Source organism: Deinococcus sp. AB2017081 (assembly GCF_034440735.1).
In the GTDB taxonomy this organism is placed as follows: Bacteria; Deinococcota; Deinococci; order Deinococcales; family Deinococcaceae; genus Deinococcus; species Deinococcus rufus.
Window position 1 is genome coordinate 57,672 of the sequence record NZ_CP140099.1, and the last position, 55,345, is coordinate 113,016.

At 66.9% G+C, this 55,345-nt stretch carries 60 protein-coding genes and 1 pseudogene (2 of these 61 only partly in view); 41 read left to right on the forward strand and 20 right to left on the reverse strand.

Annotated elements, in window-relative coordinates; all coding sequences use genetic code 11:
• Positions 1-727 carry the 3' portion of a C39 family peptidase gene (locus tag U2P90_RS18540; RefSeq protein ID WP_322474847.1) on the forward strand. 134 nt of this gene lie to the left of the window's left edge, so the window shows 727 of its 861 coding nt (coding positions 135-861); the start codon falls outside the window, past its left edge; the stop codon is at positions 725-727.
• 221 nt (positions 728-948) lie between these two features.
• Positions 949-1,518: a WD40/YVTN/BNR-like repeat-containing protein gene (locus tag U2P90_RS18545; RefSeq protein WP_322474848.1), complete on the forward strand. Its 570-nt coding sequence runs from the start codon at positions 949-951 to the stop codon at positions 1,516-1,518.
• Between the two features lie 151 nt (positions 1,519-1,669).
• On the opposite strand, the gene U2P90_RS18550 is transcribed toward U2P90_RS18545, so the two are convergent.
• Both U2P90_RS18550 and U2P90_RS18555 read right to left on the reverse strand, forming a co-directional pair.
• Positions 1,670-1,978, reverse strand: a complete 309-nt coding sequence (locus U2P90_RS18550; RefSeq protein ID WP_322474849.1) for a metal-sensitive transcriptional regulator — start codon at positions 1,976-1,978, stop codon at positions 1,670-1,672.
• 1 nt (position 1,979) lies between these two features.
• Positions 1,980-2,183: a CopZ family metallochaperone gene (locus U2P90_RS18555; RefSeq protein ID WP_322474850.1), complete on the reverse strand. Its 204-nt coding sequence runs from the start codon at positions 2,181-2,183 to the stop codon at positions 1,980-1,982.
• A 150-nt stretch (positions 2,184-2,333) separates the two neighbouring features.
• Here U2P90_RS18555 and U2P90_RS18560 point away from each other — a divergent pair, with 150 nt between their 5' ends.
• Both U2P90_RS18560 and U2P90_RS18565 read left to right on the forward strand, forming a co-directional pair.
• Positions 2,334-4,832: a heavy metal translocating P-type ATPase gene (locus tag U2P90_RS18560; protein WP_322474851.1), complete on the forward strand. Its 2,499-nt coding sequence runs from the start codon at positions 2,334-2,336 to the stop codon at positions 4,830-4,832.
• Between the two features lie 48 nt (positions 4,833-4,880).
• A complete protein-coding gene (locus U2P90_RS18565) occupies positions 4,881-5,303 on the forward strand; it encodes a hypothetical protein (protein ID WP_322474852.1) in 423 nt (140 codons plus the stop codon).
• A gap of 41 nt (positions 5,304-5,344) precedes the next feature.
• On the opposite strand, the gene U2P90_RS18570 is transcribed toward U2P90_RS18565, so the two are convergent.
• Together U2P90_RS18570 and U2P90_RS18575 are read right to left on the reverse strand one after the other, a co-directional pair.
• Positions 5,345-6,109 carry a LysM peptidoglycan-binding domain-containing M23 family metallopeptidase gene (locus tag U2P90_RS18570; protein ID WP_322474853.1) on the reverse strand — a complete coding sequence of 255 codons (765 nt, stop codon included), beginning with the start codon at positions 6,107-6,109 and terminating at the stop codon, positions 5,345-5,347.
• A 136-nt stretch (positions 6,110-6,245) separates the two neighbouring features.
• Positions 6,246-6,875 (reverse strand): DUF305 domain-containing protein, encoded by a 630-nt coding sequence (locus tag U2P90_RS18575; protein WP_322474854.1) that lies wholly within the window; start codon positions 6,873-6,875, stop codon positions 6,246-6,248.
• A 224-nt stretch (positions 6,876-7,099) separates the two neighbouring features.
• Here U2P90_RS18575 and U2P90_RS18580 point away from each other — a divergent pair, with 224 nt between their 5' ends.
• From U2P90_RS18580 to U2P90_RS18605, 6 genes are all read left to right on the forward strand, one after another.
• Entirely contained in the window at positions 7,100-8,080 is a 981-nt protein-coding gene (locus U2P90_RS18580; RefSeq protein WP_322474855.1) for a prolipoprotein diacylglyceryl transferase, read from the forward strand.
• Positions 8,077-8,580, forward strand: coding sequence for a DUF3105 domain-containing protein (locus U2P90_RS18585; protein WP_322474856.1), 504 nt, complete (start codon positions 8,077-8,079; stop codon positions 8,578-8,580). Before U2P90_RS18580 ends, U2P90_RS18585 begins: the two co-directional genes overlap by 4 nt.
• A 37-nt stretch (positions 8,581-8,617) precedes the next feature.
• Entirely contained in the window at positions 8,618-9,283 is a 666-nt protein-coding gene (locus tag U2P90_RS18590) for a response regulator transcription factor (protein WP_322474857.1), read from the forward strand.
• A gap of 6 nt (positions 9,284-9,289) precedes the next feature.
• Entirely contained in the window at positions 9,290-10,369 is a 1,080-nt protein-coding gene (locus tag U2P90_RS18595; protein WP_322474858.1) for a sensor histidine kinase, read from the forward strand.
• A gap of 130 nt (positions 10,370-10,499) precedes the next feature.
• The gene (locus U2P90_RS18600; protein ID WP_322474859.1) at positions 10,500-10,907 is read left to right on the forward strand and encodes a hypothetical protein; all 408 of its coding nucleotides are present in this window, start codon (positions 10,500-10,502) and stop codon (positions 10,905-10,907) included.
• Complete coding sequence (locus tag U2P90_RS18605) at positions 10,886-12,268, forward strand: DUF3800 domain-containing protein (protein WP_322474860.1); 1,383 nt, start codon at positions 10,886-10,888, stop codon at positions 12,266-12,268. Before U2P90_RS18600 ends, U2P90_RS18605 begins: the two co-directional genes overlap by 22 nt.
• Positions 12,269-12,442: 174 nt before the next feature.
• Here the strand turns inward: U2P90_RS18605 and lnt are convergent, their stop codons facing one another.
• The gene (gene lnt / locus U2P90_RS18610) at positions 12,443-14,032 is read right to left on the reverse strand and encodes an apolipoprotein N-acyltransferase (protein ID WP_322474861.1); all 1,590 of its coding nucleotides are present in this window, start codon (positions 14,030-14,032) and stop codon (positions 12,443-12,445) included.
• A gap of 91 nt (positions 14,033-14,123) precedes the next feature.
• Between lnt and U2P90_RS18615 the strand changes: the two genes are divergently transcribed.
• Positions 14,124-14,333 carry a hypothetical protein gene (locus tag U2P90_RS18615; protein WP_322474862.1) on the forward strand — a complete coding sequence of 70 codons (210 nt, stop codon included), beginning with the start codon at positions 14,124-14,126 and terminating at the stop codon, positions 14,331-14,333.
• Positions 14,334-14,431: 98 nt separating this feature from the next.
• Entirely contained in the window at positions 14,432-15,718 is a 1,287-nt protein-coding gene (locus tag U2P90_RS18620; protein ID WP_322474863.1) for a penicillin-binding protein 2, read from the forward strand.
• A 382-nt stretch (positions 15,719-16,100) separates the two neighbouring features.
• Here the strand turns inward: U2P90_RS18620 and U2P90_RS18625 are convergent, their stop codons facing one another.
• Complete coding sequence (locus U2P90_RS18625) at positions 16,101-16,340, reverse strand: DUF2171 domain-containing protein (RefSeq protein WP_380101732.1); 240 nt, start codon at positions 16,338-16,340, stop codon at positions 16,101-16,103.
• A gap of 128 nt (positions 16,341-16,468) precedes the next feature.
• Between U2P90_RS18625 and U2P90_RS18630 the strand changes: the two genes are divergently transcribed.
• From U2P90_RS18630 to U2P90_RS18650, 5 genes are all read left to right on the forward strand, one after another.
• Complete coding sequence (locus tag U2P90_RS18630) at positions 16,469-18,736, forward strand: heavy metal translocating P-type ATPase (protein ID WP_322474864.1); 2,268 nt, start codon at positions 16,469-16,471, stop codon at positions 18,734-18,736.
• A 2-nt stretch (positions 18,737-18,738) separates the two neighbouring features.
• The gene (locus tag U2P90_RS18635) at positions 18,739-19,017 is read left to right on the forward strand and encodes a glutaredoxin family protein (protein WP_295814134.1); all 279 of its coding nucleotides are present in this window, start codon (positions 18,739-18,741) and stop codon (positions 19,015-19,017) included.
• Complete coding sequence (locus U2P90_RS18640; RefSeq protein WP_322474865.1) at positions 19,014-19,736, forward strand: transporter; 723 nt, start codon at positions 19,014-19,016, stop codon at positions 19,734-19,736. Before U2P90_RS18635 ends, U2P90_RS18640 begins: the two co-directional genes overlap by 4 nt.
• Complete coding sequence (locus tag U2P90_RS18645; protein ID WP_295814129.1) at positions 19,733-19,987, forward strand: hypothetical protein; 255 nt, start codon at positions 19,733-19,735, stop codon at positions 19,985-19,987. Before U2P90_RS18640 ends, U2P90_RS18645 begins: the two co-directional genes overlap by 4 nt.
• A 202-nt stretch (positions 19,988-20,189) precedes the next feature.
• Entirely contained in the window at positions 20,190-20,858 is a 669-nt protein-coding gene (locus U2P90_RS18650) for a DUF1345 domain-containing protein (RefSeq protein WP_322474866.1), read from the forward strand.
• A gap of 44 nt (positions 20,859-20,902) precedes the next feature.
• Here the strand turns inward: U2P90_RS18650 and U2P90_RS18655 are convergent, their stop codons facing one another.
• From U2P90_RS18655 to U2P90_RS18665, 3 genes are all read right to left on the reverse strand, one after another.
• Positions 20,903-21,469, reverse strand: a complete 567-nt coding sequence (locus U2P90_RS18655) for a TlpA family protein disulfide reductase (RefSeq protein WP_380101736.1) — start codon at positions 21,467-21,469, stop codon at positions 20,903-20,905.
• Entirely contained in the window at positions 21,466-23,487 is a 2,022-nt protein-coding gene (locus U2P90_RS18660) for a heme lyase CcmF/NrfE family subunit (RefSeq protein WP_322474867.1), read from the reverse strand. Before U2P90_RS18660 ends, U2P90_RS18655 begins: the two co-directional genes overlap by 4 nt.
• A gap of 953 nt (positions 23,488-24,440) precedes the next feature.
• On the reverse strand, positions 24,441-24,902 hold the full coding sequence (locus U2P90_RS18665; RefSeq protein ID WP_295814122.1) for a hypothetical protein: 462 nt from the start codon (positions 24,900-24,902) through the stop codon (positions 24,441-24,443).
• 419 nt (positions 24,903-25,321) lie between these two features.
• Here U2P90_RS18665 and U2P90_RS18670 point away from each other — a divergent pair, with 419 nt between their 5' ends.
• The 8 genes from U2P90_RS18670 (at position 25,322) to U2P90_RS18705 (ending at position 30,007) form a co-directional block, all read left to right on the forward strand.
• A complete protein-coding gene (locus U2P90_RS18670; protein WP_322474868.1) occupies positions 25,322-25,933 on the forward strand; it encodes a peptidoglycan DD-metalloendopeptidase family protein in 612 nt (203 codons plus the stop codon).
• Between the two features lie 93 nt (positions 25,934-26,026).
• Positions 26,027-26,578, forward strand: a complete 552-nt coding sequence (locus U2P90_RS18675; RefSeq protein WP_295814119.1) for a signal peptidase II — start codon at positions 26,027-26,029, stop codon at positions 26,576-26,578.
• Positions 26,575-27,072, forward strand: a complete 498-nt coding sequence (locus U2P90_RS18680; protein WP_295814116.1) for a DUF3105 domain-containing protein — start codon at positions 26,575-26,577, stop codon at positions 27,070-27,072. Before U2P90_RS18675 ends, U2P90_RS18680 begins: the two co-directional genes overlap by 4 nt.
• A 70-nt stretch (positions 27,073-27,142) precedes the next feature.
• Positions 27,143-27,676, forward strand: a complete 534-nt coding sequence (locus tag U2P90_RS18685; RefSeq protein WP_322474869.1) for a DUF305 domain-containing protein — start codon at positions 27,143-27,145, stop codon at positions 27,674-27,676.
• Complete coding sequence (locus U2P90_RS18690; RefSeq protein ID WP_295814110.1) at positions 27,669-28,562, forward strand: cation diffusion facilitator family transporter; 894 nt, start codon at positions 27,669-27,671, stop codon at positions 28,560-28,562. Before U2P90_RS18685 ends, U2P90_RS18690 begins: the two co-directional genes overlap by 8 nt.
• The gene (locus U2P90_RS18695; RefSeq protein WP_295814106.1) at positions 28,559-29,194 is read left to right on the forward strand and encodes an SCO family protein; all 636 of its coding nucleotides are present in this window, start codon (positions 28,559-28,561) and stop codon (positions 29,192-29,194) included. The genes U2P90_RS18690 and U2P90_RS18695 overlap by 4 nt, the downstream gene beginning before the upstream one ends.
• Positions 29,195-29,229: 35 nt before the next feature.
• On the forward strand, positions 29,230-29,592 hold the full coding sequence (locus U2P90_RS18700) for an ArsR/SmtB family transcription factor (protein WP_295814103.1): 363 nt from the start codon (positions 29,230-29,232) through the stop codon (positions 29,590-29,592).
• A 4-nt stretch (positions 29,593-29,596) separates the two neighbouring features.
• The gene (locus U2P90_RS18705; protein ID WP_322474870.1) at positions 29,597-30,007 is read left to right on the forward strand and encodes a hypothetical protein; all 411 of its coding nucleotides are present in this window, start codon (positions 29,597-29,599) and stop codon (positions 30,005-30,007) included.
• 54 nt (positions 30,008-30,061) lie between these two features.
• Here the strand turns inward: U2P90_RS18705 and U2P90_RS18710 are convergent, their stop codons facing one another.
• Positions 30,062-30,547, reverse strand: a complete 486-nt coding sequence (locus tag U2P90_RS18710; protein WP_295814097.1) for a TlpA family protein disulfide reductase — start codon at positions 30,545-30,547, stop codon at positions 30,062-30,064.
• A 183-nt stretch (positions 30,548-30,730) separates the two neighbouring features.
• Between U2P90_RS18710 and U2P90_RS18715 the strand changes: the two genes are divergently transcribed.
• Together U2P90_RS18715 and U2P90_RS18720 are read left to right on the forward strand one after the other, a co-directional pair.
• The gene (locus U2P90_RS18715) at positions 30,731-31,093 is read left to right on the forward strand and encodes an ArsR/SmtB family transcription factor (RefSeq protein ID WP_322474871.1); all 363 of its coding nucleotides are present in this window, start codon (positions 30,731-30,733) and stop codon (positions 31,091-31,093) included.
• Positions 31,090-32,307 carry an MFS transporter gene (locus tag U2P90_RS18720; RefSeq protein ID WP_322474872.1) on the forward strand — a complete coding sequence of 406 codons (1,218 nt, stop codon included), beginning with the start codon at positions 31,090-31,092 and terminating at the stop codon, positions 32,305-32,307. Before U2P90_RS18715 ends, U2P90_RS18720 begins: the two co-directional genes overlap by 4 nt.
• Positions 32,308-32,513: 206 nt before the next feature.
• Here U2P90_RS18720 and U2P90_RS18725 read toward each other — a convergent pair whose 3' ends face one another.
• Positions 32,514-33,719: a helix-turn-helix domain-containing protein gene (locus tag U2P90_RS18725; protein ID WP_322474873.1), complete on the reverse strand. Its 1,206-nt coding sequence runs from the start codon at positions 33,717-33,719 to the stop codon at positions 32,514-32,516.
• 159 nt (positions 33,720-33,878) lie between these two features.
• Between U2P90_RS18725 and U2P90_RS18730 the strand changes: the two genes are divergently transcribed.
• The 6 genes from U2P90_RS18730 to U2P90_RS18755 are packed head-to-tail and all read left to right on the forward strand — an operon-like array spanning position 33,879 to position 38,519.
• Positions 33,879-34,145 carry a multiubiquitin domain-containing protein gene (locus U2P90_RS18730; protein ID WP_322474874.1) on the forward strand — a complete coding sequence of 89 codons (267 nt, stop codon included), beginning with the start codon at positions 33,879-33,881 and terminating at the stop codon, positions 34,143-34,145.
• Entirely contained in the window at positions 34,142-34,543 is a 402-nt protein-coding gene (locus tag U2P90_RS18735; RefSeq protein ID WP_322474875.1) for an E2/UBC family protein, read from the forward strand. Before U2P90_RS18730 ends, U2P90_RS18735 begins: the two co-directional genes overlap by 4 nt.
• Positions 34,543-35,913 carry a HesA/MoeB/ThiF family protein gene (locus tag U2P90_RS18740; RefSeq protein WP_322474876.1) on the forward strand — a complete coding sequence of 457 codons (1,371 nt, stop codon included), beginning with the start codon at positions 34,543-34,545 and terminating at the stop codon, positions 35,911-35,913. Before U2P90_RS18735 ends, U2P90_RS18740 begins: the two co-directional genes overlap by 1 nt.
• Positions 35,910-37,358, forward strand: a complete 1,449-nt coding sequence (locus U2P90_RS18745; RefSeq protein WP_322474877.1) for a phosphotransferase — start codon at positions 35,910-35,912, stop codon at positions 37,356-37,358. Before U2P90_RS18740 ends, U2P90_RS18745 begins: the two co-directional genes overlap by 4 nt.
• Positions 37,351-37,773, forward strand: a complete 423-nt coding sequence (locus U2P90_RS18750) for a DUF6527 family protein (RefSeq protein ID WP_322474878.1) — start codon at positions 37,351-37,353, stop codon at positions 37,771-37,773. Before U2P90_RS18745 ends, U2P90_RS18750 begins: the two co-directional genes overlap by 8 nt.
• Positions 37,770-38,519 (forward strand): hypothetical protein, encoded by a 750-nt coding sequence (locus U2P90_RS18755; protein ID WP_322474879.1) that lies wholly within the window; start codon positions 37,770-37,772, stop codon positions 38,517-38,519. The genes U2P90_RS18750 and U2P90_RS18755 overlap by 4 nt, the downstream gene beginning before the upstream one ends.
• A gap of 46 nt (positions 38,520-38,565) precedes the next feature.
• Here the strand turns inward: U2P90_RS18755 and U2P90_RS18760 are convergent, their stop codons facing one another.
• The 5 genes from U2P90_RS18760 to U2P90_RS18780 form a co-directional block, all read right to left on the reverse strand.
• Positions 38,566-39,306, reverse strand: coding sequence for a HEPN domain-containing protein (locus U2P90_RS18760; protein WP_322474880.1), 741 nt, complete (start codon positions 39,304-39,306; stop codon positions 38,566-38,568).
• Positions 39,306-39,794 carry a hypothetical protein gene (locus U2P90_RS18765; RefSeq protein ID WP_322474881.1) on the reverse strand — a complete coding sequence of 163 codons (489 nt, stop codon included), beginning with the start codon at positions 39,792-39,794 and terminating at the stop codon, positions 39,306-39,308. The genes U2P90_RS18760 and U2P90_RS18765 overlap by 1 nt, the downstream gene beginning before the upstream one ends.
• A 99-nt stretch (positions 39,795-39,893) precedes the next feature.
• Positions 39,894-43,337, reverse strand: a complete 3,444-nt coding sequence (locus tag U2P90_RS18770) for a DEAD/DEAH box helicase (RefSeq protein ID WP_322474882.1) — start codon at positions 43,335-43,337, stop codon at positions 39,894-39,896.
• The gene (locus tag U2P90_RS18775; protein ID WP_322474728.1) at positions 43,322-44,191 is read right to left on the reverse strand and encodes a hypothetical protein; all 870 of its coding nucleotides are present in this window, start codon (positions 44,189-44,191) and stop codon (positions 43,322-43,324) included. The genes U2P90_RS18770 and U2P90_RS18775 overlap by 16 nt, the downstream gene beginning before the upstream one ends.
• 321 nt (positions 44,192-44,512) lie before the next feature.
• Positions 44,513-44,950, reverse strand: a complete 438-nt coding sequence (locus tag U2P90_RS18780) for a hypothetical protein (protein WP_322474729.1) — start codon at positions 44,948-44,950, stop codon at positions 44,513-44,515.
• 360 nt (positions 44,951-45,310) lie between these two features.
• Between U2P90_RS18780 and U2P90_RS18785 the strand changes: the two genes are divergently transcribed.
• The 5 genes from U2P90_RS18785 to U2P90_RS18805 all read left to right on the forward strand — a co-directional run bounded on the left by U2P90_RS18785 (position 45,311) and on the right by U2P90_RS18805 (position 48,496).
• A complete protein-coding gene (locus U2P90_RS18785; protein ID WP_322474730.1) occupies positions 45,311-45,790 on the forward strand; it encodes an ABC-three component system protein in 480 nt (159 codons plus the stop codon).
• Complete coding sequence (locus U2P90_RS18790; protein ID WP_322474731.1) at positions 45,787-46,290, forward strand: ABC-three component system middle component 2; 504 nt, start codon at positions 45,787-45,789, stop codon at positions 46,288-46,290. Before U2P90_RS18785 ends, U2P90_RS18790 begins: the two co-directional genes overlap by 4 nt.
• 26 nt (positions 46,291-46,316) lie before the next feature.
• Positions 46,317-46,604, forward strand: coding sequence for an AAA family ATPase (locus tag U2P90_RS18795; RefSeq protein WP_322474732.1), 288 nt, complete (start codon positions 46,317-46,319; stop codon positions 46,602-46,604).
• The gene (locus U2P90_RS18800) at positions 46,598-48,106 is read left to right on the forward strand and encodes a hypothetical protein (protein ID WP_322474733.1); all 1,509 of its coding nucleotides are present in this window, start codon (positions 46,598-46,600) and stop codon (positions 48,104-48,106) included. The genes U2P90_RS18795 and U2P90_RS18800 overlap by 7 nt, the downstream gene beginning before the upstream one ends.
• Positions 48,107-48,262: 156 nt before the next feature.
• Positions 48,263-48,496 (forward strand): hypothetical protein, encoded by a 234-nt coding sequence (locus tag U2P90_RS18805; protein ID WP_322474734.1) that lies wholly within the window; start codon positions 48,263-48,265, stop codon positions 48,494-48,496.
• A 488-nt stretch (positions 48,497-48,984) separates the two neighbouring features.
• Here the strand turns inward: U2P90_RS18805 and U2P90_RS18810 are convergent, their stop codons facing one another.
• Entirely contained in the window at positions 48,985-49,695 is a 711-nt protein-coding gene (locus U2P90_RS18810; protein WP_322474885.1) for an IS6 family transposase, read from the reverse strand.
• A gap of 36 nt (positions 49,696-49,731) precedes the next feature.
• Between U2P90_RS18810 and U2P90_RS18815 the strand changes: the two are divergent.
• Together U2P90_RS18815 and U2P90_RS18820 are read left to right on the forward strand one after the other, a co-directional pair.
• A pseudogene (locus tag U2P90_RS18815) lies at positions 49,732-50,244 on the forward strand (Tn3 family transposase); the annotation flags it as partial.
• Between the two features lie 285 nt (positions 50,245-50,529).
• A complete protein-coding gene (locus U2P90_RS18820; protein ID WP_322474735.1) occupies positions 50,530-51,426 on the forward strand; it encodes a leucine-rich repeat domain-containing protein in 897 nt (298 codons plus the stop codon).
• A gap of 905 nt (positions 51,427-52,331) precedes the next feature.
• Here U2P90_RS18820 and U2P90_RS18825 read toward each other — a convergent pair.
• Positions 52,332-52,736: a hypothetical protein gene (locus U2P90_RS18825; protein ID WP_322474736.1), complete on the reverse strand. Its 405-nt coding sequence runs from the start codon at positions 52,734-52,736 to the stop codon at positions 52,332-52,334.
• 260 nt (positions 52,737-52,996) lie between these two features.
• Between U2P90_RS18825 and U2P90_RS18830 the strand changes: the two genes are divergently transcribed.
• On the forward strand, positions 52,997-53,758 hold the full coding sequence (locus U2P90_RS18830) for a hypothetical protein (RefSeq protein ID WP_322474737.1): 762 nt from the start codon (positions 52,997-52,999) through the stop codon (positions 53,756-53,758).
• A 27-nt stretch (positions 53,759-53,785) separates the two neighbouring features.
• Here the strand turns inward: U2P90_RS18830 and U2P90_RS18835 are convergent, their stop codons facing one another.
• Together U2P90_RS18835 and U2P90_RS18840 are read right to left on the reverse strand one after the other, a co-directional pair.
• A complete protein-coding gene (locus tag U2P90_RS18835) occupies positions 53,786-54,556 on the reverse strand; it encodes a hypothetical protein (protein ID WP_322474738.1) in 771 nt (256 codons plus the stop codon).
• A 784-nt stretch (positions 54,557-55,340) separates the two neighbouring features.
• Positions 55,341-55,345, reverse strand: the 3' portion of a protein-coding gene (locus U2P90_RS18840) for a hypothetical protein (protein ID WP_322474739.1). 415 nt of this gene lie beyond the right edge of the window; 5 of the gene's 420 nt are visible here — the last part of the coding sequence; its start codon lies beyond the right edge, outside the window — the gene reads right to left on this strand; the stop codon is at positions 55,341-55,343.

Sequence of the window (55,345 nt, forward strand, 5' to 3'; positions counted from 1 at the left end):
CTGGCGAGCGTCCGGGGTGCGGGGCAGCGCTCCCGTAGTTCGCCGCGCGGACGGCACGGTCAACACCGATACCCTGGTGCTGCCCTTCCGCGCCTCGGCCTTCCAGGCGCGGGTGACGCTGGGCCCGGGTCTCCAGCTCCGCCTGCTGTCCTTCAACACCTCGGACACGGCGCTGCGGGGGCGGGATCAGGGGCGCGCCGGTTCACCGCCGACCTGGAATACGGCCCTCGCGGTGCCCGCCCTGTCGCAGATGATCTACCCGGGCGGCGGTGAGGTGTGGTGCAGCCCGACCAGCGTGGCCATGCTCCTGGGCTTCTGGAAGAGACCCGTGCGCGTGCCCGACGCCGCCCGGGCGACCTACGACCCGACCTACGACGGGTTCGGCAACTGGCCCTTCAACACCGCCTACGCCGCCAGCCAGGGAATGCAGGCGTTCGTCACGCGCCTGAGCAGCCTGCGGGGCGCCGAGGCCTATGTGCAGCGGGGCCTGCCTCTGGCCCTCAGCCTGCGCTTCAAAGCAGGCGAGCTGCCCGGCGCGCCGCTGAGCTGGTCGAATGGCCACCTGCTGGTGCTGACCGGCTTCGACGCCCAGGGCAATCCCCAGGTCAACGACCCGGCCGCGCCCGGCGACGCGGGGGTGAAGCGCACCTACCCCCGGGCCGTATTCGAGCGGCTGTGGCTGGGGCACGCCGGCGGCATAGCCTATGTCATGGCTCCCCAACCCTGATGGGCTTCACCGAACGGTCGGGCCAGCGGCGCGGGCATGGGGGGCCACCTGGAGCCAGACGCGCCTGGCTGGCAGCCACCGGCCTAGTGGCGCTGGCGGTGACCACGCTCGGCTGGCGACTTCAGCAGCAGGGGGCGGGCCGCGTGGGCCGGCTGGGAGGCGACTTTCATGCCCTGCGGGCGCTGCCCGGTGGCCGGCTGCTCTACGGGTAGCACGCAGGGGTGTCCATCAGCACGGATGGCGGCCGCACCTGGAGTGCGCCCGACGGCACCGGCGACGTGATGTCGCTCACGGCGTCCCCGGTGTCACCGCTGGTGATGATGGCCGGACACGGCGTGCTGAAATCCAGCCGCGACGGCGGCGCGAGCTGGCAGGACGTAGGCTTCGGCAATCTGGCCAGTCCCGACCTGCACGGCTTCACGGTGGTGCCGGACGCGCCGGACGTCTGGTTTGCCAGCGTCGCGGGCCTCGGTCTGTACAGCCGCAGGGGCGCCCGCGCCTGGCAGGTCGTGGCGCCGGACACGGCGGACGCGAGCGCGCTGGCCGCCGGCCCAGGCGTTGTGCCCCGCCTGTACGCCCTGATGGGGAGCCGATTGATCACCTCGGCCGGGGGCACGACCTGGCAACCGGCCGGGGCAGCTCCCCCGGCCACGGGCCTTGAGGTGCATCCGGTCAGCGGCGATGTCTACCTGGCCGGCCCGAGCGGGCTGTGGCGCTCCACCGACATCGGGGCGACCTGGGAGCGGCTGGGATTCTCTGGCGCGGCTGGTGGCGTCCGATCCCGGGGATGAATGGGGGCTCTACGCCGTTGATCTGGGTGGGCGGGTCTTCCGCTCCCTGGACGATGGACGCACTTGGCACCCGACGGGTCAGCAGCCCTGAATGGATGCACCATCGTTCAGGTGAGAGTTCGGGTGCGATGGCACCCTTCACTGGCCGTGCTCAGGTGTACTTGAGGGCCTCCATCAGCTCCTCGACAATCTCCACGCTGTCCCCCCGGGTGGACGCGGTGGCGACGTGGGCCTCCAGGTGGCCGCGCAGCACGACCTCGCCTGCCCCGGACAGCGCGCCCTGAACGGCCTTGAGCTGCCGCAGCACGTCCACGCAGTAGGCGTCCGGGTCGTCCAGCATGGTCACGATGCTGTCGAGGTGCCCACGGGCGATCTTCAGTCGGCGGGCGGCGCGCTTGCGGGCATCCTCGGGCATGCACAGGTGCCCCGGAGCGTAGGCGGGAGTCGGCTCGGCCGTCATCTCAGCCGCGAAGCTGGGCGCCGTAGCCCTCTTCGGTCACGGCTGCCATCAGCGCCTGGGGATCGGCCTCGCCCTGCACGGTGGCCGTGCCGTCCTGAAGATCTACCCGCACGCTCTGGACGCCGGGCACAGCCTTCAGGGCACCCTCGACCGCCTTCTCACAGTGGCCACACGTCATTCCGGAAACCGTCAGTTCAGTCGTCATGTCCCCAGTATAGACCCTCCGGGGGAGGAATCAAAGGGAAGGACTGCCCGTCATCAGGACTCAACACAGTCTGTTCCATCCTGCACTTGCCCATCCCTCCGCTTCAAGGTAGGCTTGTCTCATATCCCCCCCAGGGGGGTCGGAGGCAACATGGAGACAATCATCGAACTGGGCGTGCAGGGAATGACCTGCGCCAGTTGTGTAGGCCGGGTCGAACGCGGCCTGACCAAGGTGCCGGGCGTCGAGGGGGCGGTCGTGAACCTGGCGACCGAGCGCGCCACCGTGACCTATGACCCGGCCCAGACGACGCCACAGGCGCTGCTGGACAAGGTCAGGGACGTGGGCTACGAGCCGCTGGTGGGCGAGCTCGAGCTGGGCGTGCAGGGCATGACCTGCGCGAACTGTGTGGGCCGGGTCGAGCGCGCGCTGAAGAAGGTGGACGGCGTGCTGGACGCCTCGGTGAACCTCGCCACCGAGCGGGCCAGCGTGCGCTACCTGCCCGGCAGCGTCAGCCCGGGGCAGCTGCGGACGGCCGTCGTGAACGCCGGGTACACGGTACTGGAGACCGGGGGGGGCCAGGATCGCAGCGACCAGGAACGGGCGGCCCGTGAGCAGGAGGTGCGCTCGCTGAAATCGGCCGTCCTCCTGAGCGCCGTCTTCGCCGCGCCCCTGCTGCTGCTGGCGATGGTGCCCATGCTGTGGATGCCGGCCCACATGTGGCTGACAGGGTACGTCAGCCCGTCAGCCATGAACTGGCTCATGCTGCTGCTGGCCGCGCCCGTGCAGTTCGGCCCCGGCCGGCGCTTCTACCGACTGGGCTGGGCCAGCCTGAAGCACCGCAGCCCCGACATGAACTCGCTGGTCATGATCGGCACCAGCGCGGCGTTTTCATACAGCCTGCTGGTCACGCTGGCTCCCGGGGTCTTCCCGGCGGGCACGGCGCATGTGTACTACGAGGCCAGCGCGGTCGTCATCACGCTGATCCTGCTGGGCAAGTATTTCGAGGCCATTGCCAAGGGCCGCTCCAGCGAGGCCATGAAGAAGCTGCTGAGTCTTCAGGCGAAGACGGCGCGGGTGCTGCGAGGTGGCCAGGAACTTGAAGTGCCCGCCGACGAGGTGCTGATCGGCGACCTGATCTCGGTGCGCCCCGGCGAGAAGGTGCCGGTGGACGGCGAGGTCACTGGTGGGCACTCCTTCGTGGATGAAAGCATGATCACCGGCGAGCCGATTCCCGTCGCTAAGCAGGCCGGCGCGGCCGTCGTCGGCGGCACCATCAACCAGACCGGCGCGTTTCAGTTCAGGGCGACCCGGATCGGGGCCGACATGGCCCTCTCTCAGATCATCAAGCTCGTCGAGACCGCCCAGGGCTCCAAGCCGCCCATTCAGGGACTCGCAGACCGGGTGGTCGCCGTGTTCGTGCCGGTGGTGCTGGGCATCGCCGCGCTGACCTTCCTGATCTGGCTGGTGTTCGGCGGGCCGCAGGCGCTGAGCTTCGCCCTCGTGAACACGGTCGCGGTGCTGATCATCGCCTGCCCCTGCGCGATGGGCCTCGCCACGCCGACCTCGGTCATGGTGGGCACCGGCAAGGCGGCTGAACTCGGCGTGCTGTTCCGCTCGGGCACGGCGCTCGAGGGCCTGCAGGGCGCGGGCGTCGTGGCCCTGGACAAGACCGGCACCCTGACCAAGGGTAGGCCCGAACTGACCGACCTGGTAACCACCGGGTTCTTCGGGCGAGACGAGGTGCTGGCCCTGGTGGCCGCCGCCGAGGCCCAGAGCGAGCACCCGATCGCCCGCGCCATCGTGGACGCCGCGCAACGTGAGGGCATGGCCCCCCTGCCGACCGAGCGCTTTGGGGCGGTGCCCGGCTACGGGCTGGAGGCCCAGGTTCAGGGCCGCCTGGTGCAGGTCGGTGCCGACCGCTACATGACCCGGCTCGGGTTGAACGTGGATGACTGTGCCGCCCAGGCCGCGCGCCTCGGGGACGAGGGCAAGAGCCCGCTGTACGCGGCCATTGATGGCCAGCTCGCCGCCATCATCGCGGTGGCTGATCCCATCAAGGAGGGCAGCTTAGAGGCGGTCAGGGCGCTGCACCACCACGGGCTCAAGGTCGCCATGATCACCGGGGACAATGCGCGCACCGCGCAGGCCATTGCCCGGCAGCTCGGCATCGACGAGGTCTTGGCCGAGGTGCTCCCCAGCGGCAAGAGCGACGCCGTGAAGGCCCTCCAGGCACAGGGGCACGCGGTCGCCTTCGTGGGCGACGGCATCAACGACGCGCCGGCGCTGGCCCAGGCGGACGTCGGTATCGCCATCGGCACCGGCACGGACGTGGCTGTCGAGACCGCCGACGTGATCCTCATGGCGGGCGACCTGCGCGGCGTGCCGAACGCGGTGGCCCTGAGCCGCGCCACGCTTCGGAACATCAAGCTCAACCTGTTCTGGGCCTTCGCCTACAACATCGTGCTGATCCCGGTGGCGGCCGGCGTGCTGTACCCGGCGCTCGGCTGGCTCCTGAGCCCGGTGTTGGCGGCGGCCGCGATGGGCTTGTCCAGTGTCTTCGTGCTGAGCAACGCCCTGCGGCTGCGCTCCTTCCGGGCGCCAGTGCGCCTGGAGTCTGTCCAGGCCCAGCCCACGGTCGCCCACGCCTGAACGGCACCTGACCTGCCCCAAGCCGCCTTTCCCTCTTCAGGAGATTCCATGACCAAACTCACCGTCGGCCCCTGGATCGCCGCACAGAAACTCCCCAGCCGCGACGTGGCGCGTGATCGCCTCGCCTTTCTGACGCGCACCCAGCTGCGCCAGACGCCACAGGCCGTCGCCGGCTTTCCATTGGTCGGTCTGGGCGGCAGTTGCGGCAAGCCGTGCTTCGCCCTGCCCTTCGTACTGACCTGGACGGAGGCGAACACCCGCGCCCTGGAGGCCGTGGCCGCCGAGTTCGGCTGTTACGTCGAGTACGGCGTCTACCCGCACCTGAAGCTCCCTGACACGGATCAGGAGGTGGCGGCCGTGCAGGACTGGACGACCTTCGGCATGGTGTACCTGCGCCCCGGCTACGAGCGCGCCGAGGAACTGCTCGTGCGCCTCGCCGGGGCGCTGGCGCCGGAGGCAGGACAGGCCTGAGGCTGAGTGATCCGGGCCACCCTTATCCCTCGATCCGCCCCTCAGTCCAGACTCAGTGGATTGATAGCGGTGCCCTGAAAGGTCAGCCGGAAGTCCAGATGGGGCCCGGTGCTGTTGCCGGTGCTGCCCACCCGGGCGATCACCCGACCGGCGTCCACACGGGCGCCCTTCAGCACCAGATTGGCGCTGTTGTGGCTGTAGCGGGTCTTGAACCCGTCCCCGTGATCCACGACCACTGTCCAGCCCCAGCCCGTGCGGGCGTCGAAGCGGGACTCGCTGACCACCCCGGCCCGCGCCGCGCGGATGGGCGTGCCGGTGGGCGCGGCGAGATCGATGCCCTCGTGACCTGTCCGGAAGGGGGTGGTCAGGCGGCCCTGCACGGGCAGCGCGCCCACCCGGATGGACGCCGTGCGAACCGCCGGGGTGCTCCGGGCACTGGCTGGTGCTGACCTCACTGGAAGGATCAGCCGCTGCCCGACCTTCAGGGCGCGCCGGGCGTCCAGGCCGGGATTGGCCGCGATCAGGGCGCCGATGGTCGTCGACTGGCGCCGCGCAATGTTGTACAGGGTGTCACCGGGTTCCACTGTCCAGGTCTGGGCGGAACCGGCCTGCGGCAGTGTCAATGACATGCCCGCCAGGAGGGTGCCCCGCTCCAGCTGGGGATTGGCCTGAATCAGTGCGCTGACGGTGGTGCCGTGACGGACGGCCAGGCGGGTGAGGGTATCACCCCGCTGGACGGTGATGGTGACGGCAGTGGCCGGGCTGATCCAGAGCAGGGCCAGCGTCAGAAACACAGTGGGTCGCATGAATGACACGTAGCTTGCCGCAGCCGTGTAAAGGTCGTGTTAAATCCTGGTGAGGCCGGGCAGCTTCCTGCTTCCGTTCTCCCATGCCACACGAAAAAGCGCACCCCAAGGAAGGGGCGCGCTGCGAGGCACCGGGTTAGGCGCCGCGCTTGGTCAGCCACAGGCGGAAGTCGTACATCTCCCCGGCCTGCGCCGTCACGATGTCACGGGCCAGCTTAAGCACGCGGGCGTCGCTGCTCTTCTCCAGCGCCAGCTGCGCCATGTCCAAGGCCGACGAGTGGTGGGGCAGCATGCCCTGGACGAAAGCCTGATCCGGCGTCTTTGAGGTCTTCACCGCGTTCGCCATGCCCGCCATGCTGCTCTTCATCATGGTGGCCATGGCCGCGTCATTGCCGCCGAACGCCGGCAGCAGCTTGGTCATCGTATTGATCTCCTTCGCCTGATCCTGGATGATCAGATTTGCCCACTTCTTGACTGTGGCGTCCTTGCTCACCGGCAGCACGGCGCGGGCCATGTCGATGGCCGTCTGGTGGTGCGGGATCATCATGCTCAGGAAGGCGCGGTCGAAGGCCTTGCCGTTGAGCTTCTGCAGGCCGCTCATATCCATGGACATGCCGCTCATCGGCATCGTGCCCTGTCCCATCGGCATGGCGGCTGGCGTCATGCCCATCTTGGAGTGATCCATCCCACCCATGGCGCCCTGTGCGAGTGCAATGCCGCTCACGAGGGCGGCCGATCCAACCAGAAGAAGTGCAGTTCGTTTCATGTCCTGAACCTAGAGCGGCGGTGTAAAATTCCTGTTAAGCGGGCGGATTTCAAGGTCTGCTCAAGCGGACATGAGGGGTCGGGGAAGCGTTGGGGTGGCCGGTGCCGTCCGACTCCAGCCAAACTGTGGCCCTGACTCCGTCGCCACGCCCCTACTGCCTTTACACGAGGTTTACACAATCCTAGTAGCGTCACGTCCACGTCGGGTGGCTGTACGCCTGCACCGTGGAGGTCGTTACGAACCCAGTCTTTCTGAACATCGGCGGCTTTACCATCGCTTGGTATGGGGTGCTCATCACCCTGGGCATCGTGGCCGGCGTCTGGGTCGGTACCCGGCTGGCCCGGCAACGCGGGCTGAATGTCGACCTCTTCAACGACATCATCCTGTGGATGATCGTCTGGGGCCTGGTGGGCGCGCGGCTGGTATTCGTGCTGACCTCCTGGAACCAGTTCGCGGGCACGCCCTTCCCGCGCATCCTGCTGGATGTCGTGAACCTGCGGGCCGGCGGCATCTCCATCCACGGCGGCCTGATCGGTGGGATTCTGGTGCTGGTGTACTACGCCCGCAAGTACCGCTTCGACTTCTACCGCTACGCCGACCTGGCCGTGCCCGGCGTGGCCTTCGGGATTATCGGCGGGCGCATCGGCAACATCATGAACGGCACCGACACCGTGGGCCGCGTGACGGGTTGGCCCATCGGCTTCCGCTGGCCCGACTCCGCCCGCGCCTTCCACGACGGCGCCTGCGTGCGGGCGGCCAACCCGGACATGGATCTGTCGCAGTACTGCCAGACCATCGGCGGAGTGCAGGTCATGACCGCGCCGGTGCATTTCACGCAGCTGTACGGGGTGATCATCGGCATCATCCTCTCGGTCGCCGCCTACTACTGGCTGCGCTCGCGCAAGTCCGGCTGGGCCTTCTGGCAGTTCTGGCTGTGGTACAGCGTCCTGCGCGCCGGCTGGGAGGAGACCTTCCGCCTGAACCCGCTGCTGCCCAAGACCTATCTGAACCAGGGCCTGAACGCGCCGGGGATCGGGCTGTTCACCGAGACGCACGTCATCAGCGTGGTGCTGATCGTGGTCAGTGTGGTGATGCTGCTGAGACTGCGAAACCGGCCTGACGACCACGCCGTCAGTGGTGAATTCCTGATACCCGACGGTTCGGCGGCCAAGGCAGTCTCCAAACCACGTCTGGAGAAGTTATGAAGTCTGCCCTGAGTCGCCGGTGGATGGCCCTCCCCCTGCTGCTGGCCGCGTGCTCGTCCGGGCCGCTCAACGACGTGCAGACCTTTACCTTCCCATCTGGCGACCACCGGGAAGGGCAGGTGCAGTACGAGCAGACCCCGCCGGCGGGCGGGCCGCACAACCCGACCTGGCAGACCTGCGGGGTGTACGCTTCGGCCCTGTATCCCGAATACGCCGTCCACAGTCTGGAGCACGGCGCGGTGTGGATCACCTACCAGGCGTCGCTGAGCGAGATTCAGGTGCGCGCCCTGGAGCGGCTGGCCGAGGGCCGCACGCACGTGCTGGTTTCCCCCGTGGGACAACAGGCCGCGCCGGTGGTGTTGACCGCCTGGGGCGCCCGGCTCGAGATGCCAGGCACCGGGGATGCCCGCATCGGGGCGTTCCTGAAACGCTATGAGCGGAGTTCGCGATCCCCGGAACCCGGCGCGCCCTGCGCAGGCGGCTACGCGGGGACGATGTGACCGCCCGCGCCCAGCCCGCATCGGTTCGGGAGGTCACATGGCGACCGTCCTGATCGTCGACGACGACCCGGCGATCCTGGAGGTGCTACAGGCCTACCTGCTCGCCGACGGACACCGGGTCGAGACCGAGAGCGACGGGCTCGCTGCGCTGCCCCTGCTGGCCCGCGCCGATGTGGCGGTGATCGACTGGATGCTGCCGGGCATGAGCGGCGTGGAACTCACCGCCTACGCCCGGCGCGACCATCCCCAGCTTCCCATCCTGCTGCTGACCGCCCGCAGCGAGGAGGAAGACCGCCTGCGCGGCCTAAACGCCGGGGCGGATGACTACGTGGTCAAGCCCTTTAGCCCACGCGAGGTGGTGGCGCGCGTGCGCGCCCTGCTGCGCCGGGCCGGGGTCGGTGAGGGGATCGAGGTCGGGGCGCTCTCGCTGAGCCTGACCAGCCGCGCCGCGACCCTGCGCGGGCAGCCGCTGGCCCTGTCCCGCACCGAGTTCGACCTGCTGGCCACCCTGGCCCAGCATCCGGGGCTGGTCTGGTCGCGCGAGCGGCTGATGGAACGCGTCTGGGGGCCGGACTATCCCAGCGTGACGCGGGTGGTGGACGTGCATATCACCTCGATCCGCCGCAAACTGGGGGACGACGCCGAGTCGCCCACCTTCATCGAGACGGTGCGCGGCCTGGGGTATCGGTTCCGGGAGGACTGATCCACGATGCGACTCTTTCCCCGCCTGCTGATCAACCACCTCGCGGTCGTCGCGGTGATGGCCAGCGTGTTCCTGATCGCCGCCGAGGTGGCCGCCCACCCCTTCATCGCCCACCACGTCGATCAGATGGTGGGGTTGATCGGCCCGCAGGGCGCGCGGCTGCGCCCGGATCTGTACCTCGGCATGCGCGGCACCCTGACCTGGGCGCTGCTCACGGCGCTGCCGCTGGCGCTGCTGGTGGCCGCCCTGACGGCCTGGGTGGCGGCACGGCGCGTCACCGCCTCGGTGCGCAGCCTGCAATCGGGCAGCCGCGCCCTGGCGCGCGGGGAGTACGACCGGAGGCTGCCGGAAGCGGGGCTCACCGAGTTCGCCGAACTGGCGCACAGTTTCAATGTCATGGCAGGCACTCTGGGCCGGGTCGAGCAGACACGCGTCGAGCTGATCGGCAACGTCGCCCACGAACTGCGCACCCCGGTCAGCGCCGTGCGCGGCTACGTGGAGGCGGCCCAGGACGGCATCCTGCCAGCCGGGCAGGCCCTGAGCGCGGTGGCGCGCGAGGTCGCGGGCATGGAGCGGCTGGTCAATGACCTGAGCCTGGTCAGCCGCGTGGAGGCGGGGCGGGTCGAGCTGAAGATGACCGACGTGTCCCTGAGTGAACTGCTCTTACAGGTGCAGGAACGCTTTGCGCTGGCCTACGAGGAACGCGGTGTGATCCTGGAAGTGGCCGATCCCCCCTCGTCCCAGACCGCGCGTCTCGACCCCGAGCGGGCCCACCAGATCCTGGCCAACCTGCTGCGCAACGCCCTGCGCCACACCCCGCCGGGTGGCCGGGTGCAGGTGACGGTAAGGGACGGAGAGGAACTCTCGCTGGCGGTGACCGACAACGGCGCCGGCATCGCCCCCGAGCACCTGGAGCGGGTCTTCGAGCGCTTCTTCCGCGCCGACGCGGCCCGCACGCGGGGCGAGGGCAGCGGGGTCGGCCTGACCATCGCCCGGGGCCTGGCCCGCGCCATGGGGGGAGACCTGGAGGTGCGCTCGGCGCCGGGACGGGGCAGCACCTTCACCTGGACGCTCACAATTCCCTGAGGTTCGCGGCGTCGAGAGCCAGGGATGTGAGCGACCCTGCCTGATACACGGACGCTGATCCGGGTCAGGTTAGGGTGCGGATCCTGTCCGCTACGGTAATCTCGATGGTGCCGGGAGAAAGGAGCGAAGGGTGGAGGATCTGAGGGTGCTCACGCAGATGCGGGTTCGGGAGGCGCAAGCGCTGCTGAACGCCGGAGAACATTCAGGGAGTTACTACCTGCTGGGCTACGCCCTGGAATGCGCGATCAAGGTATGCATCGTCAAGACCATTCCCGCTTTCACGGTGCCGGATCGTCGGCTGATCGACAAGATGCACACACACGACCTAGAAGAGCTCCTTAAGCTGGCCCAGCTGTGGAATGACCTCCTCCGTCACAGCGGCACGGACGCGCAGTTCGGGCTGTACTGGGCCGTAGCCAAGGACTGGAACGAACACAGCCGCTACAAAGCCTGGAGCGCGGCGCAGGCCAGGGATCTGCATGTGGCAGTTACGGATGGAGGAAGTGGGGTGCTGCCATGGATTCAGCAACGCTGGTAAACGAGCAGCGGGTGGCCGGCGCAAAGCTGCTGCGGCTTCTCGACCGTGCTCTATTCCCGGTACAGGCGGCCCTCTGGCTCTACGAAACGGAAACGGGCATCTGGCGCCTGATCCTGGCCACGCCGTGGGTTCAGCAGTTCGGGCCTCTGGAAGCCTACCGGCAGGTTCAGCAGACGCTGATGGGCCTTCCGGAAGCACCGCTGCTGCTCAGCCGCGTCCAACTCCTGGCAGACGACGATCCCTTCGTGCAGAGCCTGGCCACGACTCTGCCGCTGAGCGGTTCGGAGCAGCTGGAGGTGCGGGGCGAGACGGCCGGCGCCTTCGAGTTGCCACACGCCTTCATCTACCGCCTGTTGACCCGGGCGGGGGTGTGGAACAACGGCGCTCTGGTGCCGGTCGACCCCCCCGTCTCCACCCGCTCCCGGGCTTTTGTGGACGCCTACCGGCGCGAGCCTCATTTTTTACTGGGCGCGGCGCTGGTCGATATGGAGCGCGAGCGGAGCCTGCGCTCAGCCTGGGATGCGCTGCGGGCGGAGATCCGTGACACCCTGCTCGCCGAACCGTCGACCCGCTCCCGGTTCCTGCGCGAGCGCGGCGACGGCCTGCCGGATGTGTGGGCTTCCGGCCTCTATCAGAGTCAGGGGTACTACCGCCCGTTGCGGCCCGAGACGCCGGACTACTGGCGGCGCAACCGGGACTGGCTTCGCCAGGCTCTCGACCTGGCTGTGACCCACGACGTCAAGTTTCTGTGTCTCTGGACGCTGCTTGACGCCCGGGCTATGCCCGCCGACTTGATCGATACCGTTCGCCTGTTTACCCGGAGCGAGGCGGCCGCCCGGCGGCTGGCGCGCACCCTGGGCAACCCCTACCTTCAGCTGATTCCTCCACTCCTGCACCGTCTGGAGTGGATCGCAATCCAGCAGGAACGTTCAGTTGCCGTGGTGTGGGACGACGACCATGATAGTCGGGGCTTCGAGAATCTGGGGCTGTATCAGGCGCTGCACGGCCAGGGCCATCTCACACGGATGTCTCCACCCACCTTCACCAATACCCGGCATGAGCCCCTGCTCGGCCTCGCAGACGTGCTGTGCTACGTGGCCGGCCGCTATCTTCACGGAGTCAGGATGCGTCAGGTTCCGCCGGATATCGGCGACTGGTGGCGCACCTACGTGTTTCCCAGCCTGCTTTCCTCCGGTGCGCCCGCCGACCAGCGCGCCGAGTGGGCCCTCACAGTGGAACTGGCCCTGGCGCAGTATGGCCACACCGAGGTCAACCCATCGGCGCTCAGGGAGCTGCGCAACCGCTTGGCGCACGATATCGATGGGGCTCAGGTGCAGGAGTGGTTTCCAGAGTCAGGTTAAAGCGGCACCGTCAGGCCCCACGGGTGTACGGGAACCGCACTCTTGCAGTGCGGCCCCCGTCTGACCTGAGTATATCCCATGGGCAGAGTCGTGGGGCAGATGCCGCCCGGGAACACGGTTCGTGTTCCGGAAGCAGACCTGGGTGGGCAGCGCCTGCCCACCCAGGTCTGCCTCTCACCCACTGACCAGGCGCACCATGAGATCTGAAGAGCGCTCTGCAGGACGCCGTGACGGGGGCATGGGAAGGATGGGATCTGGTCGGGCCCGCCACGGCGCCCGGGTGAGTGCCGATAGGAGGAGGAGAAGGGCCAGCGCACTGCCCCACACCACCCAGTCGCCGTACCGCGTGTATAGGGTCTGCCCCTCCCGGACATCGAAGGCGGCCCGGTACGCCCCGCGCTCGCCGCGGGGGGCCCGGAATCCCACCCGGCCCCAGGGATCAATCACCGCGCTGACCCCGTCGTTCCCCGCGCGCAGCAGAAAGCGCCGGGTCTCGATGGCGCGCAGGCGGCCGAGCTGGAAGTGCTGCTCGGCCCCGGCTCCGCGGCCGAACCAAGCGTCGTTGGAGATCACCACCAGCACGGTGGCGCCGGCCCGCACCGCCTGACGGCTGAGCCGGGCGAACACTGACTCGTAGCAGATGCTGACTCCAGCGCGCAGACTCCGCAGCGGCAGTACGTTCAGGGCGCTCCCAGGGGTGACAGTGGTGTAGCCGCTCATCCCCAGGCCTCCCAGCACCGGCGCGTACAGGCCGCCCAGCACGCTGGCGAAGGGCAGACGCTCCCCGAAGGGCACCAACACGCGCTTGTCCTGCCGCCCGGTGACCGCGCCGTCCACCCCGTAGGCGCTGTTGCGGGCCTGACCCGGCACGTCCCCCGGCGCGCCGACCACCAGGGGGATGCGCAGCCGTTGCAGGGCCGGCAAGACCGCAGGATCCGATGGGGGCAGGGGGCTGGCCGTCTCGGGCCAGACCACCAGGTCGGCCGGCCCCTGCCGCAGCGCCCCCTGCGTCAGGCCGAGATAGACCTGCAACTCCTCTTGCGTGCGCCCCTGGGCCTTGCGCCGGGGATCGATGCCGCCCTGCATGAGCAGCGCTGTCCGGGGGGTGGGCACCGTCCCCGGCGTGATCCACAGGCCCCAGCCCAGGCCCGCGCTCCAGACCGCGAGGGTGCCCAGCAGCGCCGGGGCGCGGTACCCGCCCAGCCCGGCCAGGACGCTGGCCGTCCCGGTCACCAGCAGCGTCAGCAGGGGCGCCCCCCCGAGGCTGGCGAGCTGGGCCAGCGGCGTCGGGATCAGGGCGGAGCCGGGGAAGCCCCACGGAAAGGCCAGCGGGCCGAGGGTACGCAGCGCCTCGAGCCCGACCCAGGCCAGGGGCAGCGCCAGCAGGGTGCGCGGGCCGAAGACCACGCGGGTCAGCGCCAGCGGCGCGGCCCAGCACAGGGCGGCGGCGGGCAGCACCAGCACGGTCAGGACGCCACCCAGCGGCCCCAGCACGTCCGCCATGCTGCGCGGCAGCCAGGCCAGGTGGACAGTGAAAAAGCCCAGGGCGAACCAGAAGGCGCTCCGGAACGCCTGCGGGCCGCCAGCGCTGTGGGCCAGGCGGCGGTGCAGGGCGGCCAGCGGCAGCGGAGCGAGCGCGGCCAGCGGGGGGAGTGCGAACAGCACGCCCAGCAGCGCCCCCCACAGCGCGTCTCCCAGCGCCGCCGGCCAGGGCGCAGGCGTCAGGCGGGTTCGCCAGGCCCGGAAGGTGGTCGGGGTCGTCACGCGCCGCACGCTACGGCGGGGCTGTTCAGGTGGCGTTAAGGGTCGGGGACACCTTTACACGGTGCCAACACGGCGTGGCTACCCTCGGCGCATGACCTCGCCTCCACCCGATCCCCGGCGGGCGCCACCCCGCCGCCGCCAATCCAGCATCTGGCCCGGGATTCTGCTCGCCCTGGCCGTCGGGGGCGGCGGCGTCTGGCTGGTCAGCTCGCTGGCCGAGCGCCCCGGCGCCGCCCCCATGGATCCGGCCATGCCCGTGATGCCCGGCATGTCGGCGCCCGCCACCCCGGCCGGGCGATGATGGGCCCGGGCGAACCTCCGAACCGCCTGGCGCGTTCCCGGCGCCCAGACGCCCGACTGATCCGGCGCTCACGGATTATCGCCGGCCTGGCTCTGCCCGTGTTCCTGGGGCTTGGGGGGGCGTTTTTCAGGCTGGGTCTGGCCGCACCTGCCCCGAAAGACACGCCTCCCCCGGGCCGCGGCACGCTGTGGAGCGCAGATGGCCGGATCCTGGCGGGGGGGCCGCTGGAGCGCCGGCGTACACCGCAGGACGGTCTGGCGGCGCCCGTACTGGGCTTCGTGGGGGTCTCAGGCGGCCTGGAGGGCGCAGAGCGGGCCCTGGACGGCCCATTGCAGCGGGGAGAGGACGTCACCTTGACCCTGGACACGCGCGTGCAGGGGGCGGTCGAAGACATCCTGGCCGAGGCGGTGCGCCGCACCTCGGCGCAGTACGCGACCGCTGCTGTGCTCGACACGCATACGGGCGAGCTCCGCGCGCTGGCGTCGGTGCCGGGCTACGATCCGGCGGCCTGGCGCACGGCGCCCCCAGAGCGCTGGCGCAACCGGGCAGCGCTTGATGAGTACGAGCCAGGCAGCGTCCTCAAGGCCTTGATCGTGGCCGCCCTGCTCGACGCCGGACTGACTACCCCGGAGACGCGGTATGACACACCTATGCGCCGCCAAGTGGCGGGCGCAACCATCGGCGACCTGGTGCTGCACCCGGACACTCTAACTACCCGGGAGATCCTGCGCTACTCCAGCAATGTGGGCATGACCCGGCTGGTCGACGGTGTACCGGCCGAGCTGTTGCGGCGTGCCTTGGCAAACTATGGTCTGGGGCAGCCGCCGCGCATTGGTGTGCCGGCTGGCGACGGCGTGCTGCGGGACGCCGCCGACTGGAGCGAACTCTCACAGGCCACCATGGCCTTTGGGCAGGGCCTGACCGTCACCACGCTGCAGCTTGTGGCCGCGTTCAACGTGCTCGCCACCGACGGGCGCTACGTCACGCCCCGGGTGCTCGCTGCGGCCCCACTACAGACGCGGCCAGTGCTGCGCCCGGCCACCGCCGCCCAGATGCGCGAGGTGCTACACGGAGTGATCGACGAGGGCATCCGCACCAAGGCGGCGCTGCCCGGTTACCACGTGGGCGGCAAGACCGGCACCGCCCAGGTGGTGGTGGGTGGACGCTACAGCCCGGACGTCTTCTCCTCGACCTTCGCCGGCTTCCTCCCCGCTGCCCGGCCGCGCTTCACCGTGGCGGTGATGGTGCGCGGCGCCCAGCGTGAGTTCCAGGGCTCGCAGCTGGCGGCGCCCATCTTCCGTGACATCTCCGGGGTGCTGTTCTCGCTCTACGCGCTGGCGCCAGAGGGCGCGGACGTCCCTGAAGGGGTGCGCAGCGAACCTTGAGCCACTGCCGACCCCGAAGCGAGTTGCGGGTCTCATCAGCTCAACGCCCAGAATCGGTGGATGGCCATGCCATTGCGTGCCCCTTGATGGGCCTGCGTGCCCACGCTCTGAGCAGCAGATGCTTAGCCAGGCCAACGGGCGCCGTGCCTCCCTGTAAGGGGTCACACTCTTCCTCAACCAGGCAGTGATTCCTGCTCGTGGGCACCCTGTACGCCGCTCGCGGGTTCCGCTTCGCGCCGTCGGATGACGGCGGCGTGCGCCAGGTGGGTCGGGCGCTCCCGGCCAGGCGGTGTGCCACCGCAATCCGCTGGATCTGGAAGGTGGGGCGTCAGCGGTCGGGGCCCATGCACCTGCATGGGCCCCGACTGCTGACGACTGAAAGCTACTGCCGGTGGGCGGGGTGGGGATCCTCGCTGAGCCACTGCTGATGCACCTGCTCGTGGCTCAGCTTCAGATGAACGTGCTCGTCAACGTGATCGACCGCGCTGACGGGCAGCCAGTGGGCCTGACCGGAGTCGTCGTTGGTGAGTTTCAGATAGTCACCGTCGACGCTGTCGACCTGGCCGTGATGCTGGCCATCGGCGCAGGTGACGGGCATGCCGGGCTGGATGTGGGACTGCATATTCATAGGGTGCCTCCTGAGCCGTCAGCCTAGTCGCGGCTTCCCAGCAGCCTGATGAGCCACAGGGCAAGTAACCTTCATATCTGAGCAGACTTACATATGAGTGGTAACTCAGGTATACTTGCAGGATGACCGCCTCGCCCCTTGCGCCAGACGACGCCTCCCCATCAACCCGCCTGACCTATTTCGTAGACGGGATGGATTGCGCAAGTTGTGTGCAGAACGTCGAACGCATGATCGGGATGCTCCCAGGTGCCAGCGGCGTGAAAACCAGCTTCAACAAACAGACCCTGGAACTCCAGCTGGACGAGGCCATCACGGGGCGGAGTACCCTGGAAAAAAATCTCAAGGCTCTGGGCTATGAGCCGTCCGTCCTGGCTGATGCCAGCGCGCCAGCGGTTCCCGAGTCCCACGCGGGTCGCGATCATAGCGGGCATGATCACGCCGACCACGGGCATGCCCATGAAGCCCTGAAACCGGGCCAACCCTGGTACACCACCGGTCAGGGCAAACTGGTGGTGACCTCGGGCGTCCTGCTGGCGGTGGCCTGGCTGCTGAGTTCGGTAGAACCCCAGTTTGCGACCTATGGATTTATCGCCGCGACCTTGATCGGCGTGTGGCCGCTGGCGAAGAAAGCCGTGGCCAGCGCCCGCTTGGGCGACCCGTTCAGCATCAACATGCTGGTCAGTGTCGCCGCCCTTGGCGCGATCCTGATCGGCCAGGCGGCCGAGGGCGCCGTGGTGGTGTTCTTCTTTGCCGTGGGCGAACTGCTGGAGGGGATCGCCGCCGGGCGGGCGCGCGCGGGCATCCAGGCCCTGGCCGCGTTGACCCCCAAAACCGCCCTGCTGGTGGACAACGGGCAAACCCGTGAGGTGCCCGCCGACGCCCTCGCGGTGGGGCAGAGCGTGCAGGTCAATCCCGGCGCCCGTGTGCCGGCGGACGGCACCATTCTGACGGGAACCTCCAACCTCGACGACTCCCCCGTGACCGGTGAGAGCGTACCGGTCGTGAAAACCGTCGGCGACAGCGTCTACGCCGGGAGTATCAACACCGATGGCGTGCTCACCCTGCGGGTGGACAAGGCGGCCAGCGACAACACCATCGCCCGCATCATCCACATGGTCGAGGAGGCCGAGGGCTCTAAGGCCCCCACGGCGCGCTTCATCGACCGCTTCAGCCGCTCCTACACGCCGGGCGTGGTGGCGGTCTCGGCCCTGGTGGCCCTCGTCCCACCGATTTTCCTGGGCGCCGAGTGGTACCCCTGGCTCTACAAGGGCATCGCGCTGCTGCTGATCGGCTGTCCCTGCGCGCTGGTGCTCTCCGTGCCCGCCGCGATCACCAGCGGCATCAGTGCCGGCACCCGGCGTGGCCTGCTGATCAAGGGGGGCGCCGCCCTGGAGGCCATCGGGTCGGTCAAGACCATCGCCTTCGACAAGACGGGCACGTTGACCGCAGGCAAGCCGCGCGTGACGGATGTGGTCGGGGTGGGGATCGAGCGGAACGAGGCGCTCCGCCTTGCTGCCGCCGTGGAATCGGGCAGCAGCCATCCGCTGGCGAGGGCCATCACCGACGCGGCCACGCAGGACAAAGTCACGGTTCCCCCGGCAACGGATGCCCAGGCCATTCCCGGCAAGGCGGTCACCGCCACCGTCGAGGGCCGGGCGCTCAGCGTCAGCTCGCCTCGTCACGCGGCCACGCTGACGACCCTGAGCCCCGACCTCGGCCGACAGATCGCCGCCTTCGAGGAGCAGGGCCGCACGACCGTCGTGCTGCTGGACAGGATGACTCCGCTGGCCGTGATCGCCATCCGCGACGAGCCCCGACCGGATGCCAAAGCTGCCCTTGCGCGACTGCGTGATCTGGGCGTGAACACCGTGATGCTGACCGGCGACAATGCCCGCACCGGGCAGGCCATCGGCCGTGACCTGGGGGTCGAGGTGCAGGCCGAGCTGCTGCCGGAAGACAAGCTGAAGACCATCGCGGAGCTGAAGACCCAGGGCGGCGTGGCGATGGTCGGCGACGGCATCAACGACGCGCCCGCGCTGGCGCAGTCGGACGTGGGCATCGCCATGGGCGGCGGCACCGACGTCGCGCTGGAGACTGCGGACGCCGCCCTGCTGCGCGAGCGGGTGATGGGCGTGGCCGAGCTGGTGCAACTCTCGCGCGACACTATGGTCAACATCAAGTGGAACATCGCCTTCGCGCTGGGTCTCAAGGCCATCTTCCTGGTCACCACCTTGCTGGGCTACACGAACCTCTGGATGGCGATCCTGGCCGATACCGGCGCCACGGCCATCGTCACGGCCAACGCCCTGCGGCTGCTGCGCTGGAAGGGCGGCAGAGGCCTGTCCACGCCAGGAGGCACAGCGCCCACCTTGGCTCGTAGCGGAGCCTGAACGTGCCCGCTGAAGGTGACATTCCCCTGCCCATCATCCTCTACACCGTGCCGGGCTGCGCCGACTGCGAGGCCATCAAGCGGCTGTTGACTCACAACGGCGCACTTTTCACCGAGAAGAACGTGCGGGGTGACCCGCAGGCGCTGGCAGAGATGCAGCGGCGCGCGGACGTGCGGATCGCCCCGGTCACGGTCATCGGTGATCAGGCCTTCTATGGCCCCTTCGACGAGCAACGTCCCCGCATTCTGGCGGCCCTTGCGGCCGGTTCCCCGTCCCTTTGAGCTCCCCCCTGCTTCAAATCCTGTCGCTGACACTTATCCCGGTGGTGGCCACGATTCTAGGCGGCACACTCGCCAGTGTCCGCACCCCCAGCGCGACGCTGCGCAGTCTCGTGCAGCACTTCGCGGCGGGGGTGGTCTTTGCGGCCGTGGCCGGCGAGCTGCTGCCCGAGATCACGCGGGGCCATCAGCCGCTCGGCGTGGTGATCGGCTTCGCCCTCGGCGTCGGTCTGATGCTGATCATCCGGCAGTGGGCGGAGCGGCTGGAAGGGTCAGCGAGCACGCCCAGAGGCACCACCGGCCTGATCACGGTGGTTGGCATCGACGTGCTGATCGACGGCCTGCTGATCGGCGTGGGCTTCGCGGCGGGCGCGCGGGTGGGTACCCTGCTGGTGGTCGCCCTGACGCTGGAACTGCTGTTCCTGGGCGTCTCGGTGGCGGCCAGCCTGAGGCAGTCGGGCCGCTCCAGAGGCCGCACCATCGGCACCGTGAGCGGTCTGAGCCTGCTGGTGATCGTCGGCGCCCTGATCGGCGGCCTGCTGCTTCAGGGGCTCTCCGGGCTGGCGCTGGAGATCGTGCTGTCCTTCGGCGCGGCCGCGCTGCTGTTCCTGGTCACCGAGGAACTGCTGACCGAGGCGCACGAGGTCAGGGAAACCCCGCTGATCACCGCCTCGTTTTTCGCGGGCTTCGTGGCGCTGTACTTGCTGGAACTGGCGTCGTGAGGGGACGGCGACGGCAGGCGGCGTTCCTGGTGCCCACCAGTGGGCTGGTCGACCTCGCCGTCGCGGTGCTGGCCTTCAATCACCAGCACCTCGTGCTCGCGCCGGTGTACGGCGCCCTGGGTCTGGGACTGCTGGTCGCCCACGTCTGGCGGTGGCGCTGGGCGCCGCAGTGGTGGGACGTGGTGGGCCTCAGCGTGGGGCTGGGCCTCGCGCTGGGGATTCTGTCGGCGGAATGGCGGGCGGTGTGGTGAGTCGGCGCGTTCCCTGGGACCCTGACCGGCACTCGGCCTGCTCACGCCCGGCGCTGGCGAGTTTCCTCCGGCGGAAGACCGACGGTTTGGGTCAGTCAATGGCTCTGCAGACCTGCCGGTGGCTGGCCCAGGACAGCCGCCGCCGCACCTGGGCAGGCCACGCCGCCGGTTGGTGGGTACACCACCGGGCCGGTAGCCTGACATGAGGGAGGTCTCCCGATTCGCCTCCCGGCTGGCCAGTCGCGGCGCCAGCGCGCGGACGCGTCTGCTGTCCATGGGCGGAGCCGGACTGGGGGTCTACCTGCTGCTGCCCGACGCCTGGCCGTGGTTCTTGCAGGTGTTGCTGGCCTGGGACGCCGCTGCCCTGGTCTTTTTACTTCCCACCTGGTGGATGCTGGTGGGCGCGGACGCGGCCGAAACCCAGCAGCTGGCCACCCGTGAAGATCCTGCCCGCGCCAGCGCCCGGGGGCTGCTGCTGGTGGCGAGCAGCATGAGCCTGGTCGGGGTCGGCCGGGGACTGGCCGAGGCCGGACAGCTCGGCGGCACGCTGGAGGTCGTCCTGACGGTGGGCAGCCTGCTGGCGGTCGCGCTGTCATGGAACACTCTTCACACCGTCTACACCCTGCATTACGCCCACCTGTACTACGCGGGCCGCCAGGGCGGGGTGGACTTCAATCAGGACGTAGAGCCGGCCTACCGCGACTTCTTCTACCTGGCCTACACGGTGGGAATGACCTACCAGGTGTCGGACACGCCCGTCAGCCGCGCGGCCCTGCGTTTCGAGATCATCAAGCACGCCCTGCTCGCTTTCGTGTTCGGCACCGTGATCGTCGCGTTCTCGATCAATATGGTCGCGGGGCTCTTGAAATGAGCAGCGCCGGCCTGTGATGTGGCGTCCCGGTTCGGGACGCCACATCACAGGCCGGCGACCCCGATGCTCCTGAGACCCGCGTTCAACCGCTCACGGGTCAGCGCGCCCCGGTCGAGATACTGCACCACCCCCTGACGGTCGATGAAGACGGTCTCGGGAATGCCGGAGACGCCGTAGTCGATGGCCGTACGCGCGCCTGGATCGCGCAGGGTCGGATAGGTCAGGGCGAACTCGCTCAGGAAGTCCCGGGCGTTGGAGTCGCTCGTTTCCTGAAACAGGATGCCGATCATGGCCAGGCCCCCGGGCGCGACCCGCTGATCGCTCAGTTCCCGGAACAGCGGAGCCTCCTGACGACACGGCGTACACCACGATGCCCAGAAATTGATGACCACCGGCCGGGTTTGGAGGCGGTCGAGGCGAACCGTGCTCCCGTCCAGGTCTCGCAGCGTGAAAGGGGGAGCCGTCTTCCCGATGAGCGGCCCCCCGGTGGTGGCATTCCGGGTGGGACTGAGCAGCGTCGCCGCGAACACCGCTGTCAGCGTCGCCGCGAGCAGCGGCGGCAGCAGTCGCCGCCACAGGGGCACAGGAGCCGGGAACGCCTCGGGCATCATGCCTCCCTCCGGCGCCCTGCGAGACGGGGCGGCCCGACCTGAGGGGTGGCGGCCGCCACACGGTTTACCCTCCGGGGTGGCATCAGCGTGGCGACCGCGCCCAGACAGATGATCAGGGTGCCCCACCAGATCCACGAGACCAGCGGGCTCTCGATCAGACGCACGCTCGCCCACCGCCCAGCAGGGTCGGCGGCCGTCATCAGCAGGTAGGTGTCGCCCAGCAGGCCGTAGCGCACCGCCGGGGCCGGAAAGGCGGTGGAACCGCTCTGCAGGTAGGTGTTCATGCGGGCCTCGAAGGGCCGGCCGTCGATCAGCACCTGCGCCACCGTCGACTGCCCGTTGGGCCGGGCGCGGCGCTGGATGGCCTGTAGACTCAGGGTCTCGTTGAGGAGCCGCACCGGCGGCCCGGCCACGGTGAGCGTGATCTGGGCGTCCTGCCGATACGCCCCGCTGAAGGCCAGGCCCAGCGCCATCACGACCAGCCCGAGGTGGGCCAGATGGGCGCCCTGACGGCGTGGCTGCTCCCGCAGCAGGGCGCCCAGGCCGCCGGCGCGCCCGGCCGCTACACGTTCCCGCTGGGTGCGCCGCGTCAGCAACGTCAGCCCGGCAACGTTGTACGCTGCCAGCGCCACCGTGCCCAGTACGCCCCACGCGCGCACGCCGAGAGCCAGCGCCACCAGCGCGGCCCCGAGACTGGCCAGGCCCAGGGGCCACAGGGTGCGCCCGAGACGCGCTCCGCTCACCCGGCGCCAGGGCAGCAGCGGCCCCACGCCCATCAGGAGCAGCAGGCCCAGGCCCAGCGGAATGGCGAAGGCGTTGTAGAAGGCAGGGCCGACCGAGGCGTCGCGCCGGCCCTGCCAGGCTTCGACAAAGGTCGGGAAGAGGGTGCCCAGCAGCACCATGAAGGCGAACACCAGGAAGATCCAGTTGCCGGCCAGGAAGGCGCCCTCGCGGCTGACGGGTTCGGCCAGGTCGGCGTCGTCGCGCAGGCGTGGTGCCCGCCACGCGGCCAGAGCGATGCCGGATACCAGCAGCAGCGCCAGGAAGCCCAGGAAGACCGGGCCGATGGGCCCGCCCGCGAAGGCGTGCACGCTCTGCACGATGCCGCTGCGGTTCAGGAAGGTGCCCAGCACGGTGCTGGAGTAGGCCAGCACGATCAGCCAGACGTTCCAGGAACGCATCAGGCCGCGCCGCTCCTGGATCTGCACGCTGTGTAAAAAAGCCGTGGTGATGAGCCAGGGGATAAGGCTGGCATTCTCGACCGGATCCCAGGCCCAGTAGCCGCCCCAGCCCAGCGTCTCGTAGCTCCACCAGCCGCCAGCCACGATGGCGGCGGTCAGGAACGTCCAGGCCACCAGCGTCCAGCGGCGGGTCACGGCGACCCAGTGGTCGCTCAGGCGGCCCGTGACCAGCGCGGCGACCGCGTAGGCAAAAGGGACGCTCAGACCCACGAAGCCCAGGTACAGCAACACCGGATGCACCGCCATCATCCAGTGGTTCTGCAGTAGGGGGTTGGGCCCCTGGCCATCGGCGGGTAACTGGCTCACGGGCGTGAAGGGACTGGCGACCCCGGCGCACACGCCCACGAAGAACAGCAGGCTGACGAACATGGTGCCCAGCACCCAGGGCCGCAGCGCGTCCTTGCGCAGGGTCAGGCTGAGGATGAAGGTGTAGCCGGCCAGCAGCCACGTCCACAGCAGCACGCTGCCCGCGAGCGCCCCCCACAGGCTGGTGATCTTGACCCAGGTGGGTGAGGCGCGCATGGAGTGCTCGGCCACGTAGCGCACCGAGAAGTCGTCACGCAGCAGCGCCACCATCAGGATCAGCGTGGCCAGCGACACCAGCGCGAAGACCGCCCAGGTCGCCCGGCGAGCCGCCTCGGTGACCCGCGCGTCCGCTCTCCAGCCGCCGATGACCGCCAGGCCCAGCCCGGCCAGCGTGAAGGCCAGCGCCGCGAGCAGGCTGAGCTGCCCCAGGGCGCCCAGGGGGCTGGAGGTCAGGGAGATCAGGTTCAGCATGGGTCACCTCCAGAGAATGCGGAGGTCTGGCTGCCCCGCACCCTGGATCGGACGTGGCCGGGGTGGGGCCGCCCGCCGCATGACGTCAGCGTCCTGGATGTCATCTCGCCACGGCGCCACCCGGGCCACGGGACGGTGAGCGGACGTACCGGGGGGGTGGCCTGCTCAATCGGCTGGGCACGGTGCTCAGCTGTGGATCTGTGAAACCCGGCAATGCCGCTGTGCCCAGGGTGGTCGGTGAACTCCCCTCCACCTCGGTGGCGCCGACAATCTGGAGGCGGGGCTGGGCGGACGCCCGGCACAGGCGGCGTGGTGTCGTCCGGACGTGCCCGTCGGGCGGGGCTGATGCCTGAGGCGCCCCGCACCTGTTCGTGCGCCCGTCCAGTTTTCATGACCATATCCAATCCGATTCCGTCCACCTTCCCCCAACGGAGGGGCGGTACTGGCCCCTCGTCGTGTCCACCCTTCACAGACGGTAGACGTGCCCGACTCACAGCAGTCGGTTCCACATCTGAAAAGATGTTCATGCATTGAGTGTAGAGCAGACGGGGAGCAGAGATCGGGGCAGGCGTCCTGGGTGCAGGATGTGGCCATACACGGCGGTGCTCGAAGAGCCAGTGAACTGACGCCTGCCCCGCGCCTCTCCTGTACCCCAGCCGCCTGATCAGTGGGTGAGAGCCATCGCCGTTCCTGCGAAACAGGCCAGGGGTCACGCGCCGCCGCGCCTTCAAACGGCGGTGTCGGGGTACCTCGTGCCGGCCAGCACCCGCGGTGGAGGGCACGCGCCGTGTGGGGCGACCCGCCAGCAGAGAAACCCAGGCGCGTGGACGTGTGGATCACCCTGGTCAGTGTCGTCGGCGACGAGATGTTCGATGGCCCCGCAGATGGGCAGCGTCCCGCCTTCTGACTGCAGGAGGTTCGCCCACCTGACCCTGCTGGACTCCTGTTCAGCCTCAGAGTGCCGAGACGGCATGCCGCGCCCTGATGATCACGACCAGAAGCGCCACCAGCACTCCCTCCAGGGTGGTGGTGACGATGCCGAATGCGTCCCACGCCTCGATTTCACCCGCCTCCGGGCCGAACCAGGGGACGCCCACCGTCCGGGTGACGACATAGAGGCTCGCAATCAGAAGATTCCCGGCAATACCAGCCCAGTAGTACGGCACCTCCAATGAGCTGCTCCCCACGCGGGGGAAGGGATCACTCTGGGCCGCCCTGGTCTCGAAAAACCGGAGCAGCAGGAAGCCGCCCCAGACGAACTGCGCGGCCGTGGTCACCAGAAAGAACAGGCCGTACCCGAACCACTCCGTGAAGTGTGCGCCGGTCACCCCCCCGTGCAGGGCGGCCGCCAGCATGGACAGACCCGCCGCCAGAGGCAGCCGGGCATCAGTGAATGAAGAGGGGGGCGCAGTCACGGACAGAGGCGGAGCAGGGTGGTGCCCCCCGCAGCGGTGGACTCCCGGCGCGTCAGGCAGGGGCCTGCCTGGTGCCACGCCCTGCGCCGTGCATGGGCCTCGCGGCTGCCTCTGGTCAATCGCCCCTCATTGGTCACCCCGGCGGAACCGAGCCCCACCCACCGCCGGTAGGCGATCAGTGTGCTCCTCCGGTTCATCAATCCGTACATTTCATTCCTCACCTCCGCTCGAATGGAGCCACTCTGAATTCTGTTGACAAAGCCGAGGCTCGTGTGCACTTGAGTTAAGTTGAGGGAAGGTCACCTTCCGGTGCTCCCCCCGCCTGTCAGTCAGAGACCAGGTGCTCTGTGGGCTCGCAGATCAACTCATGACATAGGAAGCACCGGTTGATACGGTAACGCCGTCTTATGCGAAGCTTCATGTTGCCTATCGCGCTCTCAGCCGCCCTTCTGTGTCTGGCCAACGCCGCGACCATCCAGGTCGAACGTGGGGACACTCTGACGCGGCTGGCTGTGCGCCACGGCACGACCGTCACGGCGCTCGTCCAGGCCAATCCCGAACTCCAGCCTGACCGTCTGCGTCCAGGGCAGACCCTCCAGCTGCCTGAGGCAGCGCCCAGCCGCACCGCAACGCGCCGCCGGGGAACGGCCGTGGTGCGCCCAGCCTCCATCCGGGTGCAGGCCACCCTGCCGGTGCAGGGGCGGCTAACCACCCCCGCGAGCGCCCTCCACACTGGCCTGGATCTGGCGGCACCGGCCGGCACCCCAATCCGCGCGGCGCTGTCCGGCACGGTACGGGAATCGCGCTTCGATGCCCGATATGGCTGGGGGTGGACCGTCGTCGTCGACCACGGCAACGGCACGTCCACGCGGTACAGCCACAACAGTGCCAATCTGGTGCGTCCGGGACAACAGGTTCGTGTCGGGCAGGTCATCGCGCGGGTGGGCAGTACCGGCAACAGCACCGGGCCACATGTGGACTTCCGGGTGTATCAGGCCGGCGTGCAGGTCAACCCCTATAGCATCTTCTGACTGCCGCCTGCCGTGTCCCGCCAGGCCAAAGTTAGGCTCTGTGATGGCATCTGTCCTGTGACATCTGAGCAGTTATGCATATAGACTGTCGGGGTGTCACTTCTCGCCCGCCACCACCGGGCAGCCCTCCTGCTGCTGGGGCTGCTGCTGCTCGACCTGATGCTCAAGGCCTGGGCGGTGCGCACGCTGCCGGGCCTCGCTCCGCAGCCGCTCGTCCCCGGGGTGCTGGCCCTGGGCTACACCCTGAACACCGGCATGGCCTGGGGGTTGCTGGGCGGGCTGACCCTGCCACTGGCCGGACTGCGGCTGCTGGTGGGGGCGGGCATCCTGGCTGGGCTGCTGCTCGGCCGGGTGCCCCGGGGCCTCCAGGGGCCGCTCGCGCTGATCGCGGCAGGCGCCCTGGGCAACGCGGTGGACGGCCTGACCCGGGGCGCCGTCGTGGACTACCTCACCTCGCCGCTCCTCGACCGGCTGAGCGGGGTGCTCAGCGGCCGGCCCTTCCCGATTTTCAACCTCGCCGATGTGTTCGTCAGCGGCGGGGTGCTCTGGCTGCTGGTGCAGAGCGGTTGGTCAGCACGGCGCTCCCCCCGATCGGCGCTGCCCGCCGACCCTCTGCCCGGCCACCCCACCAAGGAGACCTCATGAAACAGCTTGCCCTGATCGCCCTGTCTGCCGTGCTCGCGTCGTGTTCCAGCGGCAGTGAGCTCAAGGACGTCAAGAGCTTCAAGTTCGAGGGCGGCGCCCACCAGGCCGGCCGCGTGGCCTACGAGCAGACGCCCCCGGCTGGCGGCGCCCACAACGGCGCGTGGCAGAATTGCGGAGTCTACGACCGCGCCCTGTACGACGAATACGCCGTGCACAGCATGGAGCACGGGGCTGTGTGGATCACCTACAAGGTGGGCACCCCGCCCGAGCAGATCCAGGCGCTCAAGACCCTGGTGAACGGGCGCACGTATACCCTGCTCTCGCCTCATGAGTCCCAGAGCGCACCCCTCGTGCTGACCGCCTGGAACAAGCAGCTGGAATTGCAGAGCGTGAGTGACAAGACGATCAGGGCTTTCTTGCAGGCGTACGAACAGGGCGGCGAGGCCCCGGAGATCGGGGCGTCGTGCAGCGGCGCGTACCAGGGTACCGTGTGATATGGCGGGGTTGACCTGGGCGGGTGCAGGACTGGGGACAGTGGCCGCTCTGGGAGCGCTCTGGGCCGCGGTGCCCCGGTCACCGGGCGAGGCCAGCCCGGAGGTGAGTTTCGCCCGCGACATGAGTGCCCACCACGCACAGGCGGTGGACATGAGCGTCATCCTGCTCAAACGCGCGGCTGACCCGGCCGTGAGGCTGCTCGCACAGGACATCCTGCTCACCCAGCAGGCGCAGATTGGGCAGATGGGCGGCTGGCTGATGGCCTGGGGGCGGCCCCTGAACGGTCGGGACGCCCCGATGGCCGGCATGTCCCCCGCGCAGATGGGGCTGGCGTCGGCTTCGGACGTGGCGCAACTCCAGGAACTGCCGGTCGGCACCGCCCAGACGCGCTACCTGACCCTGATGCGTCGGCATCACCAGGGGGGCGTGGCCATGGCGAGGTCGGCCCTGAAGACGGTGAAGCGGCCGGAAGTCCAGGCCTTCGCCCGGCGGGTCGTGAGTGCTCAGAACGCTGAAATCCAGGCCATCGACGCCCTGCTGGCCGCCCGAATGGCGAAGCAGGCCCCCGCTGTGCCCGAGATGGACGGCATGCCCCATGAGTGAGCACGCCCACAGCCACGGAGCAGGCGCCAGCACCCGGCAGCTGAGCGTGGCGCTGGCGCTGACCGGTACCTTCCTGATCGTCGAGGTCATTTACGGCTTCCTCTCCGGCAGCCTGGCGCTGCTTTCGGACGCCGGGCACATGCTCACCGACGCCCTGGCGCTGGCCCTCTCACTCTTTGCCATCCGCATCGGGCAGCGCGCGGCCGACCGACAGCGTACCTTCGGCTACCGCCGCGCCGAGATCCTGGCGGCAGCGGTGAACGCCGGGGTGCTGTTCGCGATCGGGATCTACATCTTGGTTGAGGCGTACCGGCGCTTTCAGGAGCCGGTCGAGGTGCAGACCACGCCGATGCTGATCGTGGCGGCGCTGGGATTGATCGTAAATCTCGTCAGCGCCCGCCTGCTGGTCGGGGGCAGCGAGTCCAGCCTGAACGTGAAGTCGGCCTATCTGGAGGTCATGGGCGACCTGCTGGGCTCGGTGGCGGTGATCGCCGGGGCGCTGCTCATCCGCTTCACGGGGCAGACCTGGATCGATCCGCTGCTGGGGGCCTTGATCGGCCTGTGGGTGCTGCCGCGCACCTGGACATTGCTCAAGGCCAGCGTGAACGTGCTGATGCAGGGTGTCCCGGACGGCGTCGATCTGGACGTCCTGCGGGCAGATCTCGCGAGCCTGAGGGGGGTCTCCGAGGTTCACGACCTGCACGTCTGGAGCGTGACCAGCGGGGTACATTCGCTGACTGCCCACCTGGTGGTCTCCCAGCCGCCGCCCGACCTACTGGCACAGGTCAACTCAGTCGCTGAGCGGCACGGCATCGAGCACAGCACGGTACAGTTCGAGGGGCCGGACGCCCACGCGGGCGACCACAGCGGGGCCCTGCATCCGTGACTGACTTGCCCCATCCGGCCCCCCGCTCCTGGCCCCGGTCGCTGCTGCTGGTTCTGGTGGGCGTGGGGGGGCTGGTGGCGACGCTCCTGTTTGCCCGCCTGAACACTCCGCAGGAGTTTTATGGCACCGCCTACCCGGCAGGCCGCGTGGCGCCCACACTCTCGGGCACCGGGGAGGACGGCCGACCCCTGGCCCTGGGTGCTCTGAAGGGCAGCGCAGTGGCGGTCTTCTTCGGCTTTCTGCAGTGCCCCGCCATCTGCCCCACGACGCTCGCGTCCCTCGAACGGGTGCGTCAGGCATTGCCGCCTGGACAGCGTGACCGTTTCCAGACCCTGCTGGTGTCGGTCGATCCGGCGCGGGACACGGTGCCGAAGCTGCGCGGGTACGTCCGCTTCTTCAGCCCCTCGGCCCGGGGGCTGATCATCCCCGAACCGCAGCTCCGGAAGACCGCCGCAGCCTGGGGCGTGGCCTACGAGTATACCGACGTCACCGGGCTGCAGGCATATCAGGTCAACCACACTACCGGGGTGTATCTCATCGACCCACAGGGGAAGCAGCGGGTGGTCTGGGACATCTCGCAGCTGACCAATACGGCCCGCATCGCGGCTGACGTGCAGACGGTACTGCGCTGACCATGACCCTTCCATCTCCCCCGTACACTGATCGGATGATAAGCAGTTCTCAAGGGGACATCTGCGAGGTGCGCTGCGTCCACCCGGAAGCCGTCCAGAAGGCTCGGCAGGCCCTTCCGGACGCCGGGTGTGTCGAGCAGGCGAGTGCCTTCCTGAAACTGGTCGGCGATCCCACCCGCCTGAGACTCCTGAGCGCGCTGAACACGGGGGAAATGTGTGTCTGCGATCTCTCGGCGGCGGTGGGCATCAGCGAGAGTGCGGTCAGCCATCAGCTCCGGTTGTTGCGTACCGGCCGGGTGGTGACCTTCCGCAAGGAGGGGCGGGTCGCGTACTACCGCCTGCTCGACCACCACGTCACCACCCTGATCGACAATGCGCTGGAACACGCCCGCGAGTAGGCGAGTGGTTGGGGCGCTGGCCCTGCTCGGGGCCGCGCTGATTGCCGGCCTCACGTTGGTCTGGGTGCAGGAAGGGCGCTGGAGATCTCCGCTGTACTGCATCTCCGCGCCGGGCACGCTCTGGAATGGGCTGGCCCCGTTGCCGCCGGCCTTCGAGCCGCGCTGTCCCCCGAGTCAGAGTTACCGCCGGGAGGTAAGGGCCGGTCAGAGCCGGGTCGAGCAGTACCGTGTGGCCGGCTGGCAGCCCCGCGCGGTCGCCGATCTGTTGAGATCCGCCGGCTACGTGCTGATCGAGGACGAGTTGCGCGGCGCCGATCACTACTCGGCGTTCCTGGGCAGCACCGTGCCGGCGGAACTGCACTACACCGCGGTGCGGGACGGCGACGACACGCTCATCACCGTCAGCGGCCCGTAAGGTGCAGTCGTGGAGAACGTGGCAGCCAGCTCACTTCCAGGCGTGAACCAACGCTCAGAAGATGCGCTGGAGGCTGCGCAGCAACTGATCTTCCGTGAGCTGCCCCTGGCGGACATTCCGGATGACCCCGTCCCGGTCGATAAAGACCGTGGTCGGCAACGTCCGCACCTGAAACCGGCGGGCGACGGCCTGACCGGGATCAGGGCCGGTCAGCAGACTGAAGGTGAACCCGGCGTCGTAACGGCGCACGGCCTCCAGGCTGGCCCGCTCGTGCAGGCTAACCACCACCAGCCCGTGACTCACGTACTCGAACTGATAGCCCCGCAGCAGGCGGTCGTTCTCCACGCACGCGGCGCAGCTCACGTCTCCGAAGAGCACGATGACCGCCTGGCCCCGCAGCGCGGCGAGACTCACCGCCGCCCCGCTCAGATCGGTGATGCGAAATTCCGGCGCCATGGGCCTGAATGGGGGGCCGCCCGCCTGTGCGGGCCAGCCCACAGTCACCACGCTCAGGGCCAGCCCCATCAGGAGGCGCCTCATGGGCAGCCGGCTGGGGTCAGGCCATCTTGATGAATGGGCAGTGGTCATTGAGCGCAGCCTACTCGTGAGCTGTGAGGACGCGTCAACACCCTGTCGCCCCCTCGTTCCCGACGACAGGATGAGCTCCGGCCTGAAGCCATTCTTAATGTCGGATATCCGAATAAACGGATGATAGGGTGAGCCATGCACAACCATGCCCTTGCGCCACAGCCGCACCCCGACGACCTCTCACGGGTGTGCGCCGTCTTCACGGCGCTGTCCGAACCGGTGCGATTGCGGGTCGTGAATCTGTTGAGTGGCGGGGAGCAGAGTGTGACGCAGCTGGTCGAGGCCCTTGAGCTGCCGCAGAGCACCGTCAGTCGCCACCTCGCCCTCCTCCGCACGACCCGGCTGGTCACGGCCCGCCGGGAGGCCACCCGTGTGTACTACCGGCTGACCGACGCTCACCTCGTCTCGCTGACCCGCGAGGCCTTCAGTCACGCCCAACACGAGCGGCTCGGCCTGCCCGACCATCCGGCTGACCTGCCCTCCAGGGCGCGTCGATGAACGCCCTGGCACTGTTCGCCTCGCTGCGCAACCCGCGCTTCGCCCGGCTGTATGCGGCGCAGACCATCAGCCAGATCGGCGACGCGCTGACCTGGGTCGGCCTGGCGCTGCTCGCCGCTCAGCTCGCCGGCCCTGGGCAGGCGCCCGCCGTACTGGCCATCGCCCTGACGATCCGGGTCACGGCTTTCGTGCTGCTCAGCCCGCTGGCCGGCGTCCTGGCCGACCGGGTCGACCGCCGCATGGTGCTGATGCTCTGCGACTTCGGCCGGATGGCGGTGCTGGGAGTCATGTTCTTCGTCACCCAGGTCTGGCAGATCTACATCCTGATGTTCGTGCTCAACGCCCTCACGGCCTTCTTCACCCCCACCAATCAGGCCACCGTCCCACTGGTCGTGGGCCGCGAGGAGGCCCGGCCCGCGTTCGCGCTGTCGAGCGCGACCACCGAGCTGCTGGGCATCGTGGGGCCGGGCCTGGCAGGGCTGCTCGCAGCCTGGCTTGGCACGCGCTCACTGTTCGCCGTGGACGCCGTGAGCTTCCTGCTCTCGGGCCTCCTGATCCTGACCCTGCCGGCGTTGCGGGCGAAGCAGGAGGGCGGCGCGCCGGAGCGCAGCACCCGGGCGGATCTGCGCGACGGCACGGCCCGGCTGTGGCGCGATCCCCCGGTGCGCTTCGCGCTGCTGATGGAACTGGTGGCGGCTCTGACCGGTGCCCTGATCCTGACCGTGACCATCTCACGGATCGAGAGCGGTCTGGGCCTGGGGGAAGCCCAGTACGGCTGGGTGATGGCCGCCTATGGCCTGGGTGCGGCCGCCGCCTCGCTGGCCGTGGGCGCGGCAGGCCGGCGCGTCCCGCTCACCCGCTTCATCGCTCTGGGCGCGCTGGTGACCAGTCTGGCGATCCTGCCCGGGAACCTCGTGCCGCTGGGCGGCCTGATGGCCTGCTGGCTGCTGGCGGGCATGGGCCAGAACTGGGTCAACCTGCCCACCGAGACGCTGCTGGCCGAGCGCACTGAAGAGGCTGCGCAGGGCCGGGTGTACGGCGCGCACTTCGCGTGGAGTCACCTGTGGTGGGCGGTGGCGTACCCGGTGGCGGGCTTCCTGGGCACCCGGTTTCCGGATCAGGCCTTCGGGGTTGGTGGTGCGCTCGCGCTGGCGCTGCTCTCAGGCGTGTGGCTGGCCCATCGCCGGATTGGCCACATGGTGCCGGCATCGTGACGGGGCGAAGTCTGACACCCGTAAGGCCATGCCAGAGGAGGATCGTGCCGTGAACCGCCGAGCACGAGTGGTGCGCTCAAGGGCGACGGTTCGGGGTCGCCAGGGAAGGGCACCGGGTTTCACGCTCGAGCCCGTGAATCCCAGTGGGAGGACACGCTCCTGGGCTGGAGGTGTGCCCAGTTCGCCGGCCCCATGGTGCCCTTGGCTCAGCCGACGCTGATCTCGGCGTCCTGCAACTCATCTTCAAAGGAAGGTGAATCGGCCTGACGTTTGAATTCCTGCAGAAGCTCGGTGAACCTGCTCACCGTCATTTCGAGGCACGAGGCCGCCTGAGCCGGTGAGAGGGTCTGTGCGGCGTGGGCCGTGAGCACCAGATTGACGAAGAGGTCGGGCAATCCCTGTGGGCGCTCGAGCTTGGGGGCATACGCCCATTCCCAGCGCTGCACGGCGTAGCCCAGCTGCTCCGCCTCGCGCACGGGGCGCACCGCCCGCAGATCCTCAAAGTGGGCTCCCCTCAGGATGCCCAGCTTCCGGAGCCGGACGAGCATCGCCGCGTAACTGACCTTGAAGTGCCGCTGGAGGGCGATCACGTCCGCGACTCCGACCTGCTCGTCGCGGGGGCCGCGTTTGGAGAGGAACAGCTTGATGCCGGCCGCCGGCATCAGAAACGCCGACGCGAAGTCATTGGCCAGTTGCTCATCGGCCGTCGTGTCGAGTTTGCGGGACACAAACAGGCCGCCGACATCGGTCTGCAGGTGGTAGAGGAGGTGGGCGAGTTCATGCGCAGCTGTGAACACCTGGCGCGGCGGCGTGTCGGAGGCGTTAACGAAGACGACCGGGCCAAGGCCGGGATGGTTCACGCTTGCTCCGGAGAGCTGGGACGCCGATACGGCGCGGCGGTACACGGCGACGCCGTGATCCTCCAGATGGTCGAACAGTTCGCTGCCGATGGGCGCGACTCCGCCCAGGTTCCAGGCGTGCCGCAGTTCGTCGGCGTCGGCCTCCACCGCGTAGCGCCGCGTGCGTGAGGTGCCGGGCTCCAGGTCGAGCAGATTCGCCTTCGGCCGGGCCGCTCCGGCGCTGGACAGCAGCTGGGCGAAGTGCTCGCAAAACTGTTGAAAGCCCTCGATGGCCGCCGCCTCGCCCGCCGTCAACGCTCCCTGCTCGACTCCCCGGAAGCGAATCTCCGTCGCTGCGTTGGGGACAGACACGGGCAGCAGGTTCACGATGGCAGTGCGGTAGACCTGAGCGAGCTGCAGCAGCATCGTCGCGTCGACCGGCCGCTCCCCCCGCTCCATGCCCGCCAGCCGGGCACGGTCGATGCCGAGGGCCTTGGCCGCCTCGCTCTGATTGAGCCCGGCGTGTTCCCGCGCTGCCGTGACCCGTCCGGCAATCAGTTCGCGGAGATCCATTCGCCCCACACTCCGCGAGAAGTACCAGATGTTGTATGCAATCTAAAAGACTGTACCAAGTATAGTATTCCAGTCTTGCTTTTAACCATGTCAAGAGTGTAGCATTTTTGAACGAAGCGCAGGTGAGCGCCCCGCCGGGGCACTGCGCGTGAGGTGACCATGGAACACGGTACTGAGCGCAACGGCGGCCCGAAGACCTTCAAAATTCTCGTGGATACCCACCCTTTCGAACTGCCGCAGGCCAACGTGACTGGCGCGCACATCAAACTCGTCGCGGGCGTCAACGCCACTTACGGACTGATGCTTGAAGGTCATGGTCAGGCGGCCGATCAGGCGATCAACGACGACGAGACCGTCGACCTGAGCCTCCCCGGCCGCGAGCACTTCTACACCGTGCCGCCCGCCACCTTCGGCGGTGGCGTTTGACGGCCGTCACGTCGCCTGTCGACCTCGAGTGCGTGGCCCTGGACGCTGCGTTTCCAGGAGCCTCGACCCGCAGTCTGGGTGACGGCAGCGTCCTGATCACCTTGCCCCAGGTGGCCCTCCCGGACGGCTGGAACCAGTCCGTCACGGCGGTGTACTTCACGGCGCCCGTCAACTACCCCCTGGCCAACCCGGACTGCTTCTGGGCCGATCCGGCCCTGCGCCTGAGCGGCGGCGCGTTGCCGGCCAACACCAACCTGACTCCACTTCCCGATCCGGGCGGACTGTCCACCGAACCCCACCTGTGGTTCTCCTGGCACGTCCACAGCTGGACGCCGGGCCGGGACACCCTGCTGTCCTACGCTCGCGTCATCGAGCGCCGCTTCCAGGAACGCCGCTGATGCCCGCCGCCGTGTCCCTGCATACCCTGGCCTTCGAGGCACCCATGCTGGCCGATCTGCGTGCCGGTTTTGAGCGGGCGGCTCCCCTGGAGTCGGCGGCGTTCGTGCTGGCACGCGCTGTGCCCACACCGGCAGGGGCATGGCGGCTGATCGTTCAGGAGGTCATCTTGGTGGCCGACGACGAGTACGCGGAGCGCACGGAGACGATGCTGACCCTCCCCTCGGCGGTCGTCGCCCGCGCCGTCAGCCAGGCGCGGGCTCAGCACTTGAGTGTGATCCTGGCGCACGCCCACCCCGACGGCCTGGGCCTGGCGCCCTCGTCCAGGGATCTGGCTGGGGAGGCCGAGCTGCGGCCCTTCCTGGAGCGCCGTATCCCAGCGGTACCCCACGGCCGCCTGATCCTTGGCCCTCACGGCGCTCACGCCCGGCTCTTCCTGCCTGACGGCTCGGACATGGATCTGATGGTGGCGGGGGTCGGCTCTGACCTCACTTTCTTCAGCTCAGCTTCCACACTGACCGACGAGCGCCACGATCGCCAGGTGCGGGCCTTCGGCCAGGCCGGACAGCAGGTGCTCGCGGCGATGCGGGTGGCCGTCGTCGGTCTGGGGGGCACGGGCAGCCTGGTCGCCCAGCAACTCGCGCACCTCGGCGTCCGGGAGTATCTGCTGATCGATCCCGATATCCTGGAGGCGACGAACCTCAACCGGGTGGTCGGGGCGCGTGCAGAGGACATCGGGCGACCCAAGGTCGAGATCGCCTGCGCCATGATCCTGGCCGTCCAGCCTGAGGCGCACATCGAGATCTACATTGAGGACGTCTGCGACGCCGTGGTCGCTCGCCGCTTGCTCGACAGCACATTCTTCTTCAGCTGCACGGACTCTCACGGCAGCCGGGCGGTGCTGACGCAACTGGCCTACCAGTACCGCCTGCCGGGCATCGATCTGGGGGTCGCCATCCACGCCGAGGCGGGGCGGGTCGACCGGGTGGCCGGCCGCGTTCAGATGCTCGTCCCTGGCCTGCCCTGCCTGAACTGTGCAGGTGTTCTGCTCCCGGAGGAGGTGCGGCGGGATCTGCTCACCCCGGAGGCCCGGCGCGCTGACCCCTACATCGTCGGAGCGGCCGAACCCCAGCCGGCGGTGATCAGTCTCAACTCGGTCACCGCTGCCCTGGCCGTGAACATGTTCCTGGCGGCCGTGACCGGGATGCCGCTCGCGGGCCGCCATCTGCGCGTCCGATTCGAACACGGCCTGATGAAGCCTGTTGACGTCACGCCGCAGCCCTACTGTCCGGTGTGTGGCCCGCAGGGCGCTCGCGGCCGCGCCGACTCATGGGTGCGGCCAGGCCGGGTGCAGGCCGAGGTGCCGACATGATGGAGCGTCTTCCCCCTGACCGGGTGAACCGCACGCACGTGCTGTGGCTCGGAGACGCTGTGCCGGTTGGTCTCCACCGTCACGTCCTCAACCTGGTTCCACGGGCCATCACCGCCAGCGAACTCAACGACGCCGCGCCGACGGCCTGCCTGTTGATCATTCCCGTCGCCCCTGAAATTGCGGACGCCTCCCTGCGGTATGGCACGTTGGTTGGTCAAGCGCGCAATCACGGCCTGCGAATCGTCTTGGTGCCCGATCGGCCGGTCGCTTGTGATGAGCTGGAGACGTACCTGCATTCCACGAATTCACTCGCTGTTGTCAAGGGCGTGCGCAGAATAGGTGGATTCGACGACCATCTCCTTGACGAGGCACAGAGGCCTCCTGAAGGCAAGGGGGCCAACCGGAGACTTCAGCTCAGCGGAGACGTCCCAGACGAGGACACAACAGTTCTCCTCCAGCGTGCCTTCGAAGATGCCAGCGCTCTCCATCTGCATGCAGTACAGGGCGGGAAGAGCGGAGCGTGGGTCTGGCGAGTGCACTGGCATGATGGCGGCGGTCACCCCATGCCACTGCCGCTGTTGGTCAAGGTGGCGTCCGTGGAAAAGATCGCGATGGAACGGTCGAATGCGCGCCACATCGCCAACCTTATTCCTGGCCGATGCCGCCCGGGAGTTCATCTCGATCGGGGCGTCGAAGGGGCAACGCACGGACTGATGGTGTTTGACTTCTTCAACAATGCTCAAGGATTCGATGCGGCGATTTGTTCTAACCCTGCGGTGGTACTGGCCTCGTTGTTGGGCACCACGCTGAAGCATGTCGTGGAAGCAGCACGTGCTGGCCACTCGAACGTCGCGCAGTCGCTCCGGGATATGAAGGCTTTTCGTACGTCACCGGCACTGGCGGCCGCCGCCGATCTGGCCGCTGTGCACGTGCCCGAACTGGGGTCGATCGAAACGTTGGACAGGCGGTGGCGTGCGCTTCCCCCCAGCCCACATCGTGTGGGCCCGGTACATGGCGACTTGCACACGGGCAACCTGTTTCTGGCTCCGACCAGCAGTGAAGTCCTCATCATTGACTTCGGCAGCTTTCGCGCCATCGCCCCTGCCTGCGCCGACCTCGCCTGCTTGGAAGTCAGCATCGTCTTCCCCCAGGGGCAAGGCATTCGGCCTCCCGAAATTCACGACCAGATCCGGACGTTGTACTTCGTTGATGATCTTCCGCCAGCCTACGGCTCGTCGGAGATGGCCAGGCTGCAGGAAGTGATTCGGGCCATCCGGCAGTGGGCCCGCACCATCGAACCCGACGCGGCCGTGCTGGCCCTGGCACAGGCCGCCTACCTCATTCGCTACGCTTCTTACGAAGACAGTGGAGCCCTTGAAGAGCGCGCTCTGGCATACGAACTTGCCTACACGCTGCTCGCCAGGGTGGAGGCGGCGTATGACTGACACCATCCCGCGCAGGCGCGAGCGGTTTGCCAGCATCGTGACGGTGGCTCGCCAGCACGAAGCCCGCGAGCAGGTCCTGGCACACCCCGGCGACGTGGCCCTCGTCGAGCGCGGCACCGTGCGCGCCGCCGTCTTCCAATGTCCGTGTGGCTGTGGTGACGTGCTGGTGATCAACCTTGATCCGGCAGCCGGATCCGCGTGGCGACACCGCGTGGACGGCGAGCAGCTGACGCTGATGCCCAGTGTGTGGCGCGACAGCGGCTGCGACTCCCACTTCGTGCTGTGGCGCAATGAGATCTACTGGTGCGGCGTGACCGAGGAGGACATCGACGTGCGGTCGTGGCCGGCCACGCTGCGCGCGGAACTCAAGGGCTGGTGGCAGGCCTGGCAGCGCCGGCGCCGGGGCTCGACTTGACCTTCGAGGCGGCGCTCAAGACGGTGCAGGGTTTGGTTTCGGGTCAGCTCCCGCCCCTCGTCACGGTGGGGGCGGCCCTACTGTTGGGGGTGCTCTTCCTCCTCACCCTTGTGCGGCAGTATCTGACGGGTGAACGGCCACCCAACCTCCTGACCCCCAGCGAGCACCGGCTGCGTCAGAAGCTGGCCACGATTCATGACCTGCTGGAGCGAGCCCCAGAGCCAGCAATCCGCGACCTTCTGCGCGACGAGGACGAGCGGCTCCAGTTCCTCCTCGTGACCGGCATCAACGCCAAAGCTGCGCTGAGACGGCAGCTGTGGGTTATTCATCAATCTGGGCCGCTTCGCTTTACCTGGAAAGAGCTCCGGGAGGCCCTGCCCTTCCTGAGAACCCGGGGCGGCCAATTGGTGCAGGGCATCGACCGACTCGATCGAGTCATGCTCGGCCTCGTTAGGGGACTCACGGTTCTTTGCCTGGTGTTCGCGGTTCTGCTGATGGCGGTCAGTCTTGCCGCCGTTGTGCTCTCGGTGGACGTGCTCCCGATGATCATTCTGACGGGCATCCTGCTGGGTCTGGCATTTCTCCTGGCGACCCTTGGGCTCCCGCGTGCGCGGGCGACGCAGTTCCAGCGGTTCTTACCTGCTGAGCATGACCCAGCTGAGGCGATGGCGACCCCAGAAACCTTCACGCCTCCAGCCGAGACGATCGACCGAGTTGCGGAGACCCAGATGCGCGCTGGTGACTGACCCTACGCATGCAGGTCAAGAGGATCACCGTCGACTGAGAGACACCTCACGGCGTCGAGTATTTCAGGGCGCGGACATGCTGGTCTAGTTCCGCTCGGTCAGTCCATTCCTTGCTGAGCGAAGTGAGTGCCATCATCACGTCCCGCAGAATGATCCTCAACAGGTGGACGTCGTCCCACTGCAGCGCCTGACTGCTGCCATGGGCGACGCGGCTCCGCAAGCCATACAGGCGGGTCACGGTTCTGGCCCGCTCTTCCCGCTCCTGGGGACGTTCCCTGGTCAGCAAGGCCACGCTGTCGGCGATCACGCCGGTAATGCCCTGAGGCCCCGGGGCAAACAGCGTTTCGAGGGCGATGATCAGGCACAGCAGCGCAGCGTCGGCGTCCGGCTGGAGCTGCGCGTTGCCGATCCAGTGATAGGCGCGCAGCAGGGTCACCTGCCAGGGCGTTCTCTCGGCGCTCGGCCGGTCAAGCGCGTGTGCCACCGCGTCCAGGCCAAACCGGGTGAGGTCACGACGGTGCTCGCTGAGCACCGTGAAGTCCTCGCCCAATCCGCCATCAAGTGGGCGGGCACTCAGGTCGACGCCCAGCGGGGCGATTTCGATGCCCTGGTGCCAGCCACCGCGCTCGTCCCCGGACACGGCCAGGTGAACAGCCCAGGGATTCTCGTGCGTCATGACCACTGCAGCCCTCAGGACATGCAGCGCGGTGCGCGCCTCGAGCACGGTTTCCTGACGCAGCCGAGCGGTGAGATGGGGGCCACTGAGCAACGCCACCGTGGTGTCCATCAGGTGGTCAACTCCTCGCCGAGCAGCTGCCGTGCGCCGGCACGGTGGGACGGCATGACCCTGGCCGTGCACTCCTCAGTGAGCGTTCCCAGCGTGTCTCGCGTGATCTGCAGGAAGGTCACGGAGCCCAGCCGCAGCTGATCGCCGAACAGGAACAGGCCGGTTACGGGCAGCACAAACAGCCGCTCACCCTGACTCTCCAGGGCCTCCTCCACGGTGGCCAGCATCGCGGCGAACTGCTCGGCGGTCTGGCCGCTGGCCTGGAATGAGATCAGGTCGTTGACGTAGCTCTCGATTTCGGTGCGTGTCAGTCGCTCTCGCCATGGGGAAGTGCGCTGCAAGGCGTCAACGACCCCCCGGTAGAGCTTCCACTCCGGCTCAGACTCGAAAACATGTCGCCGCTCAATGGCTCCGACATGCCCGCCAGAGACAGAGCTTCCCAGCTGGTGAAGTTTGATGTAAAGAGCCTGGACTCGCTCGGCATGCATGCTGAACTCCAATGAATGGGGCGGGTCATGCTCAGGAAACGCCTGCTCAGGGCTGAGGTGACGTGGGCAGGCCACCCCGCTGCCGATCCACTTTTACTGTCAATGCCCGCCGGTCAAGGGCACCGTCAAGACCACGGTGGTGTCGGTCAACGGGTGGCGGCTCAGGGCGTACCCCTCGTCCAGCAGTTCAAGGGCACGTCGGGTGTAAGCGGTGGGGAATGGCACCGGGGGCGATCCTTCCTCTCCGCTGACCAGCGTCAGCCACCGCACCCCCTTCCACGATGCAATGACCGGACGGACTGCCGCGCCGTCGCCGGGCAACCCATCGACGCTCACATGAACCTGCAGCCCGTCGTTGACAGGGACAGGTTGCAGCGGCAGCTCGGCGTACTCCAGGAGCGCCTGAACATCAAGAGGTGTCAGCGCCAGTTCAGCTCTCCACTGGGGAACGGAGCGTGTTCTCAACCATGTCTGAACGTCCTCCTCCACGCTGTCGATGCCCACGTGCTTCCAGAGCCGGAGGGCCAGGCTGCGGGAGAGCCGCCCCTCCCGTATCGGGAGCAGCATGGTGGTCGTCGGTATGCCGTAGCGGACGAGGGCGGCCAGATCCGGGAGATACAGCACCGCCGCCCACACGGCCTCGCCTCTGGACTGTACGCGGTCGAGCAGGGAACTCAGCAGCCACGGGAGCGTGAATTCCAGCACGTCGTAGATGTATTTCTGCAGTTCGGCCGCCGACAGGGTGATGCCAGCCACCCCCTCGCTGATCTCGCGGGCACTGTGGCCCCGGAGCCAGTCGTCCAGCAGCTTCACATGCGGCCAGTCCATCCGGGCGGGGCGCACCGAGCGGCGTAGCTCGCTGAGTTCCAGGAGCTGCGGCAGCGTGATCTCCACAATTCGGGTGATCAGTTCGGGCCCCTCCAGCGCCCCGAGGCCAGCGTCTGCCTCGATCACCTCCGCGAGCTGATCCAGTCGGTAGCTGGTCGACAGCGAGGTGCTGGCCCGCGCCCACCGCTGCCGGTCTTCGGGGGACGTCGTCTCGAACACACCCACAATCGCGTGCACGGCCGCAGAGACCACTGGCCAGTGAATGAGGGGGCCAGCACCCTCCACCACAGCGTGAATCATCTGCTGGCCGGCCAGGGACTTCGACAGCACGTCCATGACATCCCCGAACCCCTCACCGCGCTGGGCGGCCAGGAACCAGACGAACTGGACGAAGCCCTCGGCGTGGTCGAGGACTGTTTCGAACAGGACGTCACTGCGCTCACGAATGGCCTGTTCCAGCATGACCAGCTCGTCGATCAGGGCTTGATCGGCCAGCGTGGAGGTCGTGCGGAGCTCATCCGGGGAAGGCTGCGCGTCCTGCAAGACGTCGTCGTCTCGTTCCTGTCCCTGGGCGACCAGGATCAGCAGCCCCTCGGTCTCGATGGCGCCTCTCCCGGCACGCCCCAGAGCGTTCAGCACCTGCGAGGGCGTCAGGACTCGTTGGCCCTCGTGGTTTCGCCGCTGCACGATGATCACGGAGTGCACGGGAAGATTGACCCCTTCGGTCAGAGAGCTGGTACAGACTACGCAGCGCAGCCGACCCTCCTGCGCGGCCTGCTCGATGACGCCCCGCAGTTCCAGAGGGACGTCGCCGTGGTGGAAGGCGACGCCGCTGGGCAAGGTGCGGCTGAGCGGATGCTCGGCGCCCAGGAACCGGGTGACCTCTTCCAGCTCGGCCTCGAGCTGACCGGACGCCTCCTTGGCCGGAAGAGTTTCTGCGAGGGCCAGCGCAAAGCTCTCCACGAGCTTCTTGTTCTGGAGTACCACCAGCACCAGCCCGGCGGCGGTCAACTCCCGGGCCAGCGGCACGACGGTCAGGTACGCAGGAGTGGTCGTGGCATCCCTCGTGCCTTGACCGAGAAACCGTGCATCTCGGTACCGCCGCACGAGGGTACCGACGGGTTTGGTGATCACCAGATCTTGGTTGATCCGTCCGAACAATGGGGAGGACAGGTAGCCGCGCAGGGCCTGTGCACGCCGCACCGAGGTCTGGCCACGCACTGGCCGGACGCTGGAAGCCGTCTCCGGCCGTGTCCGGTAAACCGCGGTGATCCGTCTGGGGCCGCGCCACTCTTCGTGCACACTGTCCAGGTTGGAGTAGGGATCATGGCCATCCAGCTCAAGCCAGTGGATGAAATGAATCTTGTTGCCGATGGCGGCCGACATCAGCACGAGGCGGTGGTGGGTCTGGGCCGTGGCGCTGTGCAGAAAAGTGATCAGCGATTCCAGCAGCCAGCCCCTTGAACTCCCGCCGATGTTGTGCACCTCGTCGAACACGAACAGGTCGAAGGCGTCCAGCACCTGCTGAGCATCACGGTGCAGGAGGAAACTCAACTTTTCCGGGGTCATCACGATCACCCGGCCCGTGGGCAGCGCCGCGAGCGGCTCGTCGTTGGTGAGCAGTTCGGACTGGGTGACGGTCACGCCCAGGTGCCGCAGACGTCGGCGCAGACTCCGGCTGACCTCGGCCCCCAGGCTGCGCGTGGGCACAACGATGCAGGCCCCCCGCCCCCCGCCGCCCAGGTGGGCCGCCACCAGCATCTGCGCCAGCAGGGTCTTGCCCGCGCTGGTGGGCGAGGCCAGAAAGACCCGTCTGGTGTCCGTCTCGAACAGCCGGCTCTGCTGACCGCCCAGGAACTCCACCTGCGGTGGCCAGAGGGTCAAGACAGCCGGATCCTGACGGGTAAAAGCCAATTTCACCTGCTCGGGTACGCTGGGGGGCAGCACTGTCCAGGGGCTGGCCCGCTCCAGATCGTCGCTTAGATCCAGCAGGTGTGAGGCCGCCCACTTCGACACCCGGTCGCCGAACGCGTCCTCAGCCCCCAGGCGAAACCGCGCCCGGGCCCTGTCCAGCGCAGCTAGTGATCCGCTCTCCTGAAACAGGAGCAGTTCGGTCACCCCGAAACACACCTCAGCCGCGCTGCCCAGCAGGGTGTTCGTCAGAGAGGCGACGCCCCACCGCTCGCGCAAGGTCGCGAGTTCACGGTCGACCACAAGGAGCCGGGCCTTGACCGACCGAACCCTTCCCGCCAGCAGCTGGATCGCACTATGCAGGGCCGCCAGGGGCGGAGCGTCCAGCAGCAGAGGCCCAAAGACGTCCGCTGGATATGCCTTGCGGTAGATGGCTATGGCGTTCGGGTGCAGGTCGCCCCGCAGGTAGGCGATCTGGATGGCAAAGCACAACTGCGCGCGGCGCAGGTCATCGACGTCGTGAGCGGTGCGCAGGGCCAGGTCGAGGAGGTGGGCCGCCACCTGAAAGGCCTGGCGCCGCAGGGGCACCGTGTAGAACTCCGCTGCCCGGCGGGAGGAGGCGGTTCCGAAGAGGTACCACCCGACCAACTCCAGCAGCTCGAGATCCTCGTCACGGCGCTCACGGGTGATCATCCCGACCTCGCCGTAAGCCATGACCTCGCTCAGGCGCTCCGGGGTGGGCAGGGCCCCCTCACCGGAACCGATCAGCTCGCGCAGCAACTCAGGGTTTAGAGTCCGTTCCACAGCACCTGCCTGACCTCTTCGGCAAAGCGTCGTACCTCGAGCACCTCGATCTGGAGGCCATGCAGGCGATCCGCGCCGGCCAGACCGGTGAGTGCTGAGGTGCCGAGCATGTCGAAGGGGTTGGCGCCGGGCGCGCCCTGGTCGACGATCAGCGCGACTCCCGCGTTCGCCTCCGGGGTGGCCCCTCGCCAGTGGAACACGATGTTCGAGTAGAACGCTTTCACGTTCATATCAGCCTCGTGCTCACCGACCTTGGAAATCTCCTGCAGGTAGTACGTGGCGTTGTTGGTCAGCTGATCACAGGCCTTGACGGCCGTAGGGCGCGGGTTGGTGCCAGAAGAGTTCTTCTTGATCTCCCAGAGGCGGTACGTATAGGCCCCAGGAACCGGCTCATAGATGACGAACCCGTCGGCCCCGCTGTCCGTGACGCGAAAGCTGACCCCATGCAGACGGACGTGGGGCGCACTGTGCACCTGATGGTGGGTCGCGAGGTGCCAGAGGTGCTCGGCCACGAAGCCCTCCAGGTGGTCGAGTTTCTCCAAGCCGGCGTACCGGCCCCTGTTGGGATTCAGGGCGCGGGGCGGCCCGGCCGGCAGCCCAATCGGGCGGCCAAGGATGTCTTCCAGTTGGGCCGTGATGCCTGCGGTCGGATGGGGGGTGCCGTGCAGCCGCTTGGCGCGCCACGCGTCGATAATGACGGGGGTACCACCGAACAGCGTCAGCATCATGTGCTCGGCGATGGACTCAGCCAGAACGGGGCGCGGCACGGTGGCCGGGTCGAGGGTAAGGGTCTTCCAGGAGTTCACCGCTGGGAGGCCGGTGGTCTGGGGCGTGATGTGAAAGGCGCGGCGCACGGGCATGAATGGTTCAAACTACGCCAATTGCGCCCACCATGCCGGCACAGATTCGGCACGCCGTCAGAGCGGCGGAGCAAGAGGCGCCGAAGCGGGTCACCAATTCCGTCACCCAAACAGCGGAGCTGCGTCAAGCCGCGGCAATTCACCCGCACAACGCAAGCGTAAGCTCCTCGTGGCAGGCTCAGATTGCGCCATCGGCCGACGCAGTCGCGGCCCATGACGACGTACTGGAGTGACACCCGTGGATTAGGCCAGCGGGGCAATACCCACCTGATGTGGATGCTCGACGGTCTCAAATTCCTGGGGCGGGCGGCTACCTCATGCGCTGTCGAGCCGCTTGACGATCCAGGCGGCGTCCGGCAAGTGGTTCCGGTGGTGCCAGGCGTCGTGTAGATTGACGTATTCGTTTCGGTAGACCTTCTCTACCTTGACCGAGCGAAACAGGCTCTCCACCTTGGCATGGTCACCCGGAGATGCCCGCCTGGACATGCTGTGGCAGATCTGGTGGGCGTCCAGCAGGGGCTGGTACACCTGGCCCTGCCTTCCAGCACACCTGGGCGCCAGACGGCCGCACAGAGGCTCGCAGCGGTGCGCCCGGAACCGCGCACCGTCCCCACGCAGGCACATTTCCTCGGGCAGGCTCGCCCGAGGGATGTGCCCAGCATGGCCAAGGTCGCGCGGGTGTGCTGCCTGGTGAACCCGGTACAGCGTGCGCTCTAGATGCACCAGGTTCATTTTCAAATCAAGGGACGTCATCGGGGATGCCGGTGTACATTCAAGGCGTCCAGAACGTGCAGCGCGTTCTCTCGAGACACATGCTGAGCGGCAGCCGGCCCACCCAACCATGACCAACACGCCACCCACTCCTTTTTTCACGACCATGGATGTTCCGGTTCCGGTCACGCCGCCGGACTACAACCGGCAGCTGCTGCTCCAGGCTGGCACACCCAAACCAAAGCTTGAGCAGTTGGCCGGCTTTTCTCCTGCCGAGTTCGAAGCGTTCGTGTACGAACTGGTGCATGGCCACTTGAAGGGCCAGTACGCCCGAGTGTCGCTGTTGGCCGGCGCCGGAGATAGAGGGCGTGATGTCGCCGCCTACACTGCCGAGTCCCGGGTGTGGGATCTGTACCGAAGCCCCGTCCCGACCCGGCGGCGCCGCCGGCCGCCATTGAGATGCGGGAGAACAACTACATCCACAGCATGTACGAAGCGTTTGCCGATCACCTCGCGTGTGACCTCGCGGCCATCACGGCACCAGAGCACTTCGGGCACGATGCGGAGCTCACCGTCGCCTTTCAACAGGGGCGCGAGGGCTTTTACAGTGCCGAGTCGCTCAAAGAGTTCGCACGCGACAACCTTGCGTCCGAAGCCGACAAGGAATTCGACAAGCTTCTCGGGGAAACAAACCACGGGTTGCGGCTCCTCCTGGCCAAGACCCACGCCAGCGGCTTTGCCGCCCTGACAGCGGCCCTGGAGCGCGTGTTGAACCTGCCGTACAGCAACAGCCTGTTGCATCAGGAAATCAGCGTGCTCGACCGGATGGGCTTTTGCCACCACCTCGCCAACCGACAAACCGTCCGGTGGGTCAAGAGGTGACACTTCTGGACACCCCCGAGCTTCCAACCACCCGGCGGCCTTTCAACACGCCGCTGGAAAGTGGGCTGCGCTGTCTGTTTCTCCTGGAGGCGATGGCTCCGGCCACATGTGACGTCCAGCGCCTGGTCTACCTGGATTACCTGCTGGTGCATTCCGCCGACGTGCCGGACGGCCCGGCCAGCTTGCACGCCCGGATGCCACACCGCGGCGGCCAATGGCTCGTGCGCCGTCAGCTCGTCAGCGAGGGGCTTGCTTTGATGTCCTCCCGTGAACTGCTCGACCAGCGGTTCACGCCCTTTGGAATCCACTATGCCGCCACCGAGCTGACACACCCCTTTTTGCAGTACCTGAACAGTGCCTACGCCCAGAACATGCGGGAGGTGGCCGCCTGGATCGCCAGGGCCTTCCAAACAATGGCAGACGCCGAGCTGCAAGGATTCATGACCACCCACCTGGGTCGGTGGGGCGCCGAGTTTGACGCTGGCGAGGCGGGGCGGTGATTCCCCAAGGCATTCGGCTCCACCGCTTGTTCGTCAGCGGTTCAGGCAAAAAGACGGCGGAGTTGACCTTCAGGGCCGGCGTCAACTACATCAGTGGCGAGTCCAACATGGGCAAGAGCTTCATCCTGAAGTGTCTGGACTTCATGCTGGGCGGCAAAAAACGGCCTGAGGAGATTGAAGAGGCGCGCGGGTACACCCTCGTCTCACTCGAGTTCGAGGCGCGGCAAGGGGGCCCCTACACCCTGGAGGCGAGTTTCGGTTGTTTCGCGGATACACGGAAGACCGCCGCCTCTCGTCAGAAGCCCAGGTGCTGAGCAGCAGTTCCGCCAGCGCCGACGAAAACATCTCCTCACTGCTGCTGCGCCTGTGTGGCTTTCCACCTGCCAGGCTCAGGATGAACGCGCGGAACAAGACCCAGAACCTGACGTGGCGGTCGCTCACGCACCTGTACATCCTGAACGAAACGCGGATTATCGGTGAGAACCCACCCTCCCTGCCGCCCGGCGCAGCTGTCCGCAAGCCCGCCCTGCAGGCTGCGTTGAAGTTCGTACTTACGGGCATTGATGACAGCAGTTTGGTCGGCCTGCCGGATCCGAAAGAGACCAAGGCAAACCGTGCAGGACAGCGCGAGGCGTACCTGCAGGTCGCGCAGGAGGTCGAGCGCGAGATGCGGCAGCATGAGGCCGTGCTGCGCGAACTCCCCGTGGTCACGCTTGAAGCTGAATTTGAAGTTGCGACGGCCGCCCTCACCGGCAGCACCGAAGGAATGCGCGCCTTGCAAGACGAAAAACGTGTTTTGCTGCGGGAGCGCGAGCTGCAGCGCGCCGCACTTCGAACCACGCGTGAGACCCTGCGTCGGTTTGGTCTGCTCCGCGAGCATTACGGATCCGACCTGCGGCGGCTGCGGTTCCTGGGCGAGGGTGACCATTATTTCGGGCAACTCCGCCTGACCCGCTGCCCCACGTGTGGCGCGCCGATGACGCCCGAGCATGAGCACGCGGCAGAAGCGCCGCAAGCGCAGACATACGCACTCGCCATCGCTGAGGAACTGCACAAGGTCGAAGGGTACCTGCAGGACTTGAACGGCACTGTGGCGGGCCTTGAAACGCAGGCCGCGACGCAAGAAGAGGCGGTGCGTCAGATCGAAGCAGCCTGTGAAGCCTTCGACGTGACCCTGCGGGCCGCCACGGCGCAGCACAAAGTGCGCCAGGGCGACATCGCTCGGCTGACCCGGGCCCGCATGGTGCAGCAGGAGGCCCTGGCGGCCTGGCAGCGGCGGGCGACGTACCACATCCGGGCAGATGAGTTGACCAGGCCACTTCGGTCAGCGCGCCCGCAGCAGCGGTATGGGATCGACGGAGCGGTTCTGCGTCAGTTTGCTGACGTAGTGGGCAGCACACTGCGGCGCTGGAATTTCCCATTGCAGGGTGTGGTGGAAATGGACGACCAGAGCCTTGATTTCCGTGTGGCTGGTCGCGGCCGGAGCGCGAACGGCAAGGGGTACCGCGCGCTCCTCAACAGCGCGTTCGTCCTGAGCGTGCTGCGCTATTGCGACGGCCGCGGATTACCGCACCCGGGGGTGTTGATCCTGGATTCGCCCCTGACGACGTTTCGACAAGATCGAAAATTTCTGGCCGAGGACAGCGACCGGGTACATGCGAGCTTTTTGGCAGATCTCCTGGCGTCGCCCGAGGGACACCAAATCATTGTGCTGGAAAACACAGAGATTTCTGACGACGTGCGGGGTCGGCTGAACCATATTGAGTTCAGCCGGGAGAAGTCAGGCGCTCGCCCCGGCTTCTTCCCGGTGCCCTGAGTGCCGCTTGCGCCTTCGTCTGCACGAATATCCGTTCAACAGGTGAACGTCACGACGATGTTTGTGTGCCGCGAGACTCCATGGCCACGGCGCCACACCCAGCGCTGGGTTCGCTGAGCCCGTTTCGACCTGCCCGGTCAGCCCGGCGACGGCCGCGTGGTCACGGTGCGCGCCCAGGGCCCGGTCACGTCCCAGGGCGCCCGCACGGCGGTACTCCTGGCCACGGCCGCCTCGGGCACCCCGGTCAGTGCCGCGAAGCTCACCACCTGCTGGCGTCAGGTGTCCGGCGGGCCATCGCGTTTCCTGGTCTCCGGCGGCTTCGAAGCTCCCAGTGTGCTGTGCGTCGCCCTGGGCGGAGTGGGCACCGTGCTGGTGACCCTCACCAACTGAGAGTGCTCCTCCTGGCGTTTGCGCTGCCCGGTGACGACTGTCCGTGACCTGGGAATGCGACAGTGCCCCGTCCTGGTCGGCCTCTATCAATAAATAGATATGAAACGACCATTCCATCCCTCTGTTCTATTCACTGGTCATGCAGGAACCCGGCAGACAGCATGTTCTACCTCCGAACGGTAGGCAGAGCGCACCTGTAACGCACCATCGTCCATAGGCCGAGGCTGGCGCTTGCGCCCAAGATGCTACACCGGTCTAAGGCGATTGCACGGTTGTGAAGGAGATGGCACGTCTGTGCACCCAGAAGCCACTCCTTGCACAAGCCCACGGTGTTCATATCCAATCCAATGTAATCCGCAGCGTTTGCTCTTACAAGGACGACTGCCAGACCAGCACCAGCACCGCCACCAAGGTCAGCGCCATCGGTTGTGGCAAGTTGTTGGCTTCAAGACTGCAGAGAAGCGTCAGAAACGTAGGCGGCCTGAAGTTCAGGCCGCTTCCTGTACCACTGTGCGCCAGATGTCGAACGCCTGTTTCTGCTGGTAACGACGATGATGAGCGGGAACGGTGCAACTGGCCGGATGGTGCAGATCCGTGATGCGAGCGTGCAGGTTGAGGAACCCTTGTGCTCGTGGTCGTGACCTGAACCCGCATTGCTGACGCTCCTGTCGGCGTGTGGGACGATGGGACTGCTCAATCAAGTTGTTGCAACGGGCCGTGGACACAACCTGGACGTGCTCCACAGCGTGGAGCACAGGAAGCTCGCGAAGAGCGGCACCGTCACTCCACAGCTTGTCGGTGTGCACCGTGACGGGGACGCCATATTCACCCAGCAGCCGGACGAAGAAGGACTTGGCCGCTTCAGTGTCCCGGTGGCGCTGAAGGAACACGTCCAGCACTGCACCGTGTTTATCGACGGCTCGCCACAACCAGTGTGTAACGCCCCCGACGTCCATGTACATTTCGTCGAGATACCACCGGGAACCCCGACGGGGTTCCCGGTGGCGCAGTCCCTGGACAAACAGATCGCTGAACTTGATGCACCACGTGCAAATGGATTCGCGGGTGACGGCAATTCCTCGTTCCAGCAAGAGTTCTTCGACGTCCCGATAACTCAGCGTAAATCGGTGGTAGAGCCACACGGCATACCCGATGACCTCAAGCGGGAACCGGTAGCCGGGGAGCTTGTGACCACTCAACACCGCCCCAACCTACCAAACCAACTTGCCACAACTGGCCGACTCAATGAACGGCTGATCGCGACCCACTGGGATGACATCCTGCGCCTGGCGGCATCGATCCGGTCGGGCACGACCACGGCGTCTTTGATGCTGTCAAAGCTGGGTTCGTATAGCCGTCGCAACGGACTGGCCAATGCGCTTCGGGAGCTGGGACGGGCACAACGGACGCTGTTCACGCTGGAGTGGTTGCAGTCCCCCGCACTCCGCAAACGGGTGCAGATTGGCCTGAACAAGGGCGAAGCGCGGAACGCGCTGTCGCGGGCGGTGTACATTCACCGGAACGGAGAGGTGCGGGACTGTCGGCCCACGGCACAGGCAAACCGGGCCAGCGGTTTGAATCTCGTTGTAGCGGCCATTGCGCTCTGGAATACCGTGCATCTTCAGCGGGCAGTTCAGCAGCTACGACAACAAGGCGAAGACGTGCCGGACGACCTGATGCAACACGTCTCACCCTTGGCCTGGGAGCATATCGGGCTGACTGGCGATTACCTCTGGGAGCAACCTTAGCGGATCTGATCCAGCTTGCGGAAACACATGTTTCCGCAGGAAAAACGCGCAGTGAGTGATCCCCGACTCATATGACGACTTCTCTGCGCTTCCCTCACTGTACGCTGTGCTGTACGTGATTTTAGCCGTCTTTGTCACTGTCGCAATGAACTTCAGGACGTGGTCCGGAGTGGCACACCCGGCCATCACAGAACCGGTCAGCGCTCCTCGGTAGCGCCCGCCGCTGACGAGCATTCCCTTCGCCACATTCAGATCCTGTTTCTTCTCATCTTCTTGGAGCTCTTTATGTCAACATCCCGACTGTTCACTTTGCACCAAAACCTTCGTGACAACCCTGCTTTTCGCAGCTTTGGAGGTCTGAGTTGGACGGAGTGGCCAGCCGACGCCCTGAACGGTAACGTCACATACCTGACGGTCTACAACAACCAGCTGACCACGATCCCTGATCATCTGTGGACACATATCGAACTGGAGGTACTGAACCTTTCAGGCAATCTGTTCACTTCGTTGTCACCAGAGATTTCCAAGCTCATCAACCTCAAGATGCTGGACGTGGCACACAACCGTATTGCGACCCTTCCAGACGCATTCGCTGCGCTCACGGGCCTGGAATACCTATATGTTGGGGACAACGGTTTGCGAGAACTGCCGGGGAGTGTGGGCGCTCTGCAGGCCCTGCAATACTTCAATGCGACCGACAATCAGCTCACCGATCTACCTGACACACTGGCAGCCCTGAAGAACCTCGTCGAAGTTCGGCTGTACAACAACACTTTTCAAACCCTGCCAGATTGGATCGCAGAATGGATCAACCTGCGTGAGCTGCATGTCCAGCGGAACCACCTGAGGCAGTTGCCTGATTCTCTCGGTGATTGCCTGAATCTCGAACTCCTCGATCTCAGCAGCAACCAGCTTGCGGCTCTGCCAGAGGGAGTGGGCAATCTGCGGGGTTTGAAGCACCTTGATCTGCGGTTCAATGCGCTGACTCAGCTCCCTGACTCTCTAGGGGAAGCGGCTTCGCTGGAGTTCCTGGATCTCAGAGCTAACCACCTAACAGAGGTTCCAGATGCAGTTTTCCATGCGCCCCAATTGAAGAAATTAGATCTGCGCTGGAATCAGATATCGATGCGCACGTTAGCGATGCAGGAGTTCGAACAGCGCGGAGGCCGCTTACTCCTTTGACCGCCTGACTCCAGTCATTCTGGAGGATCTGAGATCGACGTTGTTGCGGAAACGCCTGTTTCCGCAACCTTAGCGTACAGCCAGGGCCAATCCGTGTCGTGACCCCCACTTACTTGCGAGACATGCGCGCAGATGATGGGCAGTACCGCGACACGCAGCGGCCCAAAAGAGAAGGGGACGGCGCGTCGTCGCAGAAAGCTCCACCTCCGGACACCCTCTGAGGTCGTCCCCCATTTTCAACTCCGAGGTACGAATTGCGGTGTATAGTCCCACTGCTGTGCTGAATCCTCCCGAACCTGGACGACGCCCCATACAACCAGTTCACTAGGCTCGTTCTGAAGGTGTTCTCGTTGGAGATAGTCAGCAGTTCTCGAGCCCGATCCAGAGTCGACAACTCGATTTACCGCTTCTCGTCCACGACCTCGCTGTGCTGCCGGGCGGCCTGGTTCCTGGCCCGCGCATGCGCCCGCTGATCCAGCTTGTAGGTGAACCAACGATCCATGACATCGAGCAGGCGGCGCAGGAATGGCCGTCACGAAAGGCGAGGTCACCCTCCCGGAGCACCAGGGTTCGGAGGTGTTCAGGCTAACGTATGACCGACCGCTCAATGTTCATCCTGCAGTCCGCTTCAAGGGCCAGCATGGTGCGACGCGAATGGTGGGAACCGGTTAAGCAAGCCCCAGCGAATCGGGAAGCTCCCACAGTGTGACCGTCATTGGGCCGACCAGTCCACCGTACGGCTCACGCCACGCTACGGAACTGACGGCGCGGCACAACCGTCGTTCCGGGCCGACCAGGACGGCAGTGAGCCCGCCGTCAGACCGAACAGCGGGAGCCACAGACAGGTTCCTGCGTCGTGGAATGTACTGTCCACGATGACAGTCGCAAGCAGCAACCCTGGACAGTCAGGACGCTGCATCTGTGCCGTCAGTCGTCATGCGTGCGGCCCGTTGGGCGCGTGATCGCTCAACGTACGCTTCGATGCCGATGAGGGTCGTTTCGATGCGCTCCAAACGGGTCAATGCCTCGTCAAGGCGGGTCTGGACAGCGGCCATGGACTGCATCACTTCGCGCGCAGAGGCCGGCGGAATGGGTGCCACGTACGTTCCCAGGACCATCTCAACGGCCTGAGGCATGCTCGTCGCTTCACCGGTCTCGACCAGCCGGCGGACTTCCCTGATATGCGCCACGACCTCCGGGGGCAGGGTACGGGGACGGTGTCCACCGCTGATCTGGTAATACCGGTTGAGGATCTTTGACAGGACAGACTGATCTATTGACAGATCACGGGCCAGCTCTGACGGTAACATGGCCGGATGATGAACCGCCGATACAAAAGACAGAGACATTTGTCTAGATAGAATATCGTTGATTTTTTTAAGGTACGTCAGACTCGGTATTTACCTACTGAACGAATCATACCATAATCGCCATAAACGTCAACCAAGGCCAGAAGTAGCAAGAGAATTGTCAGACAAAACCATTATCTGTAGAGACATGTACCAGATATCCTCCCTGCCACTCCTCAAAGTTGCGACCGCCACGCCGCCGCGCCAGCCCCGGAGCGTCCATGTCCGGTGAGCCGCTCCCAGAAGCGCTGGAATCCGCGGACGCCCGGCGTACCCTGCGTGAGATCCTGGAGGCCTGCCGGGTGGTGACCGGCCCGCAGCTCCAGCGCTGGGGGTTGGAGGCGGCGGCGCGGGAATTGGAATTGACTCACGCCAGCAGAACCGTTCGGACGCGGACGACCCAACCACATAGCGCCGTGCCGATACGTTTCGTGGTGCTCGAACCCTACTGGCTGCGGAGGTCCGCGCGAGAGCTGATGCACTGGGCCGCCACCGCGGAGCTGTTCGTGGCAAACATCCTGCCGCCGACCGGAAGGTGGACACTGGTCGACAGTCGGTCAGGTCAGCGTGGACACTATCCAGATGCCGAGTTCATCATGCCGGTCAACGGGTTAAGCGCAGCCTTTGAAGTCGACGCGGGCTACGCCCCGGCAAAGGTCGAGGCCAAGCTCCTCGCTTACGCCGGTCTGGGCTACTCAACGATCATGTGGGGCGTGACCATCCACGCACGGGTTCCGACGGTGGCACGCATGGCGACGGAGCTAATGAGGACGCACAGACTGCCGGGCGTCACTTTGGTGATCAGCCGGTACATCAACTTCTGGGATGTCCGGGATCCCTACCACGACCGGCGTCGCTGCCACAAACCGATGAAGGCCGCGGTAGCCCTACCGGACGCTGAGGTGCAGTTCAGAGCCGCATATGCCACGGCCACGCTGGAGGCGCGGCCCTGGCTGAAAGGCCGGACGTCCAGGTCGACCTGAGGTGCTGCGCCCGCCCTGGCATCAGCGTCACTGGCCGTAACGGCCCGTCACCGGTTCAGGATGTGGGACATGGATGACGCGCACAAGGGTGCGTACCAGTCGGCCGCTCTGGTAGGGAAACCTGCGTTCGTGCTCCTCGACGCCGCGCTGTTGCCGCAGATTGATCTCGCGCTCCACCCTCCAGACTGCCGCGAGATCCGGCACGGCGAGCAGAAGTGGGCTGTCCCACGACTGGATATTATTCGTGTATTTGCGAACCAGGTGCCGCAGACGCTGTTCCGGGCTGCCACCGGACACCATGGCATAGAGGAAGGGGTGACCCTTGACGCGATCCCTTGAGTCGGGCGGTGTGCGGTGATACCGCTGTGAATCTGAGAAGTTCGGCGCGCGCAGAATGTGGTACAGGATTTGCGCGGTCACTTTCCGGCCACTCGTCTTCTGCGTGATCCCCGTGGCCCGCTTATGAACACAATCAACAACCGTGTATCCCTCTGCCTGCATGCACTCCAGGGCATCATTCTGGTACGCACGGTCAAGAACGGCCGACGGGCCGCTCAGATAAGGGACGTATACCTTTTGGTCAGTGAAATGCGCTCTGCCCAGCGTTCCCAGCGTGACCAGGGTGCCGTGCACCGAGTCATGCGATGTCAGCCAGTGCGATTCAATCAAGCTCTCCCACGTTGCGATCGGGCCGTGATCACGTTCGAGCCTGCGGGCCGTGACGGCACCGCGGAGTTGCACGTCCTGAACAACGGCCTCCTGAACCTGTGTCAGGTCGGTCAAGCGCAGGCGGGCCATGGAAGCAGCGTACAAGTCGGAGCCTTGCGGTGCCCTGACAGCGCTCGACGTACGGGAACCCTCGGGCCGATGCTCACCGGGACGTGAAACGACCGTCCTGCAGCGGCAGACGCAGGGTGCAGCCATCGGCCCTCACGGCCATGATGACTGTGCTGGCCTTGAATGCCATGTCCATCAGGCCGTCCGGCCGGTCGATGACGATCCTAGCTGCGCCGGGACTGGCCAGTGTGCCGGCGTACCGCCAAGGTCAGCGTCACCGAGGAGCGCGCGGGGTGCCGCTTGCAGACAATTCCCGGTTGATCGGTCCTGGCGATCTACGCTGCGGAGGGCAGGTCTGGAGGTGTGCAGTGGCTTGGTCAACTCACGCAGGCTGGGCCGCGCACCACAGGTTGCCTGACGTGCCGGCATGCGGCGAGGACGTGGCCGCGCCTCTCCTGTTCATCACGGAATAATGGTGCACTCGGCGTTCATTTCCGGGTGCCCTGTCCGTGGCTGGGGATTCGAGCCGCATGCCGGAATCCAGACTCCGCTGGCCGTCAGTCAGGAGAGCTGCCCTCGCCAGGTGTGCGCCCTGCCGGTTCATCCCGCCCCGATAGTTTGGGAACTGGACACGCTTGGCTCCACCTTGATGGACTGGGTGGCCGGTTGTGGGCACGCGTTCGGTGCGTGTCGTCTGGTGCGGACCCTGGAGGTGACGCCTGCAGCGACAACTGGGCCTCCTGCGAAAACCCCGCATCAGGGACGTGACCTGCGGCCAGGCAGGGAGTACACGCAGTTGCCGGGGTCAGG

Coding starts and splice junctions, on each gene's coding strand:
- U2P90_RS18550 (WP_322474849.1), bottom strand. CDS start 1,978: ATGACGGCCGAGCCGACTCCCGCCTACGCTCCGGGGCACCTGTGCATG.
- U2P90_RS18555 (WP_322474850.1), bottom strand. CDS start 2,183: ATGACGACTGAACTGACGGTTTCCGGAATGACGTGTGGCCACTGTGAG.
- U2P90_RS18560 (WP_322474851.1), top strand. CDS start 2,334: ATGGAGACAATCATCGAACTGGGCGTGCAGGGAATGACCTGCGCCAGT.
- U2P90_RS18565 (WP_322474852.1), top strand. CDS start 4,881: ATGACCAAACTCACCGTCGGCCCCTGGATCGCCGCACAGAAACTCCCC.
- U2P90_RS18570 (WP_322474853.1), bottom strand. CDS start 6,109: ATGCGACCCACTGTGTTTCTGACGCTGGCCCTGCTCTGGATCAGCCCG.
- U2P90_RS18575 (WP_322474854.1), bottom strand. CDS start 6,875: ATGAAACGAACTGCACTTCTTCTGGTTGGATCGGCCGCCCTCGTGAGC.
- U2P90_RS18585 (WP_322474856.1), top strand. CDS start 8,077: ATGAAGTCTGCCCTGAGTCGCCGGTGGATGGCCCTCCCCCTGCTGCTG.
- U2P90_RS18590 (WP_322474857.1), top strand. CDS start 8,618: ATGGCGACCGTCCTGATCGTCGACGACGACCCGGCGATCCTGGAGGTG.
- U2P90_RS18595 (WP_322474858.1), top strand. CDS start 9,290: ATGCGACTCTTTCCCCGCCTGCTGATCAACCACCTCGCGGTCGTCGCG.
- U2P90_RS18605 (WP_322474860.1), top strand. CDS start 10,886: ATGGATTCAGCAACGCTGGTAAACGAGCAGCGGGTGGCCGGCGCAAAG.
- U2P90_RS18615 (WP_322474862.1), top strand. CDS start 14,124: ATGACCTCGCCTCCACCCGATCCCCGGCGGGCGCCACCCCGCCGCCGC.
- U2P90_RS18625 (WP_380101732.1), bottom strand. CDS start 16,340: ATGCAGTCCCACATCCAGCCCGGCATGCCCGTCACCTGCGCCGATGGC.
- U2P90_RS18630 (WP_322474864.1), top strand. CDS start 16,469: ATGACCGCCTCGCCCCTTGCGCCAGACGACGCCTCCCCATCAACCCGC.
- U2P90_RS18650 (WP_322474866.1), top strand. CDS start 20,190: ATGAGGGAGGTCTCCCGATTCGCCTCCCGGCTGGCCAGTCGCGGCGCC.
- U2P90_RS18655 (WP_380101736.1), bottom strand. CDS start 21,469: ATGATGCCCGAGGCGTTCCCGGCTCCTGTGCCCCTGTGGCGGCGACTG.
- U2P90_RS18660 (WP_322474867.1), bottom strand. CDS start 23,487: ATGCTGAACCTGATCTCCCTGACCTCCAGCCCCCTGGGCGCCCTGGGG.
- U2P90_RS18670 (WP_322474868.1), top strand. CDS start 25,322: ATGTTGCCTATCGCGCTCTCAGCCGCCCTTCTGTGTCTGGCCAACGCC.
- U2P90_RS18680 (WP_295814116.1), top strand. CDS start 26,575: ATGAAACAGCTTGCCCTGATCGCCCTGTCTGCCGTGCTCGCGTCGTGT.
- U2P90_RS18690 (WP_295814110.1), top strand. CDS start 27,669: ATGAGTGAGCACGCCCACAGCCACGGAGCAGGCGCCAGCACCCGGCAG.
- U2P90_RS18700 (WP_295814103.1), top strand. CDS start 29,230: ATGATAAGCAGTTCTCAAGGGGACATCTGCGAGGTGCGCTGCGTCCAC.
- U2P90_RS18710 (WP_295814097.1), bottom strand. CDS start 30,547: ATGAGGCGCCTCCTGATGGGGCTGGCCCTGAGCGTGGTGACTGTGGGC.
- U2P90_RS18715 (WP_322474871.1), top strand. CDS start 30,731: ATGCACAACCATGCCCTTGCGCCACAGCCGCACCCCGACGACCTCTCA.
- U2P90_RS18720 (WP_322474872.1), top strand. CDS start 31,090: ATGAACGCCCTGGCACTGTTCGCCTCGCTGCGCAACCCGCGCTTCGCC.
- U2P90_RS18725 (WP_322474873.1), bottom strand. CDS start 33,719: ATGGATCTCCGCGAACTGATTGCCGGACGGGTCACGGCAGCGCGGGAA.
- U2P90_RS18730 (WP_322474874.1), top strand. CDS start 33,879: ATGGAACACGGTACTGAGCGCAACGGCGGCCCGAAGACCTTCAAAATT.
- U2P90_RS18740 (WP_322474876.1), top strand. CDS start 34,543: ATGCCCGCCGCCGTGTCCCTGCATACCCTGGCCTTCGAGGCACCCATG.
- U2P90_RS18745 (WP_322474877.1), top strand. CDS start 35,910: ATGATGGAGCGTCTTCCCCCTGACCGGGTGAACCGCACGCACGTGCTG.
- U2P90_RS18750 (WP_322474878.1), top strand. CDS start 37,351: ATGACTGACACCATCCCGCGCAGGCGCGAGCGGTTTGCCAGCATCGTG.
- U2P90_RS18760 (WP_322474880.1), bottom strand. CDS start 39,306: ATGGACACCACGGTGGCGTTGCTCAGTGGCCCCCATCTCACCGCTCGG.
- U2P90_RS18765 (WP_322474881.1), bottom strand. CDS start 39,794: ATGCATGCCGAGCGAGTCCAGGCTCTTTACATCAAACTTCACCAGCTG.
- U2P90_RS18780 (WP_322474729.1), bottom strand. CDS start 44,950: ATGACGTCCCTTGATTTGAAAATGAACCTGGTGCATCTAGAGCGCACG.
- U2P90_RS18820 (WP_322474735.1), top strand. CDS start 50,530: ATGTCAACATCCCGACTGTTCACTTTGCACCAAAACCTTCGTGACAAC.
- U2P90_RS18825 (WP_322474736.1), bottom strand. CDS start 52,736: ATGTTACCGTCAGAGCTGGCCCGTGATCTGTCAATAGATCAGTCTGTC.
- U2P90_RS18830 (WP_322474737.1), top strand. CDS start 52,997: ATGTCCGGTGAGCCGCTCCCAGAAGCGCTGGAATCCGCGGACGCCCGG.
- U2P90_RS18835 (WP_322474738.1), bottom strand. CDS start 54,556: ATGGCCCGCCTGCGCTTGACCGACCTGACACAGGTTCAGGAGGCCGTT.